Genomic DNA, 57,387 nt, shown 5'->3' with positions numbered 1-57,387 from the left:
AGCACAAGGCCCAGCGTCGATAGCGACGTCAGTGGCGGCAGTGCTTCTTTCGCGAACAATTGCGCGTGGAACCCGGGAAACCATGTACCTAAGACGATAGGGCCGAGCAGCAGTCCCGCCACCATCTCGCCGATCACGGGCGGTTGGCCGACGTAGCGCAGCAGCAAGCCGCAGAGCCGGGCTGTGGTGAGGATGATGACGAGTTGGAGCAGCAGGGGCGTGTGAGCCATGGTAGTCCGCCTGACAGAGAGGCCAATTCTGCAATAGGTCAGCGCCGGCGACAGCGCTTGGGTACTTGTAAGGCAACTAGGTTACAACGCGCCGGCAGATCTGCATCTGTTGCCCGAGCTGGATCGCTCCTGGTCACCGTTCAAGACCTATCCGTTGCGCAAGCAGCGTGGGGTGCGCTGGTTTGGCTGGCGTAACCTGATGATCGCGGCGATCAACGCCGACCTGGAACAGCACCTGTTCGGGCTTTCGCCGAGCGAAGACTGGTGGCCGGGCGCTGATCCGAAGAACAGCGGCGGCGTGCGCGGTTTGTACCGCTTTGCTTTCGACGGCGGTCTGCCGGCGACTGCAGCTGTGGCCGCCGTTAGCGGTGATGAGCTGTCGATCCATGTGTTGCTCCACCCGCGCCATGCGCAAATCGAGGCCGACAATTGCGGTGGCATCAAGGACGGTGCAGCGGTCGCTCATGGCTGGCTGGAACGCCGGCTCGGCGCGTGGATACAGGATGGCGGCGAGGACTTTTCATGCAAACGCGCCGTGCAGGCGCGCGTGGCCGCGGTGGTGATCGAGCCGCACGGTTATGCCGACCAGGGCAGCTTCATCCTGTAGCGAGTTCGCTTCGGCGTAGTCGGTCCGTGTGCGGGTACAGGGCGTGGCGGCGCTTGCGCGCCGCCGGGCTCTCGGGCTGCGCCCCGTGCCGGCAGTGCCGTCACGGCCATCCGGCTTCGATCCCTCACGCCTTCGCGCCTGCGGCACTGCGCGCTCCGCTTGCCGGGGATCCATGCGCTCCACCGCCATGGGCGGGCTTGTAGCGCTACGTCCCCGCTTGCTGCAGCAGGTTGTGCCTGAGCATGCCGTCCCCGACGCTGCCGGCTGGTTGCCTAATCGTCACGAAGGACGGTTCACCGACATGCCACCCGGCCTTGTTTCATGGAGCTTCCACGCCACGCCTCAAGCACGTCGCCGCAAGCTGCGGTGCGGGGCGCTCTCGCTGTCGCCCTCGCCGTTGGAGGGTCGGCCTTGCCCGCGTCAGGGCGCGAGCCGGTGAAGCCGTCGCGTGGAGAAGCTGAGTCGGCCCTATCTCCTCTCGGGAGCGGGCGGCCCCTGCGTCCTTGTCTCGTTGTGAATCCTGGCGAGGGCGCGGCTGCGCCTTGGGCTTCATGGCCGCAACCTTCCAGCGAAAGCAATTTCCCCGCCGCTGCGCGGCTTCCTCGCGCAGCAAATTCCTTTCGCTTCCAGGTGCTCCACGGTGTTGCGCCCGCTGCGCGGTGCGGCCAGCCCATCCCTCGCCGGCCGGTTCACAACAAGGACGCGATGGGCGCGACCTTGTTCAACCCGAAAGGAGAAAACATCATGGCAAACATCGGCAACTTCACCGCAGAGAAAGATGGCTTCACCGGCACGCTCCGCACCCTGACGCTCAACGCCAAGGCCAAGTTGGTTCCCAACGACAAGGGCGACAGCGAGAACGCCCCCGACTTCCGCCTGCAGGCGGCCGGTCACGACATCGGCGCGGCGTGGAAGAAGACCAGCGAGGCCGGGCGGGACTACCTGTCCGTGACCCTCGACGATCCTTCGTTCCCGGCACCGATCTACGCCCGCCTGATCGAGGACGAGGGCGGCGTGCACCGCCTGATCTGGTCGCGCAGCAAACCGCAGGCGGCCTGACGGCCGTCTCACGCGCCCCGCCCTCGTGGCGGGGCGCAACTTCTATTTGGTCTGCCCCATCTACTCCAGCAGATCGGGTAGGCAGTCCGCGAATTCGGGCTGGATCTTGGTCATTGGCTTGGCGATGGCCTCATCGCCAGTCAGGATCGCGAGCGCCATGCCGGTCATTGTCGTCAGGCCGTTGCCGTTGCGTAGGACCTGCAGGGCAAGATGAACCGGGAAGCCCTCCGCACTGCGACGTAGTGGGTGGATGCCGCCATGCACGAACGAGTTCATCGCATGCCACGATACGTTCTTGAAGCGCACTAGCATCTGATGCGCAGCGACCGGGACGCCTTGGCCGACCCGCTTGCCGATCTGGTTGATCATTTCGCTGGCGCCTGGCAGGTTTTTCGCCGCCTGTTCGCTCTCCAGTGTGAGCGGAGCCAGCAGCTTGGCGATGGCTTGGTCGCTGGCCGCATAGATCAGCCACATGGCACGGGTGAGCGCCTCAAACTGCAGACGCATCAGGCTGACGGCCGAGTTGGGAAGCCCGAATGCCATCAACGCCCGCAGTGCGGCTCCGTGCTCCAGCGCGACGAAACACATGCCGAAAGCAGCTTCGCCGCGGAGCGAACCATCGAACTCCGCACCATCAAGCAATGACAGCAGCTTCTCGTGCAGTTCGCCGGAGCGATGGAGCATACGTTCCAGCGGATCATCCGGATTCGGGTTTTCTTTCTCCATACCATCATCGTAGAGCGTGTCATGCATGCGTGCGTCTCCCGGCGATGCCGGGGCGCGTTGGCGTGCTACGCATCGAGCCGCCAGTGGCGTCTCGCCCCGTTCGGGCTTTCATCGCTGACGCCTGCGCGCTGCACTTGCCATACCATAAGGGATAGCAGTCTTGATGCCGGCATGGCTTGCCGCTACTTGATCCGCAGTCGCCTCAATAGTTTGGCCAACCCGATGGCATATTCCTCTGAGCTGGTGAAGTCCGCGTAGAGCTTGCCCTGCAGAAAGGCGGGGAGCTGGCATTTCTCATACAGCAATGGAAGCACGACGACTTCACCGCTGGCGATTTCACGGTTGATCGCAATATCGAGTTCCTTCTTGACCCACGGCGCATCAATGGATTTCGCGGATAATACGACCCCGATGTAGCGGGTCTCTTTCATACCTTCTTCGATCTTTGCCGTGAGCGAATCGCCGACATCGATCTCGGCTTCATCCACCCACACTTGAGGTACCCCGTGTTCGAGAAGATCCTTGCGAAGCTGCCGGACGAATGGTTTGTCCGCACTGGTGTGGCTCAGAAAAATCCCGTGATACTTTTCCTGATGGGGATCTGCTTTCACCAACTCGACGGCATCGAGAATAAGCCTGTTGGTGGCGGCTTCGGAGGAGGGCGGAGTGACGAGCCAGCCGGCTGTCGAGCCGATGGCAACGCGTCCGCCCAGACTGTAGCCCTCGGGTGTGGACGCGATGGAGACGTAGCCCTCATGGTCATCATCGGCCAGACAAAGGCTCCATCCAGCTGTAGCCAAGGAAGCAAAGTACCGCGCAAACGGACTTTCGTGGTCAATAGCACCCATCCGTCGACCTTTCTTGAGCTGGAGATCGCCGCGCTTGACCAGTTTTGCTACTGCAGGCGCGGCGTAACCGTATGAGGTTTCCCGATAGCCGAAGAAATTCATTCGCTTGGGCTCGGCGAGGCACCAGACGACCGTCGCACCAGCGGCGATGGCGGCCTCAAGCTCTTTCTCCCTATCCGTACTGTCGAATACCGTATCGAGGTCGTACTGGTCCTTCTTCCTCTTCAGATCACCGAGCTCGTTGGGAGAGTTGGAGAACTCGCCTTCCTCTCCGAACAGGAAGTGCGAATAGCTCTTTGGATGAATGACGATGACATCGTATTCGTACAGGGCGAACGCTGCGCGTTCCTGATCAACGGACGGTTGGCACAACCCGAGGTTGTCGAATTCAACGCCATCGATCGCGGTGCCGGAATATTTCAGACCAACAGTGAGCACTCTTTTCATGGGCGTCCTATTCAACATGAAACCGTGGCACGCAGAGCGCCAAAGCGTGGCCTTGCGTATCGATCAAAGAGGGACTGCCTTGGCGCGTGAACAGCGTGTGGCCCCGTTGGGTCCATCGGGTTCAATTGACCCGGAATCAATGGTGCGCGGTGGTCCGCGCTGCTATGACCATCTCTTGCAGTTCCCGACGTACCTGCTCCAACAGTTGCTCGGTCTTGCGGTCGTTTGCGCCGGCATAGGCCAGCGTCAGCAGCGTGAGCGGGTGGATGCCCATGACCTCGCATAGCGCGGCCAGCTTGTGCAGAGTGGGACTTTTCAGGTCGCGCTCCAGCGTGCTCAGATACGTGCGGCTGGACACGTCGGAAAACGCTTCCTGGCTCAAGCCACGCGCTTTCCTGACCGTCTTCAATGCCGCCGCGAGTCCGAGCTTGGCCGCCACCTGGGGTTTCCCCTAAAAATCAAGATGACAGCCGATTGAGTCCTATAGGGCTACAATCTATAGTGTTCATTAGCCAAGGCTGATTTCCCGTATCCGCGCCTTTGCGCCGATCCGCTTGTGGGGATGCCTTCCCATCCGAGGAATCGCGTGCGTGCTTCTACGGAAATCCACCAAGGCGGTTTCGCACATGTGCGCTTTCGCGGATACATAGGCAGGTGCATCCGTGCTTTCACGCAAAAGCACGGAGCCGGAGTGGGGGATGTGTGCATCCGTCCATAAGCACGAATGCGCGGTGGCGTATCCGTGCGGTACCGGCAGCGGCATAGGTGGGGTCGATACTCGGGGGGAGGCAATCTTGTGGGGACGGTGACCGTGAATTCCCTCGTGACCGACGAGGAGCGTGCACAGCTGTTGGCGAACGGCGAGGCTCGCGCTGCGGCAGGGGATTTCGATCCGATGCCGGTCGTCAAGCTGTTCACGCCGGACGCGCACGCTACCTGGTTGCTGGCCGCGCTCGATCCCGCCGATGGGGACACGGCTTGGGGGCTTTGCGATGTCGGCATCGGCATGCCCGAACTGGATACCGTGCGGTTGTCGTCCTTGGCGTCCATTGTCGGCCCGCGGGATCGGCCGGTGTTGCGCGATCGGTATTTCTGCCCGGCCCGGCGGTTGTCGGAGTACGCGCGGCTGGCCCGAGCTAACGGCTCGATTCCCGACTGATCGGTAGTGGCACAGCGCAGGCAAGTGCGGTGCATTGTCTCATTTTCGGTCTTGCGCGAGACCGACACGGCAACAATCGCGATTGTTGCGCCAGAGGTCAGGTGCCTGACGTAAACGGCCGATATCGAAAGCGCGGTCCGATGCACTCTGGCCGGTGAAGCGCGGAACACAGCGCCCGCGACCGCCGCACCCGGACGCGCCGCGCCGTAGACCGGAACCAAACGGTCATCGTCTAGCCAGCCCGGTCGCCATGACGTTTTGACGATCGCACGCGGTTCGCGGCGTCCGCCGCGACGCCTTGCGTTGCCATCGAGGTGCGCCATGACCGGTCCTGCCCCCTATGCCTGGCACGCCAGTGCCGCCTATCTCTACGTGCTGCATCTCGATGGCCCAGCACTAGCCTGGGAATACCTGCGTCGCCATCCCGACTACCGCCGCGACTGGCGCCATCACGGCCGTACCGGCGCGGTGGCACGATGGGGATTGCACATGCTGGAAAACCCCAACCTGGATGCGCGCGATGCGCATCCGGTCTGGTATCCCGAACCGGCGGGCGTGGTGCAGCTGCATCCCGATCTGGCGCCCGCCGCGGATGCCATGCGGTTCGACTTCTGGAGCGTCGCCGGCCACAAGCGGCTGTTCCACGATGGCCGGCACCTGGCATTGACCGTCTGGTCGCCGGGGCACTGGCAGCGCTTCGCGCTCGCCTTGGCGCTGGAACAAGGTATGCCCTATGTCCAGGCCGTTCACGGCGGCGATCCCGCGTTGCCGCCCCTCGCCAGCGACCCGGTGCCGTGGTCTCGCAGCCGGGCACGGCCCAGCCGTGGCGCGCTGCTGGAGACGCACACCTTGCAGGCGCTGGATGCCGCATTGGCGGGCGCGACGCTACGCGAGGTGGCTGAAGTGCTGTACGGGCCGGTTCGGGTTGCGGCCGACTGGCATGCCGACAGCGCACTGCGTGCCCATGTGCGACGCCTCGCGCAACGCGGCGCAGTGCTGATGCGTGGCGGCTACCGCCGCCTACTGCAGCATGCGCCGGCCGTACAGGGACGTTTGCATGGGCCTGCAGAACGTCCCTGAGCAAACCGCCGTTCCTTCCCGAGACTGCCCCCATCCGGCCGTGCTGCGGCCGCTGGCGCCCTCAACCGATGGAGGCTCCCCTCATGCGACCCGCTCCCGTGCGGCCCTATGCCGCCCATACTGCTGCGCTGCCACCGGCCGCAACCACGCAACCGCCGCGCTACCTGACCAACGACGAAGCGGCCGGCTACCTGCGGTTGTCGCCGCGCACGCTGGAAAAGCAGCGTGTGCTGGGTGGCGGACCGCGCTTCCGCAAGTTTGGCCGGCGGGTCATGTACGCCGTCGCCGATCTCGACGCCTGGGCCGACCAGCGGAGCTTCGAGGCCACATCCGATCCCGAGTACGCCGAGTGCCACGCGGCGGACAGCCGTGCGCGCTGACCGGCCGCGTGCCGGCGGCCATCGCCATGTCCCGGCCCGCATGCGAACCGCTTGTACCGTTCCGTGCGCTGCCGGGCGACATGGCTCCGCGCGACAGCCAGGATCTGATGGCCTTTCCGTTCTTCTCGCTGGCGAAGTCGCGGCGCACGACGCCGATCGACTTCCAGGCTGGCGGCGTGACCATTCGCGTGGAAGGGACGGCCGAGCACGGCATCGCCACCATCTGGGATGCGGACATCTTGATCTGGGCCGCCAGCCAAATCGTCGAAGCCCGCGATGCGGGCATTCCGACCTCGCGGCTGATGCAGGCCACGCCCTACGAGATCCTGCGCTTCATCGGCCGGGGCACGTCGCTGCGCGACTACCGGCGCCTCAAGGCCGCGCTGGATCGGCTGCAATCGACCACCGTAGCCACATCCATCCGCGAGACGACCGGCCGGCGCCTGCATCGCTTCTCGTGGATCAACGAGTGGAAGGAGCGTGCCGATGCGCGCGGCACGCCGCTGGGCATCGAGCTGATCCTGCCGGACTGGTTCTACGCGGGCGTGCTCGACGCCGCGCTGGTGCTGACCATCGACCCGGCGTACTTCCGGATCACGGGCGGCATCGAACGCTGGCTATACCGCTTGGCGCGCAAGCACGGCGGACGCCAGCACAGTGGCTGGCAATTCGATTTTCGACACCTGCACCGCAAGTCCGGGAGCGCCGCGCGCTACTCGGACTTTGCCTACGACCTGCGCGCCTTGGTGGCGCAGCAGTCGCTGCCCGGCTATGTGCTGAGCATCGAACGGCTGTCGGTGGATGGAGTGGAATGGCTGACGTTTCGGCCCGTGCCATTCACGGCACGGGGATAACACGGGGACAAACGGTGAATAGCCTCGTGCTATCAGGCGTACCGAGACTCGTGCTATCGGGAGTACGGCACTCGTGCTATCAGGAGTACGCATCTGCCGCAGACCCAACAATGGCGCGGGGTCGCGCGTCCCCTAACTTCTCTAACTTAAAAGCATTAACGGGTAGCAGCGCCCCATCGTTACGGTGCACAAACGCTGGTGGACCAAAGCCACCGATTTGCGCGCGGCAGGGAACGGCCGGCTTTCCCCCAGGGAGGTCGGCATCATGATCGTCGCCTTCCTCAACCAGAAAGGTGGCGTCGGCAAGACCACGCTCGCCACGCACGTCGCCGGCGAGTTGGCGATGCGTGGCCATCAGGTCATCCTGCTCGATGCCGACCCGCAGGGATCGGCACTGGACTGGACGCAGCGACGCGCCCAGCAGGGCTTGCCACGGCTGTTCAGCGCCGTGGGCCTTGCCCGCGAGACGCTGCACCAGGAAGCGCCGGAGCTGGCCCGTCGCGCCGATCATGTCGTCATCGACGGCCCGCCGCGCATCGCCGCGCTGGCGCGCTCGGCGCTGCTGGCGGCCGAGCGCGTGCTGATCCCGGTGCAGCCCAGCCCCTACGACCTGTGGGCGTCGGCAGAGATGGTGGCGCTGATCCGCGAGGCACAGATGTTCCGTCCGGCGTTGCGCGCGTCCTTCGTCATCAACCGGCGCGTCAGCACGACGATCATCGGCCGCGAGGCACGCGGCGCGCTCGCGGAGCAACCCTTCCCGGCGCTGCGCGCCGAGGTGCATCAGCGCATCGTGTTCGCTGACAGCGCGGCCGCAGGGCGTCTCGCCCGCGAGACGGTGCCCGGCAGCATCGCCGCACGCGAGATCGCCGCCCTCGCCGATGAACTGTTGCGATGGTCATCATGAACGCGACCAGCGGCAAGCGCATCGCCATCGGCGCGCGTCCGCCGGCGGACCCGCACGCCGAAGCGTGGGTTCGCCAGGGCGATGGCGAAGCGCTCCAGAAAGGCGATCTCTACACCGCGCGTCTGACGCTGGACGTCACCCCTGCGCTACGTGCGCGCATCAAGGTCTCGGCGTTCACGCAGGGCGTGACCGTCGCCGAGCTGTTGCGCGTACTGCTGGAGCGCGAGTTCCCGGAGTACACGCCATGAATGTTGCCACGCAGGCGGCCGCGAACGCGTCGCCGCAGCCGTTACCCGCGCTCGCCGGCCAGGCGGCGCTGACGCGCGTCTCGCTGGCCTTCGTCGCGCGACGCCTGAATCTCTACCTGCGCTTCGGCGCGCCGGTGCGTGTCATGGCGTGGGATCGCTGGCGACGCGTCGCCGTGTTCGTGCCGGCGTCGATCTTCTGTCGCATCCGCTGGGAAGCCAACGACTACAGCACAACGCGCTGGCAGCTCATGGTGATGCAAGCCTGCACACCGTTGGACGCCATGCAGCGCATCCCCGGCGTGCAACCCGGTGCGCGTCTGCTGCTGCATGCCGAGAGCGAATGCCAGGTGCGGGCCGCGCTGGAACGCATCGACGCCATTGAGGCGCAGGGCACGGCCGCCACCGACGTGTCGCCCGCGTACTGGCGCACGCTGGGCAACCGCCTGGCGGCCCACCAGCCGCTGCCGGACTACACCGCTGCGCGGCATGCCGCCTGGCTTGCCGGGAGGGTGCTGCAATGACGACGTCCTCGGCACTCGACAGGCCTGCATGTCCTCGCTCGCGCCGTCGCGCTCGCCTCGTACTGGCGAGCCTTTCGGCATGCGGCCTCGCTGCGCTGGCCTGGGCATTTTTCGTGTCGCCGCTGCCGCGCTTCGTCTACAACCCGTCCGACAGCGTGGCGGTCGGCTGGTATCGCGTCGATCCGCCCAAACCCGGCGTATCGGCGCCGCACGTCGGGAGCCTCGTGCTGGTACCGCTGCCGGCCGCTGCCGCGGCGCTGGCCGCGCGACGCGGCTACCTGCCGAGGGGTGTTCCGCTGCTCAAGCCGGTCGCTGCGGTCGCGCCGCAACGAGTGTGCGTAACCGACGGTCGCGTGCGCATCGGCGGCGTGCTGGTGGCCATCGTACTGCGCAGGGATGGTATGGGCCGGCCGCTGCCATTCTGGCCGCAGTGCCGGCGCCTTCGTCCTGGCGAACTGTTCCTGCTCGGCACGACGAATCCGGCGTCGTTTGACAGTCGCTACTTCGGCCCAGTAAGCGCATTTGCCGTGCTCGGCATCGCGCATCCGGTGTGGCTGGAGACACGCCGATGATGGCCGCCGACTCGCTACGCTTCGCCGTGTCCATCGGCCTGTCGTTGCGGTGGTTCCCTCCGTGTCGTCGCGCGGGTCGTGCGGGTGCCTTCGCACCGCACGTCGCGCGACATCCGGCGAGGTCTCGCCCCGTGCAGATGGCTTACCCCGAGCGCACCATGCCGGTGGCATGGCGGACGCGCGCCCACGGTCACGCTGTACGAGGTGCTGCACCGCCAGCGCGCTGCAGATTGGAGCGACGGCGCAAGTCAAAGGCGCAGGGCAAGATAAAGGGTCGCAGCACTCCGTGGCGCGAAAGAGCCGTCTGCACATGGGGGTGGCGCGGCACGCGCCAAGGGTCGGCAGCGTGCCGCGAGCGTGCGCAGCGCAGCGCTGGCAGGTGTGAAGGCGCGTGCTTCGCGCGCGGGGCGGCGTTGGACAGGGAGGGAGCCGTCGCATGAGCCGCCACGACGACGACCGTTTCCGTATCCGGCCAGGGGCGCCCAGACATCGCGGCGACGCCTTCATCAACCAAGTGCTGCGGCAGACCAGCAAGGCCGGCGCGCGGGCCGGCAAGACGATCCGCAAAGCCGGCCAACGTCCCGGTGCTCGACTTGGGCGCGGCCACGTCGCGGCGCGCTTTGCGGGCCGGGGCCTTGGGCCGAACGCCCGGCGCGTTACTGTCAAGGTGCGGCTGGTCAACCTGAAACAAGCCGGCCGACGCTCGACCGCTGCGCACCTGCGCTACATCGAGCGCGAAGGCGTCGACCGCCAGGGCGGGCCGGGCCACGCCTACGGGTCGACGACCGATGCCGCCGACCTCGACGCGTTCAAGGAACGCGGCGCCGATGACCGCCACCAGTTCCGCTTCATCGTCTCGCCGGAGGATGCCGAACACATCGATGACCTGCGCACCTACACGCGCCACCTGATGGCGCGCGTGGAAGCCGACCTGGGCACCCGGCTGGAATGGGTGGCAGTCGATCACTGGAACACCGACAACCCGCACACGCACATCGTCCTGCGCGGCAAGGATGACACCGGCAAGGATCTCATTATCGCCCGCGACTACATTGCCAAGGGAATGCGCCGGCGGGCGTCGGAACTGGCGACCGAATGGCTGGGGCCGCGTACCGAACTGGAGATGCGGCACGCCATGCGGCGCGAAGTCGATCAGGAGCGCTGGACGGGTCTGGACCGTACCTTGCAGCGCGAGGCCCTGGACGGCTTGCTGCGGCCGGAAACCTTGGCTGCCCCCAAGCTGCAACGACAACGACAACTGCTGCTTGGACGCCTGCAACGCTTGCAGCAGATGGGCCTGGCGACCGAGCGGCCGCCCGGCACCTGGGCGATCCACGCCGACGCCGAGCCGACCCTGCGGGCCATGGGCGAGCGCGGTGACATCATCCGTACGATGCAGCGAGCCATGCGTGGCCGGCAGCGCGAGTTGACCGTATTCCAGGCCGGGGAAGAGGGGCGCGTCCTTGTGGGCCGTGTCGTCGGCAAAGGGTTGGCCGACGAGCTGCACGACAAGGACTATCTGATCCTTGATGGCACGGATGGCAAAGCGCACTACGTTGCGCTGCCGCCACGGTCGGAGCCGGAGCAGTACCCGACTGGCGCCGTGGTGGAAGTGAAGGGTTCGGCCGATATGCGTGCGGCGGACCGGAATATCGCCGGACTAGCCGTCGATGGCGTGTACCGCACCGACCATCACGTGGCCATGGCGCAAGGGCAGGCCACGCCCGATCGTGATCCGCGCGAGGTGGTGGCGACCCACGTGCGCCGGCTCGAAGCCCTTCGCCGCGCCGGTATCGTAGAGCGCGAGGCCGAAGGCGTCTGGCGTGTGCCCGACGATTTGGAGGAGCGAGGTCGCCAGTACGACGCGCAGCGGCTCGGCGGCGGTGTAGCGGCAGAGCTGAAATCGCACTTGCCGATCGAGCGGCAGACCCGCGTTATCGGCGCCACCTGGCTCGACCAGCAGTTGATCGGCGGCGGCCAGGGGCTGGGCAACCTGGGCTTTGGGGTCGAGGTAAAGGACGCGCTACACCAGCGTGCCGACTTCCTGGTCGAACAGGGGCTAGCCGAGCGGCGCGGGCAGCGCGTCGTCCTCACGCGCAACCTGCTGGCGACGTTACGAGGGCGCGAACTGGCGAAAGCTTCGCAGGACATCGCCAGCGAAACCGGCCTGGAGCATCGGCCGGTGGCCGACGGGCAGCGCGTGGCGGGCATCTACCGGCGTAGCGTCCTGCTCGCCAGCGGACGCTACGCCATGCTCGATGACGGCATGGGATTCAGCTTGGTGCCGTGGAAGCCGGTGATCGAACAGCGGCTGGGGCAGCAGCTTGCCGCAACCGTACGCAGCGGCGGCGTGTCTTGGGACATCGGACGGCAGAGGGGCATGTCAATCACGTGATGCGGGGGCTCACCTATCAGGGGTCCGGGCAGCCCGGCGTTCCACTCGAGAGGGCCCGCTACGCATCCTACGGCGTCAGCATGTTTTAGGGGCGGGTAGGGTGGATGGCATGCTGCTGCATTTAACAAAAATGGCCTATAAAAATCTACCTTTTATGCCGTCTCTCCTTACGTTGCATCGTGCATGTCGGTGGGTCGATGATGTGCCCGAAAACCACGTGTGGCGGCATCCGACATGGCTCATCGCTACGACGATCTTCTAGAGATGGCACGGGAGGTTCCCGCGAATGGCGATATGCGAACGCACGGCTTCGCAGCGTTCTCGCGCCTGCAGTACGGAGGGCTGTTGAGCTTCTTGCGCCGTCGCACAGCCAACGAAGAGGACGCCCGGGATGCCGCTCAAGAAAGCATGATGCGGCTGATGCGTTACCGCGACACCGAGCCTGAAGTGGCCTGGAAGCCGCTGCTCTACCGCATTGCCATCAACGTAGTAGGCGAACAATACCGCCGCGGCAGCGCGCGCCAGAGCACCCACCACGTGCCGATCGACGACTTGGAGCTGGTTTCCGATGAGCCGACCCAGGAGGAGCTGGTAACGCATGCACAACAGGAAGCCTTGCTGCGTAAGGCGCTTCTATCGCTGCCACCGCGGTGGCGGCAGGTCTATTTGCTGAGCCGGATGGGAGGCATGACGTATGCCGAGATTGCCACCCATTGCGGCATTTCTGTGAAAACCGTCGAGAAACACATGACGAACGCTCTGGCCGCGTTGTGCGACAGGGTGGGGTCAGGAGCCGCTGATGCATCTTAGGGAACATGAACAGGCGTCTGCCACCGATCACCAGGCGACCACAGACGGCCCGGGTACGCCTGCACTTAGTCCAGGGGTATCGAAATAGCATGGCGGTGCAGCCTACCAGTGCTGAAGTCCGCGCCACCGCGCAGCGGTGGTTTGCGCGGCTGTTGGCGTCCGATTGCAGCGAGTCCGAACGTGCCGCGTTCGTTCGCTGGCGTACGGCCGATCCGGCGCACGATGCGGCCTATCGCCAGGTCGAGGACATCTGGACGCGCAGCGCCCGGATGCGGGAGGATCCCGCCATCGCCATGGCCCTGGCGGAAGCGCTGCAGCCCGCCAAGTGGTACTACCCCATATCGAGCCACAAGTGGCTGTCACTGGCCGCGGCGGCAGCGGTGATTCTGGTGGTGGCGACGGCATCGTGGTGGTTCTGGCTGGGGAACGCGTCGGCGGTCCGCTATGTCACCGCACTCGGCGAGCAGCGTACGGTGGCGCTGGAAGATGGCTCGCGGGTCGTCCTGGATACGAATACGGAATTGCTGGTGCGCTTCGGCCACCGAGAGCGCGATCTCACCTTGAAGCACGGTCGGGCGGACTTCACCGTGCAGCACGATGCCCAGTGGCCGTTCGTCGTTCACACCGCCGAGGGATCGGTCACTGCCACCGGCACTCGGTTCCAGGTCCGTGTGCAGGACGACAAGAGTACGGTGACGTTGCTGCAGGGCGGGGTAAAGGTCGCCACGAACGATGCTGCCAAGTCGGTCATATTGACGCCGAGCGAAAGCATCATTCTGGAACCGTCCGGCCGGCTCGGTGCATCCCACGCGGTTTCAGACGCGGAATTGAGCAGCTTGCGCGGCTGGACTCAAGGGAACTTGGTCGTCAAGGGATGGCCGTTGACGGCGGTACTCGCGGAAATGAATCGCTATTCCAGTACCAAGCTGCGCCTGGGCGATCCGAGCCTGGGTAGCACGTCAATCAGTGGCGTATTCAAGGCTGGCGATCAGAAATCGTTTGCCATGGCCTTGGAGTACGGATGGGCGATTCATGCCGATCTGCGGTCCGCCGACAACGAGATCGTGCTGACCCGGCGATAGGCCGACCATTGGCGGGTGTTATCGCTCGCTTCCCTTACTCTTTCCGACGCGAGAAATTCCCTTGCAGCGCGCCTCCCTTTTGTTCCTGATCGTGGCTTCGGCATTTTCGTTCACCCTGCATGCCGAAGTGCCGGAGGGCATACCCAGGACGCTCGCGCAGGAACGTGCCGCACGCGTTTCCGACATCCATTACGCATTGCATTTCTCGCTCGTGTCGCATGCGGCGACGACCGAGGCCAGCGAGACGTTGGAATTTACGCTCAGCGATGCGGGCCAGCCGCTGCTGCTCGATTACCGTGATGGCCGGCTGAAATCACTCACGATCAACGGACACGCAATCGCGCCGACGCTGAGCAACGGCCATATCGTGTTGCCTGTCGGCGATCTGCACGTTGGCAAGAACGTGGTCGCGGCGAGCTTCGCCTCCCATGTGGCCACGGCGGAAAAGGCCATCACCCGCTTCGACGATCCGGTCGACGGTGCCGAATACCTCTACACGCTGTTCGTACCCATGGACGCGAGCATGGCTTTCCCGTGCTTCGACCAGCCAGACTTGAAGGGTAGGTTTCAACTGACTTTGGACGCGCCGGTCGCTTGGACGCTGCTTTCCAACACGGCAATGGCCCGTCGTGAAGCGAGCAGCTCCCAGCAGCAGGTGGCGTTCGAAGAAACCAAGCCCATCAGCACCTATCTGTTTGCCTTCGCAGCTGGTCCATTTGTGAAGGTGCATGATGAAGAAGGGCTGCCGGGCCTGTACGTGCGCAGGTCGAAAGCCGCAACGGCCGAGAAGGAAGCGCCGGAAGTGCAGCGGATGGCCGCCGACGGCATGCGCTACCTGTCCGGCTACTTCCGGCAGCCCTTCCCCTTTCCTAAGTACGACATGGTGCTGATCCCCGGCTTCGCCTTCGGTGGCATGGAGCATGCGGGTGCCACCTTCCTGCGCGAGGAATCGGTGCTGTTCCGCACGGCGCCCACGCAGACCGATCTACTCAACCGCGACATCGTCGTCCTGCACGAACTCACGCATCAATGGTTCGGCGATTTCACCACCATGCGCTGGTTCGACGATCTGTGGCTGAAGGAAGGATTCGCGGAATACATGGCCTTCCAAGCCCTGGATACGCTCAAGCCGCAAGACCATGTCTGGAAGCGTTTCTACGAGCTGATCAAGCCGGGTGCCTATGACATCGACCAAACGCAGGGCACCACGCCGATCTACCAGGACATCTCCAACCTGACGGATGCGAAGTCGGCATACGGGGCCATCGTCTACAGCAAGGCGCCCGCCGTATTGAAGCAGCTTGCCTATGTGCTGGGACCGAAGCATTTCCGCGAAGGGTTGGTCCGCTATCTGGCCGGTCACCCCTACGGCAACGCGGCGTGGAACGACCTGATCCACGCCTTCGAAGCGGCCAGCGGGCAACCGCTGGACCAGTGGGCAGAGGCATGGATACGCCGTCGCGGCATGCCCATGGTGCAGGCAGACTGGTCGTGCCGGGAGGGCAGGCTCGATCACCTCGTGCTGACGCAACACGATGTGTTGGGCACGAACACATTGTGGCCGATCGCATCCAAGGTATTGCTGGGGCATGCGGATGGCACGCAGACCTTGTTGGATGCGCGCTGGAACAAGCAAAGCGCGGCGGTACCCGGTGCGGCTGGGCAAGCATGCCCCGCCTACGTTTTCGCCAATGCGCAGGACGAAGGCTACGGCTTGTTCCTGCTGGACAAGCAAAGCCTCGCCTACGTCGCGGCGCATCTCGACGCCGCCAGGGGCGGCATCGCCGAGCCCTTCCTGCGTTCGATGCTATGGGGTTCGCTGTGGCAAAGCGTGCGGATGGCGCAATACGATCCGGCCCGCTATGCCGAATTGGTGCTGCACAATCTGCCCGATGAAAGGGACACGCCGCTTGTGGAGCGCCTGTTGGCGCATGAGCAGACCGCGCTGCACCACTATGTAGGCGTGGCGCGGCGGCGCGAGGTGGGGGCATCCCTGTCGCGTATGGCCATCGGGCGCATGAGCAGCGACCCCGATCAGGATTTGCGCATCACCTGGTTCCATGCACTGCCCGGATTGGCCGAGGTGGAACCTGGCCGGTCGGCGATGAAATCGCTGTTGCGGGGCAAGTTGAGCATTCAAGGCGTGCAACTGCGGGTGCAGGACCGCTGGAGGCTGGTCACCGCCTTGATCGCTTACAACGACCCGGAGAGCGAGGCCCTGCTGACGTCCGAACAGCAACGTAGCGGTGCGGACGATGGCCCAAAATACGCCTACGTCGCGCGAGCTGCCAAGCCCGACAAGGCCAACAAGCAATTCTACTTTCACGATTACCTGAACAATCCGAAACGCTCGGAAGACTGGATCACGCTGAGCCTGGACACGTTCAACTACTGGAACCAACCGGATCTGACCGAGCCATTCGTCAAGTCGGCCCTGGATGCCCTGCCGCAAATCAAGCAGCAGCGAAAGATTTTCTTCCTGATGGATTGGGTCGATGCCTTCCTTGGCAACCAGGAGTCGCCTGAGATCGACCGGCAGGTGCATGCCTACCTGCAATCCAAGGGGATGGACGCCAACCTGAAGCTGAAGGTCCTGCAGGCGCTGGACGAGCTGGACCGGACGGTGAACATCCGCAGGACTTATGGCGTGAAGTAAGCCGCTATGACCACCGGTCGGCGGCGATGTCCCCGGCAGGGGGACGCTGCCCTGATGAACCAACCCAGGGCCGGCCAAGAATTTTCTCCCGCGCGGTAGGGTCTCCTCCCCTCCCATGCATTACAGGATCGTGACGGACCGATGTTCGTTGCGCTAAGGATGATATTGGCGGCCAGCAACCTATCCGTGGGGGAGGGGACATGAAGGCTGATTCAAAGAACGTTCGTACGATGCGTGGCTTTCCGCGACATCGGTTGTACGTAGGTCTATTCGCCGCATTGGCTGCATTGGCCGTAGATTTCCCGGTGCAGGCACAACAAGCACGCGCCGTGGATATCGCGCCGCAGCAGTACAGCATCGCGGCAGGGGAGCTGGGCGATGCGCTCAATCAATTGGCCGCCCAGAGCCAGATGCAGATCTCCTACGCGCCCGAACTGGTGCAGGGCAAGACGGCGCCCGCCATCAGCGGGCACATGACATGGCGAGAGGCGCTGGACAGACTGCTGGCGGGCAACGGGCTCGAATACAGCGTGGTCGGCCAAAATCTGGTCGCCATCCGAAAGTCGGGGCCACACCACCCGCGGACGGCGCCCCGTTCATCGGGGGACGGTCCTCGCGCCGTACCGAGTCCGCCGCCTGCATCCAAGCCGACGACACTCCAGTCCATAACGGTGCTCGGTTCGCTGCTCCCGCGTACACGCATCGAAACGGCGAGCCCGTTGGTCGTGATTTCCGCGGAAGACATCAAGAACCACGGCTTTTCGAGCGTGGCAGACGCATTGCAAAACCTCTCCTTCAATACCGGCGCCAGCAGCAATAACGGCCTCAATGCCGGTACTACCGGTCAATCGAAGCCTTGGGCTACGAAGACCGTCAGCTTGTTCGGCCTTGACCCGAGCTACACCAAATTCCTGATCAACGGGCGGCCGATGCCGACTTCTTCGCAGATCGCGGAGAGCAATAACTCAGACGAGTTGTACAACAATCTGAGCGGCATCCCGATCGACATGGTCGAGCGCATCGAAGTCCTGCCTGGTGCGCAGTCATCGTTGTACGGGTCCGATGCGATCGCCGGCGTCATCAACATCGTGCTCAAGAAGCACGTCCAGTTCGGTACGCTCGATGCGCGCTACGGCTGGTATTCGGACGGCGGTGGGCGCGAACGGATGGTGAGCGCGTCCGACAGCTTCGAGATCGGCAAACTGAGTCTGATGGTCGGCGCGCAGGTGAATGATCAGCAGCCGATGTGGGATTTCCAGCGTAAGGTCACCGCACAGAACTATGCAGGCGGCATCAGCCCACAGCAGGCGACAACGAATATCTATGCCCTTGGATATTCCGGAGCCACATATTTGCCGACGCAGCCGAGCGATTGCGGCAAGCTGACCGGGTTGTGGGGAGGCAGTGAACGTTATTACCTGGATCCAGTTTATGGCCCTTATTGCGGTTCGGTGAAAACCGAGGCGTACAACACTTTGCTCAACAAGGACCGGAACGCAAGCCTGAGCGTACACGCCGATTATGCCGTCAATGACGACGTGAATCTGTATGCCGACCTGCTCTACAACTACGAAGAGCAGGCGCACGCGTTGGACAAGCTCTTCGCTCCGATAATCTACGACCCGAACCTCGACGATGATGTGATCATCTGGCGTCAATTCGCACCCGAGGAAATATCCCATAGCCTCGATGGCCTGTTGACGCAAAGGAACTACGAGAACACCTACACCGCCACGATCGGCGGTAAGGTTGATTTCGGCGCGGGCTGGGACCTGGATGTCGGCTTCACCCGCGCCTATGAACGCTCCGACGAGCGTTCGAGCGAGATGCTGGCAACCGGTATCCCCGGTTCGTACGGCAATACGGTGCTTGGTCCGCAGCTAGGTACAAGCGCCGATGGTTCCCCCATCTATTCGCCGAATTACAGCCTGCTGGCCACGCCGCTCACACCTGAGCAATTCGCGGGGTATCTGGGCGCCGGGTCGAACAGGAGCACCGATCGCAACGATCAACTGCGCGCGCAGTTGACGCAGAGCTCGCTGTTCACACTGCCCGGCGGCGATGCAGGGCTGGCACTCGTGGTCGAGAAAGGCTATGAGACGTGGAAGTATCTGCCTTCCCCGGCGTTCACATCGGGTGAACTGTACGGCGTCGCCTTCGCCTTCAATCCAAGCGAGGGCCACCGCAACCGCTATGCGACCGCGGCGGAACTGAATCTGCCGCTGTTCAAGATGCTCACCGCCGATCTGTCGGGCCGTTACGACGCCTATGATGCGGAGGGCGCGCGTTTCAGCAAACCGACTTACAGCCTGGGGCTGGAGTTTCGTCCGTTCGACAGTCTGCTGTTGCGCGGCCGGTATGCCACGTCGTTCAAGGCACCGTCGCTGACCGACGAATTCGAAGGCGGCAGCACGAGCCAGAGTTTTGCGACGGACTGGGTCAATTGCTCCCGTCTGGGGTTTACGGGAGCCAATATCGGGAATTGTCCGTATCAGTACGCGGACGAGCCCATCACTCTGATGCAGACGAGCAATCCGCATCTGCAGCCGATGACGGCCAAAAGCTGGTCCTATGGCGTGGTCTGGTCGCCCACGACAAGCTTGTCGATGAACCTGGACTATCAGCACACCTCCATCCGCAACGAGGTGTTGCAAGAATATGCGGATTATCTTCTGCAGACCCAGTTGGATTGCGAAAACGGCACGCTGGAGCCGTCCTCGCCGACATGCAAGGCCGCCAACGAACAGATCACGCGTGACCCCGTTCCACCCGGTTCGCCGTTGCTGGGGCGCATCCGCTCCGTGGCCGCCACCAAGATCAACATCGCGCACGAACTGAACAACTCCGTCATCGCGGGTCTCGACTATCGTCTTGACGCGGGAGCTTATGGCCGGTTCGGGCTGCATCTGGCCTATACGCGCGTCCTGACCCACCGCCAGCAGCAATTTCCGGGCGACGAGGAGATCGATTTCCTCAACAGCCCGGGATTCTTCAGGACGGAGTTCGGGACGAAGGCGAATGCGTCGTTGACCTGGAGCAGGCGCAAATGGGACGTCACGCTTTACGGCACCTACTTCGGGCCGACGCCGAATTTTGCCGCCGCGAACAGCAACAGTTACGACGTGCCCTATGCCGGCAAACTCACGGCGTGGCGCATCTACAACCTCAGCATCAATTATTCGCCGACGCCGACTTGGCAGCTTTCGTTGCGTGCCAACAACATCAAGAACTCCATGCCGCCGGTCGACGTTACCCAGCCCGGGTATACCAATCAACCGTTCAATGCCGGCAACTACAACCCGTTCGGTCGCGAACTCTTTGTCGAGGCGCGTTACCGGTTCGGCATCGGCGGTGACCGCTGATCGCTTGTTTCCCATCCAATTGGGCGAGAGTTCTTATGACACGTAGCTTCATTCGTACCGTGCTTGTCTCCGGCATGATGCTCTGTGGTGCGGCACATGCGCGCACGACGATTACGAATATCGATCAAGCCCTCAAGGTCGCGCAGGCCAAACAGGAGCCGGTGTTCGTCGATTTTTGGGCGACCTGGTGCCACCCCTGCCGTGCCATGGACGCCAAGGTATTGACCGGCCGCGAATGGGACGAACGCCAGAGCCGCTTCGTGCTGGTGCGCAGCGATGCGGATTCGGTGAACGGCGGTGCCTGGAGGGAAAAATTGCACATCGGAGGATTGCCGACTTACATCGTGCTCAACCCGGACGGCAGCGAGCGCGGCCGCCTGACCGGGGAAATGCAGCGTGCGGAGTTTTATCGGGCGCTTGACCGCATCCTGGATGGTCAGGAAGCGCTCATCAGGCTCAAGAAGAATGCCGCAGGTGGTTCGATCGAGGCCGTCACCAAGGTATTACATGCCTATGCGGCGCGTGATCAGCAACAAGAGAGTGGACTGCACTGGTTTGACACTCTGCCCGCCACCACGCGCGATGCCGTTCAGAGGGATGCCAAGGCCGCTGCGCAGCTTGCCGTTGTGCAGGCAAATGCCGAATTGCACCAACTGTACCGGGCGAAGAGTTCGAAGGAGAAGCAAGCTTTTGCGAAGGAGTGCCTGGCTCATGCCCAGCAGGCGCTGAGCGGCCCGCTCGAACTCGACGAGCATTTCGAGACTGCCGATACGCTGCTTTCATGCGCCATGGATTTGCCGGCGCCTCAGCGCAAAGCGCTCGCCACGGCGCAGCTGCCGACATTAAGGAAGCTTTACGACAAAGGTGTACCTGCCAGCGACTCGGGAGTCTTACGCGAAGCCACCGACACGTTGGCGTTCTACTACAAGACGCTGGGCGACCGCTCTGCAGAGAACGCCACCTACGAACACGCCATCGTGATAGCCAGCAAGGCGTTGGACGACGGCCATGGCGGTTTCGACGTCAAGCGCGATCGGGGCATGGCTGATGTTCTGAACGAACTCCTGGAGTGGCGAGGACACAAGGCCAGGCGCATCGAGCTTCTGAAGGATTTGGCCGAAGCTTATTCGGACAGCTTCTACTACCAGTCCGAATACGGCAACTATCTACTCAAGCACGGCAAGGCAGCCGAGTCGTTGCCGTATCTGGAACGCGCATCGGCCAATGCCAATGACGAAGACAAGCTCGGCATTACCTACGCGCGCGCCAAGGCGCTGATCGCGCTGCATCGTCGTCCCGAGGCTGTCAAGTTGTACGACGCGGCGTTGCAGCAATCCAAGGCGGAATTTCCGGATTTCACCGAGCAGGAGGAGAAGCGCATGAAGCTGCCACCGGACCCCGCACATTGATCAGCCGGTTTTACCTATTCCATCGCTGCCTATGTCCACATTCGAGAACGCATTGCCATGAGACCGTCCACCTTCCTTGCCTTGTTGCTCGCAGGCATCGCATTCCATGGCGCAGCGCGTGCGGAGGCCGTGCTGACCAGCGTCGATGACGCGCTCCGGGTCGCCCAAGCCAAGCAACTTCCGGTGTTCGTCGATTTCTCGGCGGCCTGGTGTCACTCCTGCCATGCCATGGAGGCCAAGGTATTGAACGGTCCGGAATGGGAGGTGATGCGGCGTCGATTCGTACTGGTGCGCAGCGACGCCGATTCGGTCGAGGGCCACGCATGGATGAACAAGCTCCATGTGGCCTTCCTGCCGACTTATGTCGTGCTCGACCCTAACGGTAAAGAGCGGGGGCAACTGACGGGTGAAATGGAGAGCGCCAGGTTTTATCGAGATCTCGACGGCCTCCTGAATAACACGCGCACGTTCGATACTTTGAAGGCCGATGCCGCGCGCGGTTCGGTCGAGGCCGTGGTTGCCGTGCTGCGAGCTTATGACGACCGCAACCGGCCACAGGACGGGCTGGACTGGTTTGCAACGTTGCCGGCAGCCACGCGCAAAGCGGTTCAGGGCGATGACAAGGCCGCAGCGAGGCTTGCCATCGTGCAGACGGATGCCGAGTCGGGTCAACTCCGCCGGCCGAAGCAGTCGCGGGCGCAGCGCGCGCGTCTTGCGGAGGAATGTCGGACGCACGCCCAGCAGGCACTGCGCGGTCCACTCGGGATGGATGACCGCTTCAGCATGGCGGGCATGCTGATCGATTGCGCTGATGACCTGTCGCCTGCGAAGCGCAAAGCGTTGGCCGCTGCGCAGTTGCCGGCGCTGGAGTCGCTCTACGAGACCAAGATGCCTACTGCGGAATCGGGTGACTTGCGCGATGCGACCTACACGCTGGCGGGCTACTACAAAGCCGTGGGAGATGCCGCCGCCGAGAAGGCCACTTACGAACGAGCGATTGCCATCGGTCGCAAGGCGCTGGATGACGGGCGCGGCGGTTTCGACGTCAAGCGCGATCAAGCCATGGCCGACGTGCTCGACGAATTCCTGAGCATGCATGGTTCCCAGGTCGATGACATCGCTTTGCGAAAGGCGATGGCCGAGGCGTTTCCCGATAATTTCATCTATCAATCCCAGTACGGCGAAAGCCTGCTCAAGCAAGGCCATGCGACGGAAGCGCTGCCCTATCTGCAACGCGCATCGGCCAATGCCAGCGCCGCGGACAAGCTCGACATCACCCATTCGCTGGCCAAGGCCCTGATTGCGCTCAATCGCCGTCCCGAAGCGGAGAAGCTGTTCTATGCGGCGCTGCATACCGCCGAGAAACAGTTTCCAAAGGCTACCAAAGACGCCGTGACGCATTGGAAACATCACGGTGGCGTCCTGTGAATATCCCGTGGCGTGCCAAGCCTGGGGGCTGTGCGCCTCGCCAGCGGTGCGCTTGTTCCAGCATCGCATCATTCGCAACTGATCAGCTTTGCAGTTGGCCACTCGTCAGTTCAAAGCCGCTGTCGGGCTCTCGTGCTTCATGCGGCCACCATTTCCACGCCTATGTAAGGTGCTCACGATGAAAGATCATGGCAGGCTCGCTCCACTTTCGCTCGGCATTCTGCTGGGCCTCGGCCTTGTTGGCGGCGCCGTACGATCCGCGTTCGCCGCCGACGCGCACGCCACGGCAGCCCAGGCAACAGCCGACGACGTCACCCGCGCAACGCTGGACAACGGTCTGCGCGTGGTGATCGTGCGCGACAGGCTGGCGCCGGTGGTGACCACGCAGATTACCTACCTTGCCGGCAGCTACGAAGCGCCGAAGGGCTTCCCGGGCACCGCCCACGCGCTGGAGCACATGATGTTCCGTGACTCGAAAGGGCTCACCGGCGCGCAACTGAACGAGCTGACCGGCAAGATGGGCGCCGGCAACAACGCATTCACCACCAACGACGCCACCCAGTTTTACTTCGCCGCACCGGTGCAATACCTCGACATGCTGCTGCGCATCGAGGCGATCCGGATGCGCGGCGCTCGTTTGACCGACAGGGACTGGGATCTCGAAAAGGGCGCCATCGAACAAGAGGTCTCGGGGGATATTTCCGATCCCAGTTATCTGGCCTACGCGCAGGCCGAGCGGATCTTGTATGCCGGCACCGGCTATGCCGAAGACGCACTGGGCTCGCGGCCCAGCTTCGACAAGACCAACGGTGCGATTCTGCAGAAGTTCTACGATCGTTGGTATGTGCCCAACAACGCCATCCTGGTGATTGTGGGCGATGTCGATCCGCAGGCGGCGCTGGCCAGGGTCAAGCAATTGTTCGGCCCCATCGCGAAAGGCAACGTGCCAGCACGTGCACCGGTCAATCTGAAACCGTTCAAGCCCCAGACCATTGCCAGGTCCACGCCGGGTGCGACCGGATCGGTGCAGTTCGTCTTCCGGATGCCTGGCCAGCAGTCGAAAGACTACGCTGCGATGAAGGTGCTGTTGGACGTGCTGGGCAACGCCCGCAGCAATCTGTCCCAACTGGCCGCGCAGGGCAAGGTGATTAGCGCCGATACCGATATGCAGCCGTTCGCACACGGTGGTATCGGCCTCGTCGAAGTCGGTTTTCCGAAAGGGGGCGATAGCAAGCAGGCTGAGGCCCAGCTCGATGGCGTCGTCGCCGAAATGTTAAAGGGCGGCTTGCCTTCCGACCTTGTCGAAGCTGCCAAGCGCCAGGAAAGAGCGCGGTTCGAGTTCAGGAAAAACAGTGCTACGAGTCTGGCCGGGGCGTGGTCAGAGGCGCTGGCGTGGCAGGGGTTGCAGTCTCCTCAGGAGATGCTCGATCGGATCGAGCAGGTCAACGTTGACGATGTGAACCGCGTCGCGCGCGAATACTTGAAGCCCGAGCAGCGCCTCACCGTGGTGCTTACACCGAACCCCGACGGCAAGCGTCCGCCGGACAGCCAGGGCTTCGGCGGAAGCGAGCAGTTCGCAAGTGACGACAAGCTGGACACGCCTCTGCCGGAATGGGCGACGGCGCAGCTCGCCAAGCTGGAAATGCCGCGCTGGACGCTCAGCCCCACGCAGATGAAGCTGTCGAACGGCATCACGCTGATCGTGCAGCCTGAGACCGTCAGCAAGACCGTTACCGTGATGGGCCATGTGGATCACAACGACGCCTTGCAGGAACCGAAAGGCCAGGAGGGCGTCGGCAAGCTGATGGGTTCGCTGTTCGACTACGGCACCACCACACTGGATCGCGGCGCCTTCCACAAGGCACTCGATGTAATCGCGGCGACCGAGTCCGCCGGCGGCGATTTCAAGCTCGCCGTTCCCAGCGAGAATTTCGACCAGGGCATGAAGCTGCTGGCCGACAACGAATTGCATCCGGCGTTCCCCCAATCCGCGTTCGACGTACAGCAGAAGACCCTTGCAGACACGCGCGCCGGCGAGCTGCAATCACCGCAGTACAAAATGATGCGCGCGCTGGACAAGGGCTTGTATCCAGCAGGCGATCCGGCGTTGCGCGAAGCCACCCCGGGAACGGTAAACGCGCTGACGCTGAAGGACGTGAGGGACTATTTCGCACGGGTCTATCGCCCCGACATGACCACCATCGTGGTGGTGGGCGATGTTGCACCACAGCAGGCCAAGGCCGTCGTCGAGGAATACTTCGGCGCTTGGAAGGCGGTCGGTACAAAGCCGGATGTAATTCCGAAGCCCGTGCCGGTGAATCCGTCGAGCTACACCGCGGTGCCGAACGACTACGCATCGCAGGACGATGTGCTGCTGGGTCAGATGTTGGACCTCGACCTCCACGATCCCGATCGCTACGCACTGGAGCTCGGCAATGACGTGCTGGGCGGCGGCGGCGCTTTTTCCTCGCGGCTGATGTTGGAGATCCGCGTCAAGCACGGCTACGCCTATGGCGCGTATTCGTCCATGGAGTTCGACCGCTCACGTTCGACCTTCTACGTGGGATACGGCAGCGATCCGAGCAAGGTGGCGCCGGTCGACAAGCTGGTCAAGGAGAATCTCATGCTGATGCAGAGTTCCTTGCTCAAGCCCGACGAGCTGACCAACGCCAAGCAGGCGCGTATTCGCTCGATTCCCCTTGATGTCTCAAGTGTCGATGGCATTGCGAAGTCGCTGCTGAAGTGGAGCTACCAGGGCGAACCGCTGAACGAGCCGATGGTTGCCGCTGAGCATTACCTCGCTCTCACCGCGCAACAGGTCCGGGACGCTTTCGCGAAGTACGTCAAGCCCGCACACCTGGTACAGGTGGTGCAAGGTCCAGTGCCGAAGCAGCACTGACCGGGCATCGGTCAGCGCCGAGGAGTATGCAGTGATGATAAGCAAGACAATGAAGCTTTGCGCGTGGGCGTGCTGGCTGGTCGCCATGCTTGCAGCAGGAAGTATGGCATGGGCCCAGGACATAGCGGGGCTGCTCCCGATCGACGAGGCGTATAAGCTCACCGCACAGGTCGACTCGCCAGGCGTGATCAAGCTGCACTGGACGATCGCGCCGGATTACTACCTGTATCGCGGGCAGATGAAGTTCGTCGGCGGGGAAGGTGTGACACTGGGCCAGGCGAAACTCCCGGACGGCAAGAAGTATCACGACCAGTACCTGGGCGACGTCGAGACCTACCACAACAGCATCGATGCGAGCATTCCGTACATGCTTGCACCAGGAACGCAGCGCATCAAGTTCTCGGTGAAGTACCAGGGTTGCCACGAAGTCGATCCGAAGATCTGCTATCCGCCGCATACCAAGGAGTTCGATCTCCCGGTACCGGGCAGCGAGGCCGCGGGTGGTGGCGGTGCGAATGGGGTGGGGCCTGCAGCGGGTGGACACTCGGAGGCATCTGCATCCACGGTAGAGACGGGATCTGCCGGGGCGAATGCGGCCTCGTTCAGTACCGGTTTGCTGGGCGCATTACTGCTCGCCTTTGCCGGCGGTCTGATCTTGAATCTCATGCCGTGCGTATTGCCGGTGCTCTCGATCAAGGCCGTGGGGTTGATCGAGAGCGGTGAAAACCCGGCGAGAAGGCGGCGCCATGCTCTCATGTACACGACGGGGGTGCTGTGTTCGTTTGCCGTCATCGGTCTTACGATCCTGGCGTTGCGCTCGACCGGGCATGCCATGGGCTGGGGTGCTCAACTGCAGCAGCCGCTGGTCGTGGGCGTGCTGGTCTGTGTGATGGCCGCGGTGGGTTTGTCCATGTCCGGCGTGGTCAATTTCGGCGCTTCGTTCGGCAATGTGGGTCATGGCCTTGCATCGCGGTCGGGGTGGACCGGCGATTTCTTCACCGGTGTGCTCGCGGTGGTGGTCGCCAGCCCTTGCGTCGCACCGTTCATGGGCACCGCACTGGCCTATGCCTTCGTGGCACCGATGTTTGCGGCGCTGGCAGTCTTTTTGGTGCTTGGTCTGGGACTCGCCTTGCCGTTTCTTCTGATCGGCTTCGTCCCGGCGCTGGGACGCATGCTGCCACGCCCGGGCGCATGGATGGAAACCTTGAAGCAGGTGTTGGCGTTTCCAATGTATCTCACCGCGGTCTGGCTGGTTTGGGTGCTTGCGCATCAACGCGGCGCCGACGCGGTAGGCCTAGTGCTTACCGCAGCGGTGCTGTTTGCGATGGCGCTGTGGTGGTTTGAGCGCAGCCGGCATCGTGGCGCACCGGCACGGGTGCTCGTCGCTTTAATAGCGTTGCTTGCTGTGGTGCCCCTGTACAGTCTTGGTCATCTACAGCCGACGTCTGTCGCGAGCCCGAGTGACCAGGGTACGGTGCCTTTTTCACCGGAGAAGCTCGCTGAGCTGCGCAAGGCCGGAACGCCGGTATTTGTGGACATGACCGCCGACTGGTGCATCACCTGCAAGGCGAATGAACATGCCGTGCTCGATACGCCAGCATTTCGTGATCTGCTCAAGCGTACGGGCACCGTCTACATGGTGGGCGACTGGACGGATGTGAATCCCGTGATCGGTACCTTTCTGCAGCAATACCACTCGCCGGGAGTGCCGTTGTACGTGGTCTTTCCCAAGGGCGACGGTGACGGCAAGGTCTTGCCGAGCGTGTTGACCATCACGCTGCTGCAGAAGGCTCTAGAGGCGGCGTCCTGACCGATGGCACCCACGAATGCGTACGGATCTTCGTCATTTGCGTTGCTTCCTCGTCCTAGCAGAGGAGTTGCACTTCGCCCGTGCCGCCGACCGACTGCACATCGACCAGTCGCCGTTGTCGCGCACGATCAAGGAGCTGGAAGAGGACCTTGGCGCGTTGCTATTCGTTCGCAACACGCGCAGTACACGGTTGACGAGAGCCGGCAAGGTGTTTTTGGAGCACGCTCCGCGTGTGTTCGCCGCGCTGGATCAAGCGCGTACCAGCGTGCAGGCTGTTGCGGCGGGCTTTCGTGGTCAACTTTGCATCGCGTTGTCCGACGGCATCACGCCGTCGCGCTTGGCCTCGCTTATGGCCTTGTCCCGGCAGGAAGCCCCGGATGTCACCATTCGTCTCTCTGAAGTCCCATTGTCGCAACAGATCAAAGGGCTGCACGAGGGCTTATACGACGCGGGATTCGCGCAGTCGGCCGATGTGGGCGATGGCATCCTGGCCACGCCGGCGTGGAGCGACGCGGTGCATGTTGCAGTACCGGCCCGACATCCGCTGCTGGCGTATGAGCGCATTCCGCTTGCCGAGGTATTGCGCTATCCGCTGGTGATGGGCGACTCGCACTTTTGCGAGGGCTACTGCCGTCATATCGATCATATCCTCCGCGGTGTGGATCAGGAGCCCATGGTCGTCGAACGGGTCAAGTCCTTTGATCTCATGATGGTGATGGTCGCTTCCGGTTTCGCGCTGGCACTGGCCAGCGCCTCGCATATCGCAGCGAGCCGAGAGCCCGGCGTCGTGGCACGTCCGCTGAAGGAAAGCTCGTTGAGGCTGATTACCTATCTGCTGCGACAGGACGCCGAACCATCGGAGAGCCTCAAACGATTTGTCGAACGGGTGAATACCCTTGAGTCGCCAGATTCCGCCACTTGTACCACGCCGCCTGGCTCTTCTGAGGGAATCGAGCCATGAAGCAGATGACGATGTTGATCGGTTTGGCGCTGTTGTCCGGCTGCAGTCCTTCACAGTCAAGTGACTCGGTGGATTTTCTCGTCGCCCACCCCGACCGATTACGGGAGGTCGAGCGGCAGTGCGACAGCGATCACGCCAAGATGGGTGCTGCGGAGTGCAATGCTGCTTCCGAAGCGAGGCATCGCCTGTTCATGGGTAACGGCAAGCCGGTTTATACGCCATCCAAGGAGCCGCCCAAGTTCTGATTCGCGGGGAAGGCGATGCGAAAGCTTCCCAACCCGACATTTCCCAAAGTGGGTGCGGGGAGTCATGGTCACCGGGAGATTTTTCCGGGATAGCGGCGACGATCATCGAAGGCGACGAGTGCAGGGTGGCATGATGCAAATGGGTGTCTCTACTTTCCAACAACGCGAGTGGGAGACGGCCGCGATCGCAAAGATCAAGGCCGACTTCAATCGTTCGGCCGATACGCACCTGATCCCGCTGGCGCTGCCGGGCTATCCGGACATCGACGTCTATTTCAAGGACGAGTCCAGCCACCCGACGGGCAGTCTCAAACACCGGCTGGCGCGGTCACTGTTCTTGTACGCGCTGGCCAACGGCTGGCTGCGCGAAGGCGCGCCGATTATTGAAGCTTCCAGCGGCTCGACGGCGGTGTCGGAAGCCTATTTTGCGCGTTTGCTAGGACTGCCCTTCATCGCGGTGATGCCGTCCACCACCTCGCCGGAGAAGATCGCCGCCATCGAATTCCAGGGCGGCCGTTGCCATCTGATCGGGCGCGCCCGCGATCTGTACGGCGCCTCGCAACAGTTGGCCCGGGATACGGGCGGCCACTTCATGGACCAGTTTACCTATGCCGAACGAGCTACCGACTGGCGTGCCAACAACAACATCGCCGAGTCGATCTTCCGGCAGATGGCGCTGGAGCCGCATCCGGTCCCGGAGTGGATCGTATGCAGTCCCGGCACCGGAGGCACCGCGACCACACTGGGGCGCTACGTCCGCTATTGCGGTTACCCGACCCGGATCTTGTGCGCGGATCCGGAGATCTCGGTGCTATTCGATTACTACCGTAGCGAACTCGCAGGCGCTCCCGATTCGACAATGGTGTTGGAGGAAGGATCACGCATCGAGGGAATCGGCCGACCGCGTGTCGAGCCGAGCTTCATCGCCGGTTGCGTGGATGCGATGGTCAAGGTGCCTGACGCGTTGTCGCTGGCAGCCATGCGCTATGTCAGCGGTTCGCTTGGCCGCCGGGTCGGCGGTTCCACCGGTACCCAGTTCGTCGGCGTGCTGCTAGCTGTCCAGCGAATGCACGAGGAGGGTCGAGCGGGCTCGGTCGTAACCATTCTCTGCGATAGCGGCGACCGTTACGCGCATAGTTACTACGAGCCCCAGTGGTACGTACGCCACGGCATCGACATCGAGTCGGCTGAAGCGCAGTGGGCGCGCATGCTGTGTGGTGAACGGCCGAGCGATTTGCCGGCGGTCGGAATGCACTAGCGGCCTCAAAAGGTTTCCCCATGCCGGTCGGCAGTGGCCTCCGGCTTTTTTCTACTGCGATGTAAGGCACCACCATGAGTAAGCTTTTGGCTATGTGCAACTTTCGTGGGCTATCTCTGCTTGGCTCCGTGGCGTGCGCGGCTGGGATTGTCTTCGCCCTGTACTTGCAGCACGTCAAAGGGCTTGAGCCTTGCCCCTTATGCATATTTCAACGATTGGCCATGATCGCTTGCGGCCTTTCGTTTCTGCTTGGCGCCGTCTGCGCACCAGGCCGGCGTGGGATGCGCTGGCTTTGCGCATTGCTGACGATACTCTTCGCACTGTTGGGAGCCAGCCTCTCCGGCCGTCAGGTCTGGTTGCAATCGCTTCCCGCTGATCGAGTGCCAGCCTGTGGTCCTTCGCTTGACTACCTGATGGCGATCATGCCCTTGCGGCGCGTGATCGCGTTTGTGCTCAAAGGGGATGGAAGTTGCGCCAGGATCGATGGGCAATGGCTTGGTATTGCTATGCCCGAGTGGACTTTGTTTGCCTTCGTCGCCTTGGCGCTATTGGCGCTTGCCACGCCGTTTGCCGCAAATTCGCGCCGTGACGGCAAATAAGGGTCCGCCTTTTCTCGGGATCAATATACGGGTTCCAACCGGCGTCGTTCCCATCGATGCGCTTTGTTGAGCGACCACGCCCGGCGTGACTCGCTCGGCGTAACACGACGCAATTAGTTTCTAGACCGGGTCCGAACGATCCAAACAGCGGTGGCGCTGCCATGCCACAGATAATCAAGAGTGAGCGTGACTTATGAGTTTTCTTAAGCATAGCCGCCTGCTGATCCTAGGCTCCGGCCCCGCCGGCTACACCGCAGCGGTGTATGCCGCCCGCGCCAACTTGAAGCCGACCATGGTCACCGGCCTGCAGCAGGGCGGCCAGCTGATGACCACCACCGACGTGGACAACTGGCCGGGCGACGTGGAGGGCCTGCAGGGCCCGGCGCTGATGCAGCGCATGGCCGAGCACGCCGAGCGCTTCCACACCGAGATGATCTTCGACCACATCCACACGGTGGACCTGAAGCAGCGCCCGTTCCGCCTCAAGGGCGATTCCGGCGAATACACCACCGACGCGCTGATCATCGCCACCGGCGCCACCGCGAAATACCTCGGCATCGCCAGCGAGGAGAAGTTCAAGGGCAAGGGCGTGTCCGCCTGCGCCACCTGCGACGGCTTCTTCTTCCGCGAGCAGGAGGTGGTCGTGGTCGGCGGCGGCAACACCGCCGTGGAGGAGGCGCTGTACCTCTCCAACATCGCCAGCAAGGTCATCTTGGTGCATCGCCGCGACAAGCTGCGCGCGGAGAAGATCATGCAGGACAAGCTGTTCGAGAAGGCCGCCGCCGGCAAGATCGAGCTGGTCTGGAACCACACCGTGGACGAGGTGCTGGGCGACGACTCCGGCGTCACCGGCGTGCGCGTGAAGGACGTCGACTCCGGCGCCACCCGCGACATCGCCGCCACCGGCTTCTTCGTGGCGATCGGCCACACGCCGAACACCGGCATCTTCGAGGGCCAGCTCGACATGCACGACGGCCACATCAGGATCCACAGCGGCCAGAGCGGCATGGCCACGATGACCTCGGTGCCTGGCGTGTTCGCCGCCGGCGACGTGGCCGATCACGTCTACCGCCAGGCGATCACCTCGGCCGGCTTCGGCTGCATGGCCGCGCTGGACGCCGAGCGCTGGCTGGCATCCGACGAGCCTGTAGTTATTCCGAGCCATCGGGCGTTGGAGGTGGCGTCGATCGATTGACACTGCTTTGAGGCGTTCGCGCCAGCTTCTGAATCGAAGCTTCGAGATGAGGCCATTGATCATGCAGCCGCTACCACCCGGACGTCGTCCAAATCATGTGATCGCTGCGGAGGTCCGCCGCAAGCGCGAGGAGATTCGCGAGTTTATGGACCAAGGCGGGCTCGACCAAGGCGACGTTGCCACGCTGATCGGATTTTCCAAGTCGAGCATTTCACGCGCGTTGAGTGCGGAGCCGGCACGGGAGACCCGATGTCTGAGGAAACTTCACACTTTCGTCTCAACGTCCAAGACAGCCGAAATGAGTCACGCCCTTTCGGCGATTGAGCAGTTCGCCGATTCCGTCGAGGTGCTGAACGGCGCAACGGCGGCGCAGATCCTTCGCGCTGTCGCGGATCTTCTCGACAAGCGAAACACCAAAGAACCATGACGCACTGTTCGGACATGCGTCACGGCCCGCGATGGCGCAGTTGGCGACTTCGAAGGTGCATAAGCCGTTAGGCCGGCTCTTCAAACCCCATGTCATCGGCTGACGCACCACCATTCACAGGACAAGGTTCACCATGACTAACCTGGCATTCACCGGGAGCGACAAACTGACCGAGGCCATCGATGCTGCGGTTCGGCTGACCTCCACGCCCGCGATCACCGACCAGCTCCGCCACAGCCTGTGTAGGATGATGCGTGATCACGAGGTTACGCTGCCAACCTGCGTGATGTCGCCGGTGGAGGGACGCTACGCCCGTCGCCTGCTCCATTTGAGCGAAGCACACGGCTACTGCGTCGTTGCCATGACGTGGGGGCCGGGGCAGGGGACGCCGATCCATGATCATTCCGGCATGTGGTGTGTCGAAGGCGTCTGGCACGGTGCACTTGAAGTGGTGCAATACGAGCCGGTGGGGGAATCGGCAGGTCTGCACCACTTTCAACCGGTAGGATCGATACAGGCCGGACATGGTTCTGCCGGCAGCCTCATTCCACCGCATGAGTACCATGCTATTCGCAATCCCAGTGAGAAAGACATCGCAATCAGTGTGCATATTTATGAAGGAGAAATGTCGCGCTGTAACGTGTTTCTTCCCATAGGCGACGGCCTCCGCTATCGGCGCAGCGAGCGCGAACTGGTTCTTGATTCAATGTGAAACGAGATTGCCGCCGGGCCTTCGGCAAATAATCCCGCCGCTATGCGGTGCTAGGCGCAGACTCTACTCAAGTCGATCTGAGCGCCAGAATACGCCTTGGCAAGCTGCTTCTCTCCAGTGCCCGATGCAACTGGAATTACGACATTTATAGCCATTTTTACGGCCAAAACAGCCTTTGACCGAGGCTGACAGCGGCACCGATTCTCCTCGCCATGCGACACGTCCCCGTCGCGTAGAGCAAGAGAAGGTCGGAGGCCGGCGTGAACGGTACCAGTGTGCTGTTCGGCCAGATGCTGGCGGTGGTCGGTATCGTGGTCGCAGGAACTTGGGTTGCGACCCAATGGACCGCCGCGCACCTGGGCTACCAGCTACGCCTCGGCACGCCTTGGTTCGACTGCCTGGGCGTGCCCATCTACCGCCCATGGCAACTGTTCCAGTGGTGGTACTGGTACGACGCCTATGCGCCGCGCTTGTTTATCAAAGGCGGCGCCATCGCCGCGACGAGCGGTATCACCGCCGCCACGGTCGCCATCGGCATGTCGGTATGGCGTGCGCGGCAATCGCACCTCGTCACTACCTACGGCTCGGCGCGCTGGGCCAACGCCCGCGACATCCGCAAGGCGGGGCTGGACAAGCCAGCCGGCGTTTTCCTGGGCCTGTATGACGGTCAGTACCTGCGCCACGACGGTCCCGAACACGTCCTGACCTTTGCCCCCACCCGCTCGGGCAAGGGCGTGGGGTTGGTCATTCCCACTCTGCTGACCTGGCCGGCTTCGGCCGTCATCCATGACATCAAGGGCGAGAACTGGCAGACCACCGCCGGCTGGCGTGCACGCTTCTCGCACTGCCTGCTGTTCAACCCGACCGATCCAAAGTCGGCGGCGTACAACCCGCTGCTGGAAGTCCGGCGCGGCACGGACGAAGTACGCGACGTGCAGAACATCGCGGACATCCTCGTCGATCCCGAAGGGGCGCTCGAACGCAGGAACCATTGGGAGAAGACCTCGCATGCGCTCCTGGTAGGGGCAATCCTGCACGTGCTCTATGCCGGTGAGGACAAGACGCTGCGCGGCGTCGCCAATTTTCTCTCCGATCCGGCATGCCCGTTCGAGGTGACGCTGCACCGGATGATGACGACGAAGCACCTGGGCGACGCCCCGCATCCCGTCGTCGCCTCGGCCGCACGCGAAGTGTTGAACAAGTCGGAAAACGAGCGTTCGGGCGTGCTCTCCACCGCCATGTCGTTCCTCGGCTTGTACCGCGACCCCACGGTGGCCGAAGTGACCTCGCGCTGCGACTGGCGCATCGCGGACCTGATCGCATCCGACCATCCGGTATCGCTCTACCTAGTGGTGCCGCCGTCGGACATCAGCCGCACCAAACCGCTGATCCGGCTGATCCTCAACCAGATCGGCCGCCGGTTGACCGAATCGCTCGACGGCTCCGACGGCATCGTGCGGCGGCACAAGCTGCTGCTGATGTTGGACGAGTTCCCCGCCCTCGGTCGTCTCGACTTCTTCGAAAGCGCGCTCGCTTTCATGGCCGGCTACGGCATCCGCAGCTTCCTTATCGCGCAGTCGCTCAACCAGATCGACAAAGCCTATGGACAGAACCATTCGATCCTCGACAACTGCCACGTGCGCGTGACGTTCGCCACCAACGACGAGCGCACCGCCAAGCGCATCTCCGAGACGCTGGGCACCGCGACCGAACTGCGCGCCATGCGCAACTACGCCGGCCATCGGCTTGCACCGTGGCTCGGCCACCTGATGGTCTCGCGCCAGGAGACGGCGCGCCCGTTGCTCACGCCGGGCGAGGTGATGCAGCTTCCGTCTGACGAGGCCGTGGTGATGGTTTCCAGCGTGGCGCCGATCAAGGCGAAGAAGCTGCGTTACTACACCGACGCCAATTTCAAGCGCCGCGTGCTGCCGCCGCCCGGCCTGTCGACCGAACGCTATGGCGACGTGCCACCTGCACGTACCGACGATTGGAGTGGCCTGGCGATTCCCGCTACGCCGGTGCAGACATCGGTCGGTGGCGACCAGGGCATGACCGGCGACGGAGGCCCGCGTCGCCAACCCGAGTTGGCCGAGGTGGCTGGCCATGCCGCGGAACTCGGCACGCAGGCCAGCGACCTGGCGTTGCTCGACGACGACGACCTGCCGCTACCCATGCCCGCGTCAATCGATCCGGGCCTGCAACGTGCGGCGCGGCTGGCCTCCCTCGATCCGGCGGATGGGATGTCGCTATGAGCCGGTACCGCCTCAATCTGTTCATCCCGCCCGAACATGCACGGCGGCTCGACGAGCTGGCCGCCAAGAAGGGCGTGTCCAAGTCGTCCATCGTTGCGGCGGCGCTCGCATCCTGGCTGTCGCCCAACGCAGGTGACCAACGCGAGGCGATCATCGCCCGCCGACTGGATCGGCTCACGCGCCAGTACGAACGCTTGGAGCGCGACCAGGCCATCCTGATCGAGACCGTCGCGCTGTACGTGCGCTACTACCTATCGGTCACGACACCCGTACCGGAAGCGCACCAGGACGCCGTGCGCGCCCAGGGCAAGGCGCGTTTCGCGCAGTTTGTCGAACAGCTCGGCCGGCACCTCTTGCGCGGTCGTGGCCTGCTGCGCGACCTGACGGAGGAGATCCAGCCGGACACCGCGCGTCGCGAATCCGATGCCGCCGCATCGGAGATGCAGGTCGACGGAGAAACGCCATGAGCATGCGGCCGCTCGATCTAAGCCCCGCGGCGCGCTCCCTCGACCGGCGCGTGCGTATGCTGCGCACGGCCATGGGCCCGCTGATCTCCGCCGCGCTGGATGATCCGGACGTGGTGGAGGTTTTGCTGAATCCGGATGGCAGGCTCTGGATCGACCGGCTTTCATCGGGGCGTGCGCCGACGGGCGCGTCGCTGACTGCGGCCGATGGCGAACGCATCATTCGGCTGGTCGCTTCTCATGTGCGCGCCGAAGTCCACGCCGGCAAGCCACTTCTGTCCGCGGAGCTGCCCGAGACGGGCGAGCGCTTCGAGGGTGTGCTGCCGCCTGCGGCACCGGGTCCGGCCTTCGCGCTGCGCAAGCGCGCCGTGGGTGTCATCGACCTGGACCGCTACATCGCCGATGGCGTTCTCGCGGAAGACCAAGCCGCGTTCCTGCGCCGCGCCGTGCGCGAGCGACAGAACATCCTGATTGCCGGCGGCACCAGCAGCGGCAAGACCACGCTCGCCAACGCGCTGCTCGTGGAGATCGCGGCCACCGGCGACCGCGTGCTGGTCCTCGAAGACACGGTGGAGCTGCAATGCGCGGCTCGCGACCACGTGCCGCTGCACACGCTGCCCGGCGCCGTGTCGATGACCGAGCTGGTGCGCGCCACGATGCGCTTGCGCCCCGACCGCGTGATCGTCGGCGAGGTGCGCGGCGGCGAAGCCCTCGATCTCATCAAGGTATGGGGCACCGGCCATCCGGGTGGCCTGGCCACCGTCCACGCCGGTTCGGCGCACGGTGCGCTGCTGCGCCTGGAGCAACTGATCCTGGAAGTCGCGGTAAATCCGCCGCGCGCACTGATTGCCGAGGCCGTCAATGTCGTCGTCTTCATCGCCGGACGCGGCCGCGCCCGGCGCGTCCAGGACATCGCCCGTGTCGTCGGTTTCGACACACGTGGCTATCGGCTCGATCCCGTGTCGGGCGCGCCGCCTCTCTCATCCCTCCTTCCCGGAGTCCCGTCATGACACGCATCCGTCTTTGCGACGATCCGCCTTTCAGTAGCGTCGGGCCGTGGGTGGCCGTGCTGCTGTCGTGCCTGGCAGCGACGGCTGCGCGCGCGGCCGGCTCCAACATGCCGTGGGAAGCCCCGCTGCAGTCCATTCTCGACTCGATCCAGGGACCGGTCGCCAAGATCGTCGCCGTCATCATCATCATCGTGACGGGTCTGACGCTCGCCTTCGGCGATACCAGCGGCGGCTTCCGGCGGCTGATCCAGATCGTGTTCGGGTTGTCGATCGCGTTCGCCGCATCGAGCTTCTTCCTGAGCTTCTTCAGCTTCTCCGGCGGTGCGGTGGTCGCATGAGCGAGGCCGCCTTCATCGCCGGTTTCGAGGCGCCCCTGCATCGCTCGCTCACCGAGCCGATCCTGCTGGGCGGTGCACCGCGCACGGTGGCGATCGCGAACGGTACGCTCGCCGCCGCCATCGGGCTCGGGCTGCAGTTGTGGCTGCCCGGCATCGCGTTGTGGCTGATCGGCCATTCGCTGGCGGTGTGGGGCGCCCGTGTCGATCCGCAGTTCATGCCGGTGTTCGCGCGACACCTGAAGCACCGGCCGCTACTGGACGTGTGAGGCCGACGCCGTGTGGAACCTCGCCGAATACCGCCCGCGTCCCGCCCGACTGGCCGATTGGTTGCCGTGGGCGGGCTTGGTCGCGCCTGGCGTGGTGCTGAACAAGGACGGCTCCTTCCAGCGCACCGCCCGTTTCCGCGGGCCGGACCTGTACAGCGCGACGCCCGGCGAGCTGGTCGCCACCACCGCGCGCCTGAACAACGCGCTGCGTCGGCTCGGTTCGGGCTGGGCGCTATTTGTCGAGGCCAAACGCCGGCCGACGGCGGACTATCCGTACTCGGCTTTCCCCGAGCCGCTGTCCTGGCTGGTGGACGAGGAACGGCGTGCCGCGTTCGAGGCGGTCGGCCGCCACTACGAGAGCCGCTACCACCTGACGCTGACGTACCTGCCGCCGGAGGAATCGAAGGCGCGGGCCGCGAGGCTCCTGTACGAGAACACGTCGACAGCCGGCGTGGACTGGCACGAACGGCTCACGGCGTTCATCGCCGAGACCGACCGCGTGTTCGACCTGCTCGACGGCGTGATGCCGGAGATCGCCTGGCTGGACGACGGCGAGACGCTGACCTACCTGCACGGCTGCCTTTCCCCGCGGCGCTACCGCATCGCGGTGCCCGAAGTGCCGTTCCACCTGGATGCGTTGCTCGCCGACGCGCCGCTCGCCGGCGGTCTCGCGCCCATGCTGGACGACCAGCACCTACGCGTGGTGACGGTGCGAGGTTTCCCGACCTCGACCTGGCCGGGCCTGCTCGACGATCTCAACCGCCTGGGCTTCGCCTACCGCTGGAGCACACGCTTCCTCTGCATGGACAAGGCCGAGGCGGAAAAAGAGCTGACGCGCCTGCGCCGGCAGTGGTTCGCCAAGCGCAAGAACGTAGTGTCGCTCTTGCGCGAGACCCTCTTCCAGCAGGAGTCGCCGCTGGTCGATACCGACGCCGGCAACAAGGCCGCCGACGCGGATGCCGCCTTGCAGGAACTCGGCAGCGACCAGGTGGCCTTTGGCTACGTGACGGCCACCGTCACGGTGATGGATGCGGACGCCACGGCGGCGGACGAGAAGCTGCGCCAGGTGGAGCGGGTGATCCAGGGCCGCGGTTTCGTCACGGTCCCCGAGACCCTCAATGCCGTGGAGGCGTGGCTGTCGTCGTTGCCGGGTCATGCCTACGCCAACGTGCGCCAGCCGATCATTTCCACGTTGAACCTCGCGCACCTGATCCCGGTGTCGGCCGTGTGGGCAGGGCAGGAGCGCGACACGCACCTGGACGGTCCGCCGCTGATCATCACGCGCACCGACGGCGCCACGCCGTTCCGGCTGGTGTCGCACATCGGCGATGTCGGGCACATGCTGGTGGTCGGTCCCACCGGCATGGGCAAGTCGGTCCTGCTGGCCGTGCTGGCGATGCAGTTCCGCCGCTATCGGCATTCGCGCATCTTCGCCTTCGACATGGGCCGCTCGATGCGCGCCACGATCTTGGGGTTAGGCGGCGAGCATTACGACCTGGGCGCGGACGGGGCCATCGCCTTCCAGCCGCTCGCCCGGATCGACCAGGCCGGCTATCGCACGTGGGCCGCCGAATGGGTCGAAGGGCGCCTCCGGCACGAGGGCATCGTCATCGGACCCGACGAGAAGGCCGCCCTCTGGTCGGCCCTCGGCAGCCTCGCCGGGGTGCCCGTCGAACAACGCACGCTGACCGGCCTGTCGGTGCTGCTCCAGTCGAATGCGTTGCGCCAGGCGCTCGCACCCTACGTGCTCGGCGGCGCGCACGGTCGCCTGCTCGATGCCGACCACGACCGGCTCGGTGTGGCCGACGTGCAAGGCTTCGAGATGGAGGAACTGATGGCCAGCCATGCGGCCGTGCAGGCGGTGCTGGGCTATCTCTTTGCGCGCTTTGGCGAACGGTTCGACGGCTCGCCGACGGCGCTGATCCTTGATGAGTCCTGGCTGTTCCTTGATGACCCGGTGTTCGCGGCACGCATCCGCCAGTGGCTGAAAGTGCTTCGCAAGAAGAACGTCAGCGTCATCTTCGCCACGCAATCGCTGGCCGACATCAAGGACTCGGCCATCGCGCCCGCGATCATCGAGAGCTGCGCGAGCCGCATCTTCCTGGCCAACCCACAGGCGTTCGAGCCGCAGATTCGCACGATCTACGAGAGCTTCGGCCTCACCGACCGGCAGATCGAGATCGTCGCCACCGCCGAACCCAAGCGCGACTACTACTACCAGTCGCGTCTCGGCAACCGCTTGTTCGACCTCGATCTGGGGCCGATCGCGCTGGCGTTCGCCGGCGCGTCCACACCACAGGACCAGCGCGACATCGACCGCGTGCTGCTGGATGCCGGCACGCCCGGTTTTGCCGGCGCCTGGCTGCGCCACCGCGACCTCGACTGGGCCGCCGACCTCATCCCCTCGTTCCCCACGTCACCGGAGATTCGGCCATGAAAAAGACCTGGCTGGCTGCCGCCGCCGCCGTCTTCCTTACGTGCTCGTCGGCGAGCTTCGCGCAATGGGCGGTGTTCGACGCGGCGAACTTCTCGCAGAACCTGCTGACCGCCGCGCGCGAGCTGCAACAGATCGACAACCAGATCCAGCAGCTGCAGAACCAGGCGCAGATGCTGGTCAATCAGGGCCGCAACCTGACCGGCCTCGACTACAGCGCGCTGTCGCGGCTGCAGGCCACGCTGGCGAGCACGAACCAGCTGATCGCCCAGGCGCAGGGGCTGTCTTTCAACGTGGCGCAGTCGCAGGCGGCGTTCAACCGGCTCTATCCGTCGTCCTACGGTGCCGGCACGTCCCGCGCGCAGATGGTGCAGGACGCGCAAACGCGTTGGCAAACCTCGGTGCAAGCACTGCAGACCGCGACGCAGATGCAGTCACAGGCCGCGCAGAACCTGCTGTCGGACCAGAGCGTGCTGAGCGGCCTGGTCACGCGGAGCCAGGGGGCGGTCGGCGCCTTGCAGGCCAGCCAGGCCACCAACCAGTTGCTGGCGCTGATCGCCCGCCAGGCGATCCAGGCCCAGCAGCTCGCCGTGTCGCAGGACCGCGCGATGGCACTGGACCAGGCGCGCGCGGCGGCCGACGAGGCGCAGGCGGCGCAGGTGCGCGCCCGCTTCATCGGCCGTGGCCTGCAGTACACGCCGCAGCCGGTGGGCTTCTACGGGAACTGATGGCGATGGGCCGCGCACTCGTCCTGTCCATCGTCGTGGTGCTGGCCACGTGCAGCCGGCACGAACCGGCATGGACAGTCGATGCGCTCGCGCATGACCCACAGCACCTCTATGCATTGCGCCATCGCTGTGCGGCCGAGCGGATGCGGGCCGGCGAGGCCGCCTGTCGGCTCGCGGACGCGGCGTATGCCCGGCGCTTCTTCCTCGGCCTCGGCGGTCCCGGGGAATACCAGACGCTGACGTCGTTGCCGCCGATGCCGGCAAGCTTCGAGGCCGACGATGACGGGGCACAGCCATGAACGATCTTTCCGTCATCGACCAGTTCCTGGCCGTCTTCTCCCGGTACATCGACTCCGGCTTCGGGCTGCTGCACGGCGAGGTCGCGTATCTGTCGGCCACGCTGATCGTCATCGACATGACGCTGGCGGGCCTGTTCTGGGCGATGGGCGGCGAGGACGTGTTGGCGAAGCTGATCCGCAAGACGCTCTACATCGGCGCGTTCGCCTACATCATCGGCAACTTCAACACGCTCGCCGGCATCGTATTCCGTTCGTTCGTGGGCCTCGGCCTGCTCGCGTCCGGTTCATCGGTCAGCATCGGCGATTTCCTGCAACCCGGACGCCTGGCCGCGATCGGCGTCCAGGCCGGCCAGCCGATCCTGCAACAGGCCGGCACGATGTCCCACGGCATCACGGCGGTCTTCAGCAACCTCGACATGATCGTCGTGCTGCTGCTGGCTTGGATCGTCGTGGTCATCAGTTTCTTCATCCTGGCCGTGCAGCTGTTCGTGACATTGGTGGAGTTCAAGTTGACCACGCTGGCCGGCTTCGTGCTGGTGCCGTTCGCGCTCTGGAACAAGACATCGTTCCTGGCCGAAAAGGTGCTGGGCAACGTGGTGTCGTCCGGCGTCAAGGTGCTGGTGCTGGCCGTGATCGTCGGCATCGGCTCGACGATCTTCGGGCAGTTCCAGGCGCCGACCGGTGCCGATCCCTCGCTGAACCACGCGCTCGCCATCATGCTGGCCTCGCTCACGATGCTGGGCCTGGGGCTATTCGGACCGGGCATCGCCACCGGCCTGGTCGCGGGGGCGCCGCAGCTCGGCGCCGGCGCGGCCGCCGGTACGGCGCTGGGGGCGGCGGGCCTCGGTGTCGCTGGCGGTGCGGCCGTGGCGACCGGGGGTGCCGTGGTCGCCGCTGGAACGCGCCTGGCGGCCCGTGGCGCGGTCGGCACCGCACGCGCGACGAGTGCTGCCGCGTCGGCTTATCGCGCGGGCGCGGCGGCCTCAGGCGCGACCGGTGCGCGGGCTTTTGGCGCGGGTATGGCCAACGTCGCACGCAGCGGTGCGCAGGCCGCCGGTGCACGGGTCGCGGCCGGTGCTCGCACCGTGCGCGATCGCGTGGTGTCGGCAGTCGGTGTGGGCGCACCGTCCGCCTCGCGCGAAGCGACCGGCGAAGCCTCTGCATCACCGGCAACGACCGGCGATGTCCCCTCGGCTCACGACAAGGCGCCCGACTGGGCGCGGCGGCTGCAACGCCGCCAACACGTCGTGCATGGCGCCTCGACCGCCGCGCACGTCATGCGTTCCGCAGATCACGGCGGCGGCGGGGCAGGCCCCTCGCTGCGCGATCCCTCGAACGAGTAGGGGAGGCGAATCATGCGCTTCAAACGACCCGGCGTGCGGTACAGCGACACTCCCATACCCGCGACCCCTTACCAGGCCGCCGCGCAGGTCTGGGATGAACGCCTCGGCAGCGCTCGCGTGCAGGCGAAGAACTGGCGGCTGATGGCGTTCGGCTGTCTTGGACTCGCGCTGTTGATGGCGGCCGGGCTCGTTTGGCAGTCCGGCCAATCGCGTGTCACGCCCTATGTGGTCGAGGTCGATCACGCCGGGCAGGTGCGCGCGGTGGGATCTGCTGTCACGCCGTACAAGCCCACCGACGCACAGATCGCCTACCACCTGGCGCGCTTCATCACCGACGTGCGCTCGCTGTCAATCGACCCGGTGGTAGTGCGGCAGAACTGGCTCGAAGCCTACGGCTACACGACCGATAAGGGCGCGGCGACCTTGAACGATTACGCCCGCACCCACGATCCGTTCGCCCACGTCGGCCAGGACTCCGTGGCGGTGGACGTGACCAGCGTCGTGCGCGTCAGCGATGCCTCGTTCCAGGTGCGCTGGACCGAGCAGCGCTACCACGAGGGCACACCCATCGACGTCGAGCACTGGACCGCGATGCTCACGTTGGTCATGCAGACGCCGCGCACCGAACTGCAGGTACGCCGCAATCCCCTTGGCATCTATATCAACGGCTTGTCCTGGAGCCGCGACCTCAACGCATCGGAAGGAACGACACCATGAATGCCTCATCGCTTCCTGTTTCGTCGCGGCGACGGAGCCGCGCCACCCACGGTTCGCGCGCAGTCGGCGCGCGTCATCAGGCCATGCTTCAGGCGTATCGGCGTCGCCTCAGCGACCTGCTGGTGCAGGTCTTCCCATTGTTCTCGCAGCCTCTTGCGCTGGAGTCGCACACGCTTCGCATGGTGAGCTTGCTGACGTTCCTGGCCGCGATGAGCGGCTGCGCCACCACCGGCAAGCCGCCGCCGGCCATCCCGCTGGACACACCCGTGAAGGCCGAGCCGCTGCCCGAACCGCCCAAGCCGGTCGCGGTGGTGGAGATGCCGAAGCCCTTGCCGTTGCCGGACCAGATGAAGCGGCTGCCAGCGGATGATGCGAAGCCGGCCCCGGAGCCGGCCGATGCGAAGATGCGCGTCGAGCAGGCCAATGCCGAGGCCAGCGTGGCGCCCGCGCGCGAGGGCTACATCAACGCGATCCAGGTCTGGCCGTTCACCGAGGGCGCGCTGTACCAGGTCTATACGAGCCCCGGCCGGGTGACGGTCATCGACCTGCAGCCAGGCGAGGCACTGGTGACGGTCGCGGCCGGCGACACGGTGCAATGGATCGTGGGCGACACGGCCAGCGGCAGCGGCGCGAGCCCGCGCGTGGCCGTGATGGTCAAGCCGGTGCGTGCGGGGATCAAGACCAATCTGGTCATCACCACGAACCGGCGCACCTATCTGCTGGAACTCACGTCCACGCCGAAAGCCTGGATGGCGTCGGTGTCGTGGGACTACCCGAAGGACCAGATGTTGGCCCTGCAGGCCCAGGCGCAGGCCGCCGATGCGCAAGCGCCGGTAGCCGAAGGGCTGTCGCTGGACCAGTTGCATTTCCGCTATGCGATCACGGGCGACAGCCCGCCGTGGAAGCCGGTGCGGGCCTTCGACGACGGCCAGCGTGTCTATATCCAGTTTCCGGCTGGTATCGCGCAAGGCGAGCTGCCGCCGCTGTTCGTGGTCGGACCGGATGGCAAGGGCGAGCTGGTGAACTACCGGTTCCATGCGCCCTACGACATCGTGGACCGCCTGTTCGGTGCGGCCGAGCTGCGTCTGGGCGGCGACAAGGCGGCCGTGGTGCGCATCGAACGCACCGATGGCTTCGTCGCGGGGAGCGGCCATGGACACGACTGACCGCGATGCACCGCCACCCGGGCCAAAGGTATCGCCCGAGGACGTCGCGCTGCGCGCCGCCCCGCGTCCGGTGACGCGGCTCAACCGCCGCATGTTGGCCGTGTCCGCCACGGTACTGGCCCTCGCGGTTGCCGGGGCCTCGATGTGGGCGCTGCAATCGAAGGGCCGGCGCGGCTCGGCCGACCAGGCCAACCTGGTCAACGTCGATCGGATCGCCAAGGCCGACGACCTGGACCGGTTGCCGGCCGACTACTCGAAGCTGTCGTCGAAGCCGGTCCCTGCACCGGCGGCCAGCGTGCCGCCGCTCGGCCCGCCGCTGCCGGGCGACTGGGGCGCGGCGTCGGCCATGACGCCGCTACCGAGCGGCGCCGCGAATCCGGGACCGGCGCCCGAAAGCATCGACCGGCAGCGCCAAGCCGAGGAAGTCGCGCGCTCGTCAGTGTTCTTCCGTACGACCAACACCACCGGGACGCCCGACACCGCTTCGACGGGGGTGAACACGCTGCCGGCGGCCAGCACCACCAGCGCGTTCAACCCCATGAGGGCCGGACCGACCTCCACGGCGACGCAGCCCAACGATCCGACGACCCTTCAGAACCGGCAGAACCACAAGGAAGCATTCCTGGCCAAGGGGAACGATGCCGCCACGAACAACGCGGGCGTCCTGCAGGCGCCGGCCTCGCCGTACACGGTGATGGCCGGCACCCTCATCCCGGCGGCGCTGGTGACGGGCATCAATTCCGACCTGCCGGGGCAGGTCATCGCCGAGGTGACGCAACCGGTGTACGACACCGCGACCGGTCACTATCTACTGATCCCGCAGGGTTCGCGCCTGATTGGTCGCTACGACAGCCAGGTGGCGTTCGGGCAGCGGCGCATCCTGTTGGTCTGGCTGCGCCTGGTGCTACCGGATACCTCATCGATCGCCCTGGACAAGCTGCCCGGCATCGATCCGGCAGGCTATGCCGGCCTGGAGGATGCGGTGGACTGGCACTGGGGCCGCATCCTGTCGGGTGCCGCGCTGTCCACGCTGCTCGGCGTCAGCTCCGAGCTGGCCGTGTCGAACGAGGGCGACATCCACGGCAATGCGGTCGTCGCGCTGCGCGACAGCGCGCAGGACACCGCCAACCAGGTCGGCCAGGAGATCACCCGCCGCAACCTCAGCATCCAGCCGACGTTGACGGTGCGTCCCGGATTCCAGGTCGACGTGATGGTGAACAAGGACCTGGTGCTGCGGCCGTACCAGCCGCTTTTCATCCAGCGAGGACCCATGCCATGAACGCATCCACGAAAAGGCTGCGGCTGGGGCCGCTGCCCGACCTGCAGACCGTCAAGCTGACCTTCGCGTGTCCGGCGCGGCTCAAGGCGGATCTCGACCACTATGCCGCGCTGCACGCGCAGACCTACGGCGAGGCGGTCGATGCGGCGACGTTGATCCCGCTCATGCTCGACGCGTTCATGGCGGGCGATCGGGGATTCCGGCGGAGGAGGGCATCCCATGGTCCGCAACGCGACGGTTGAGCCATCGTCTCCGGAAGTTCATCCGAGCGACGTGCCCGCACCGCTGCCGACCGTCGGCTACCTGCGGCTGCACCAGATCATCGGCCGGCCCGCGCACCGCGGTCGACCGGCGATCCCGCCGCTGATTCCCGTCTCGCGCTCGACTTGGTGGGCGGGCGTGAAGTCCGGCCGCTACCCGCCGCCGACGCACGTCCTTGGCGAGCGGATAACCGCGTGGCGTGCGGAGGATATTCGTCGGCTGCTGGACGGGCGGTAGCCGTGCCGTGCGTGGACGTTGTCACCTGTGCGCGGCGCTGGTCGAGATAGTCCGCCCAGGTCTGCATGACCTCGCGGCGCTGATCGTCGAAGGTGGTGCGGTCGTAGGCCTTCTGCACCTCGCCCCGCTTGGCGTGGGCGAGCTGCGCTTCGAGCACGTCGATGTCCACGCCCAGGCGTTCCCGCGCCATCGTACGCAAGGTGCCGCGGAAGCCGTGCGTGGCGTGCTTGCCCTGGAACCCCATGTCCCGCAGCGCCTTGCTCAGGGCATCTCTGTGCAGGTGCGGCGTCGTCTGCCGAGCGGGCGACGGGAACACGTAGGCCTGCCGTGCGGGGAGCGCGGCGCGGCGAGCGCGCAGCATGGCGATCGCCTGGCGCGGCAGCGGCACGATGTGGTCGTGTCCCATTTTCATCAACGCGCCAGGGATGTGCCATTCGGCGGCGTCGAGGTCGATGTGCTGCCATTGCGCCGAGGCGACGAGGGCGGGGCGCAGCGCCGTCCAGGAGGCGTACAGCAATGCATCGCGCGTCGTCGGCGAGCCGTAGCCGTCGATGGCGCGAAGCAACGGACCGAGTTCGTCGGGACGGGTGATCGCCGCGATGTGGTGCTTCTCGTAGGCCGGAATGGTGCCGCGCAGTGCCAGCACCTTGCCGTCCTCGCGCAAGCCTTCCTTGATGGCGTAGTCGACGATGCCGTTGAGGTACTGCCGAGCCTTGGTCGCCAGATTGGGCGCGCGTGCGGCGATGTCGCGCAGTACCGGTGTACAATCCTTGGTCGTGAGCGTGGTGACCGAGTGACGCCGCAGGGCGGGGATCAGATCACCATCGATCACCAACGTCATCTTGCGGTAGGTCTCGCTGCCGACCGTGCCTTCCTTGAACGCGAGCCATGCCTTGGCGACGATCGGGAACAGCCCGTCGCGTTCGCGCAGGCGAGCCTCGGCCTGCTCACGCTTGTGCCGAACCGGGTCGATGCCGTCGTAGAGCAACCGCCGCGCGTCGTCGCGCTTGCGGCGGGCGAGGGCGAGGGACAGCACCGGCCAAGGTCCCAGCGCCATCATCTGTTCCTTGCGGGCGTAGTGATAGCGGAAACGCCAATGCTTGCGCCCGTTCGGATGCACTTCGAGGCACAAGCCCGCCGTGTCCGGAACGCGATAGACTTTCGCCTTCGGTTTCAGCGACTTGATGGCGATTTCCGTGAGCATCGCAGGGCGAGGTTCGGCTTCCGGAATGTACCCAGGAATGTACCCATGTATGAGTTGAGCTGCAAGCGATCCGGGTCGGACCGCATCGGACGCAAAAACCAACAAAAAACCCCGCCGGAGCGGGGTTTCTTGGACTTCCTCGGACGCCATCGGCTATCCTCGGATTGTCTGATTGGTGCCCAGGAGAGGACTCGAACCTCCACGGTTTTACCCGCTAGTACCTGAAACTAGTGCGTCTACCAATTCCGCCACCTGGGCAGGTGGTTCACGAAGCTTTGCGGGCTGCGTGAGCCGCGTAGATTAGACATCGTCCGGTATCTTGTCAACACTCCCTTCACCCCTTTTCATCGCATCGTGCCCGCCGGGCACGATGAATACATCAAGGCCCCTAAGTGACCAGAAAAAACAAGCAGCAAGACAGCGATAAACGCACGATGTCCAAACCGTCGTCCCGCCGTACCGGCAAGGTCGCCGGCAACAAGACGGGCGCCAGCGGCGAGACCGGCGCGAAGGCGCGCAAGCCCGCCGGCGCCGTCCACGACCCGCACGCCGAGCGCGAAGCGAAGCGCTACGAACGACCGATCCCCAGCCGCGAGGCGATCCTGGCCCTGCTCGACGCGCGCGGCGAGATGCTTACCGAGGCGGCGATCGCCGACGCCCTGCAGATCGACGACGAGTACGGGATCAACGCCCTGCGCAAGCGGCTCGGCGCGATGGTGCGCGACGGCCAACTGCTGCAGGGCCGCCGCGGCGGCTACGCGCCGGCGCAGAAGCTCGACCTGATCCCCGGCGTGGTGCTGGCCAACGTCGAGGGCTACGGCTTCCTGCGCCCGGACGAGGGCGGCGAGGACCTCTACCTGTCGCCCCAGCAGATGCGCAGCGTGATGCACGGCGACCGCGTGCTGGCCAGCGTGGTCGGCGTGGACCGCCGCGGCCGCCGGCAGGGTGCGATCGTCGAGGTGCTGCAGCGGCGCTCGCCGCGGCTGGTCGGCCGGGTGGTGATCGAGAACGGGGTGACCCTGGTGGCGCCGGACGACCGCCGCCTGCACCAGGACATCATGATCGCGCCGGGACAGGAGCAAGGGGCGCGCTCGGGGCAGATCGTGGTGGCCGAGATCACCGATCCGCCGACCCCGCACCGCGGTCCGCTCGGCGCGATCCGCGCGGTGCTGGGCGAGCGCCTGGAGCCCTCGCTGCTGGTGGAGATGGCGATCGCCAGCCACGACCTGCCCAACGAATGGCCGCCCCAGGTGCTGCGCGACGCCGCCCAGGTAGAGCCGCAGGTCACCGCCGCCGAGCGCGAGGGCCGGGTCGACCTGCGCAAGCTGCCGCTGGTGACCATCGACGGCGCCGACGCGCGCGACTTCGACGACGCGGTCTACGCCGAGCCGAAGCGCGGCGGCGGCTGGCGCCTCATCGTGGCGATCGCCGACGTGTCGCACTACGTGCGCATCGGCAGCGCGCTGGACAAGGAGGCGTACGAACGCAGCACCTCCACCTATTTCCCCGGCTTCGTGGTGCCGATGCTGCCGGAGACGCTGTCCAACGGCATCTGCTCGCTCAACCCGAAGGTGGAGCGGCTGTGCATGGTCTGCGACATGCAGGTCGATGCCGACGGCGAGGTGGTCAAGTCGAAGTTCTACGACGCCGTGATGCTGTCGCACGCGCGGCTCACCTACGACAAGGTGTGGCAGGCGGTCGGCCTGGACGACGCCGATGCGAAGCAGGAGGTGGCCGACGTGCTGCCGCAGCTTCGCCACCTGCATGCGCTGTACAAGGCGATGGCGGCGCAGCGCAAGCGTCGCGGCGCGATCGATTTCGAGACGCCCGAGGTGAAGTTCCGCCTCGACCAGCGCGGCGAGGTGGAGTCGATGGGCGCCACCGAGCGCAACGACGCGCACAAGCTGATCGAGGAGTGCATGATCGCCGCCAACGTGCAGGCGGCGCTGTTCCTGGAAAAGAAGAAGATCCCGGCGCTGTTCCGCGCGCACGAGCCGCCGCCGGCGGAGAAGTACGAAGACCTGCAGCAGTTCCTGCGCGAGTTCAAGCTGCGCATGCCGCCGGTGGAGGAGGTCACGCCGGCCGATTTCGCCGACATCCTGGCGCTGGTGCACGACCGTCCCGAGCGCGAGCTGATCCAGTCGGTGCTGCTGCGCTCGCAGAGCATGGCGGCCTACCAGCCGGACAACCGCGGCCACTTCGGCCTGGCGCTGCAGGCGTATGCGCACTTCACCTCGCCGATCCGCCGCTATCCGGACCTGCTGGTGCACCGAGCGATCCGCTACGCGCTGACCGGCGGCAAGCCGAAGGACTACGCCTATACGCCGACCGAGATGGCGGCGATGGCGGTGCACTGCTCGCAGCGCGAGCGCCGCGCCGAGGAGGCCGAGCGCGACGTGGATGAGCGCTTCAAATGCGCCTGGATGTCCAAGCACGTCGGCAGCGAGTTCGACGGCGTGGTCACCGGCGTCACTTCGTTCGGGCTGTTCGTGGAGATGGACGAGTCGAAGGTGTCCGGCCTTGTGCACATCAGCCAGCTCGCCAACGACTATTACCACTTCGATCCGATCCGCAAGCTGCTCAAGGGGGAGCGCACGGGCGACCAGTTCCGCCTGGGCGACCACGTGCGCGTGCAGGTGCTGCGCGCCAGCCTGGAGGACCGCAAGATCGACTTCCGGCTGGTGCCGTCGCGCACCGCCGCGCCGCCGCCGCGCAGCGGCAAGGCGTACGACTACGGCGCCAGCGGCGAGCGCTATTCGCTGCCCAAGCGCGCCGCGGCGCCAGCCAAGCCGCAAGGCATGTTCGGCAGGGCGGCCAAGGCGATCGGCCGCGCGTTCGGGCGCCGCGACGACCGCGTCGCCGCCGCGCCCGCGGTGAGCGATAATCCGCCCCCGCGTTCGTACGCGCCGGCGCCGTCGGCGGGCGAGGGTCGCCCGCGCCGCGGCGACGCCCCGGCCGCCCCGAAGCCGGGGCGGAGCAGGCCGGGTTCCGGCAAGTCGAGCCCAGGCAAGTCGAGCTCGAACAAGCCGGGTCCGGACAAGCTGGGCAAGTCGCCGACGGCCTCCGCCGCCGGCAGGAAGGGCGGCAAGCAGCCGCAGAAACCGAAAGGCAAGCGATGAGCGAGAGCTGGATCGTCGGGATCAACCCGGTCGAAGGTGCGTTGAGCAACGATGCCGCGCGCATCCGCGAGTTGCTGGTCGAGGCCGGCCAGCGCAACGCGCGCGTGCACGAGCTGGCCGAGCGGGCGAAGGCGCTGAAGATCCCGGTGCACCACCGCCCGCGCGAGCAACTGGACAAGCTCGCCGGCGAGGCGCGCCACCAGGGCGTGGCGGCGCTGTACGAGGCGCCGCCGCTGGCGCACGAGAACGACCTGGCCGGCCTGCTCGAACGCGACGGCGCCGATACCCTGGTGCTGGTGCTCGACGGTGTCACCGACCCGCACAACCTCGGCGCCTGCCTGCGCAGCGCGGCGGCGGCCAAGGTCACCGCGGTGATCGTGCCGAAGGACCGCGCGGTGGGGCTCACGCCGGTAGTGCGGCGCGCCTCGGCCGGTGGCGCCGACCGGGTGCCACTGATCGCGGTGACCAACCTGGCCCGCACGCTGCGCGAACTGAAGGATGCCGGCGTGTGGATCACCGGCCTGGCCGGCGATACCGACAGCTCGGTCTACGGCATCGATTTCAAGGGGCCGGTGGCGCTGGTGCTGGGCAGCGAAGGCGAGGGCATGCGCCGGCTGACCCGCGAGCTGTGCGATTTCGTGGCGAAGATCCCGATGCCGGGCGCGATGGAGAGCCTCAACGTCTCCGTCGCCACCGGCGTGGTGCTGTTCGAAGCCTTGCGGCAACGGAGCGCGAAGCGATGACTTTCTACTGGCACGATTGGGCGGGCTACCTCGGCGTGGCCCTGGTGCTGCTGGCCTTCCTGCTGCTGCAGGCGCACAAGCTGCGCGGCAACGGGCTGGTCTACCAGTTGATGAACGTGCTGGGCGCGATCGGGGTGATCCTGTCGCTCTCCTTCGGGCAGGGGCCGATCAACTGGCCGGCCTTCCTGATGCAGCTGGCATGGATCGTGATCGGCGTGTTCGGCATCGTGCATTCTTCGCGCGCGCGCCGCGAGGCGCGCGAGGCCGGGCGCAAGATCGCGCCCTGGTGAGGCGGCGGATGGCCGGCTGCGTAACCCGCAGCTGACCCGCAGGCTGCGGCCGCCTTGCGATGGTGGCCGCAGGCGCTATCCTGTCGTGGCAAGACGGCAGCGACGGCCAGCAAGCGTCGACGCGCGTGGACGACCACGTCGCGCATCATCCACTCGCGGGGACGACCCTGCTCTGTGCAGACAGAGGAGACTGTCATGCCGTGGATCTATCTGGTGTTGGCCGGCCTGTTCGAGATCGGCTGGGCGATCGGCCTGAAATACAGCGAGGGCTTCACCCGCCTGTGGCCGAGCGTGGGCACGGTGTCGGCGATGCTGGTCAGCATTGTGTTGCTGGCACTGGCGGTGAAGTCGCTGCCGATCGGTACGGCTTACGCGATCTGGACGGGCATCGGCGCGGTCGGCGCGGTGGTCCTCGGCATCGCGCTGTTCGGCGATCCGGCGACGCCGGCGCGGCTGCTGTGCGTGGCGCTGATCCTTGCCGGCATCATCGGGCTCAAGCTCACGGCGCATTAGCCGCACCGGCCTCGGGAAGCAGTTCCCGGCCGCGACGTCCCGATGTTCATCGGCCGTCGCGGCCGGAGTTGTTCCTTCGGCAGGGGCGGTCGTCGCAGGGCTGTGTACCGTGCCCTTGGAGCGCCGGTGATGCGTTCGACATCGGGCGGGGACAGTGGAAACCTCACCCTTGGAGCCTGTTCAAAGCCTCCGTCTCCCTATCGGACTGGAATCCCCGACGCTTCCCGCTCGTCATTCTTGCGAGGCGCTTTTCAACAGCGGCGGGACTGGTCAAGCAGGAGGTGCTTTTCAACAGCCGAAGGGCCGGTCATCCAGCCACTTTCCCCTTCCCCAGAAACCTGGAGGCGCTGGATCCCAGCCTTCGCTGGGATGACGCTTCGTAGGGAATGCCTGGGCGGCTTTGAGCAAGCTCTTNNGTCGATCCGACCGCCTTGTCGTCATTCCTGCGAAAGCAGGAATCCAGTGCCTTTGCGTTCAGTTGCCTACAGGCACTGGATCCCAGCCTTCGCTGGGATGACGTTTCTGGGGGGGGATACTTGGAGATCGTGAACAGGCTCTTAGGGTAGAGCGGCTTCGGTCGCGGTAGCCTGGTGCTCATCGAGCCCGATGCTCATCGTGCAATTGCTGTCGCGCCCGGAGCCGCTCCTGCGGACGCGCGCCTATGCGCGACGGGGTTCAGTCGCCGTCGCCGAGCTTGCCCAGCTCCGGATTCGAGGTGAAATCGCGCTTGGTGCGCTGCTTGTTCAGCGGCTCGCCGTGCACCTGGAACCACACGTTCTCGGCGATGTTGGTGGCGTGGTCGCCGATCCGCTCGATGTTCTTCGCCATGAACAGCAGGTGGGTGCACGGCGTGATGTTGCGCGGGTCTTCCATCATGTAGGTGAGCAACTGGCGGAAGTAGCCGGTATAGGCCTCGTCCAGCTCGGCATCGTCCTTCCATACCTGGTAGGCGCGCTCGGCGTCCTGGTCGCGGTAGGCCAGCAGCACGTCGCGCACTTCGCTGGCGGCCAGCTCGGCCAGGTAGCCCAGGCCCTTGGTCGGCGCGACCGGCGCCACCATCGACAGCGGGATCGAGCGCTTGGCCACGTTGGCGGCGTAGTCGCCGATGCGCTCGATGTCGGCGGCGATGCGCAGCGCGGCGAACACGTTGCGCAGGTCGCCGGCCATCGGCGCGCGCAGCGCGAGCAGGCGCACCACGTCGTGGCTGATCTCCTGTTCCAGCTGGTCGATCGCGTCGTCGTTGCCGACCACTCGCTGGGCGGCGCGGTCGTCGCGGCGGTCGATCACGTCGATCGCCGACTCGAGCTGGCTGACCGACAGCTCGCCCATGCGCACGATCTCGCCGGTGAGGCGGGTCAGCTCGCTGTCGTAGCTCTTGATGATGTGTTCTTTGTTCATGGGATTTGGGATTCGGGATTGGGGATTCGAAAGAGCCGGGTGCGTCGGCGAAGTGACATTTGTCCGGGGCCTTGGGCTTGCGGGAGAGCGGTTTTACGAATCCCGATTCCCCAATCCCGAATCCCGGCTCCTATCCGAACCGGCCGGTGATGTAGTCCTCGGTCTGCTTCTTGCCCGGCTTGGTGAAGATCTTCTCGGTGCCGTCGAACTCGATCAGCTCGCCCAGGTACATGAAGGCGGTGAGGTCGGAGCAGCGCGCCGCCTGCTGCATGTTGTGGGTGACGATGACGATGGTGTACTCGCTCTTGAGTTCCTCCACCAGTTGCTCGATGCGGCCGGTGGCGATCGGGTCGAGTGCCGAGGTGGGTTCGTCCAGCAGCAGCACTTCCGGCTTCAGCGCGATGGCGCGGGCGATGCACAGGCGCTGCTGCTGGCCGCCGGAGAGGCCCAGCGCGTTCTGCCTGAGCTTGTCCTTCACCTCGTCCCAAAGCGCCGCGCTGCGCAGCGCCTGTTCCACCCGGATATCCATGTCGGCCTTGGACAGCTTCTCGTGGTGGCGGATGCCGTAGGCGACGTTCTCGAAGATCGTCATCGGGAACGGCACCGGCTTCTGGAACACCATGCCGACCTTGCTGCGCAGGCGGTTCATCGAGTAGCCCGGGTCGAGGATGTTCTCGCCGTCAAGCACGATCTCGCCCTTGGCCTCCAGCTTCGGGTAGATCGCGTAGATGCGGTTGAAGATGCGCAGCAGGGTCGACTTGCCGCAGCCGGAGGGGCCGATGATCGCGGTGACCTTCTTCTCCGGGATGCCCATGTCGATGCCTTTCAGCGCATGGTAGCCGTTGTAGTAGAAGTGCAGGTCGCGCACGACGATCTTCGGCGCAGCCTGCGGCGCGGCCGCGGGCTGCGCCGGGTGCGCGGCGAGGGCGGAATCAGTCATGGGACACCTTGTTGCGTGAAAGGACCAGACGGGAGGCGAGGCTCAGCAGCAGCACGAACATGGTGACCACGAAGGCGCCGGCCCAGGCCAGGGCGTGCATCGCGTCGCCCGGGTCGTTGGCGTACTGGTAGATCACCTGCGGCAGGCTGGACATCTTGTCCATCGGGTTGAGCGTCATGTAGTTGTTGCCGAACGCAGTGAACAGCAGCGGCGCGGTCTCGCCGCTGATGCGCGCCAGCGCCAGCAGCACGCCGGTGATGATGCCCGAGCGGGCGGCGCGGATCAGGATCTGGCAGGTCAGCTTCCACTGCGGCACACCCAGCGACAACGCCGCCTCGCGCAGGGTGGAGGGCACCAGCCGCAGCATCTCGTCGGTGGTGCGCACGATCACCGGTAGCGCGATCAGCGCCAGCGCCACGCCGCCGGCGAAGCCGGAGAAGGTGGTGTTGCCGTGGGTCAGCGCGGTGCTCGGCAGCACGACGATGGTGTAGACGAACAGGCCCATCACGATCGACGGCGCCGACAGCAGGATGTCGTTGAGGAAGCGGATCGTCTCGCCGAGTCGGGTGCGGTTGGCGTATTCGGCCAGCCAGGTGCCGGCCATCACGCCGATCGGCGTGGCGATCGCGATGCCGACGAAGTTGATGATCAGGCTGCCGACCATCGCGTTGGCCAGGCCGCCGTCCTCGCCGTAGGCGGTGATTTTGGCGAACAGCTTGAGGTCCAGCGCGCTGATGCCCTGGCGCAGGGTCTCCCACAGGATCCAGGCCAGGAAGGCCAGGCCGACCAGGGTGGCGCCCATGCTGAGGGTCAGGGCCACCGCGTTGGTGACGCGGCGGCGCAGGTACAGGGAGCTCATCAGCGGCCCTCCTTGCGGGCGAGCCGGCGCAGCATCAGGCGCGCGATCAGCAGCACGATGAAGGTGACCACGAACAGCAGGAAGGCCAGCGCCATCAGCGACGATTTCTGCAGGCCCGCCGCCTCGCTGAACTGGTTGGCGATGGTGGAGGCGATCGAGGCGCCCGGATCGAGCAGGGACGGCGACAATTGCATCGCGTTGCCGAGCACGAAGGTCACCGCCATGGTCTCGCCCAGCGCGCGGCCGAGGCCGAGGAAGATGCCGCCGATCACCGCCGAGCGCGTGTACGGCAGCACGATGTCCCACGACACTTCCCAGGTGCTCGAACCCAGCGCGTAGGCCGATTCCTTCAGCCGCGTCGGCACGGTCTGGAACACCTCGCGCATCACCGAGGAGATGAACGGGATGATCATCACCGCCAGCACGATGCCGGCGGTGAGCACGCTGGCGCCGAAGGGGTAGTCGCTGCCGAACAGCTTGCCCACGAACGGCACGTGCTCGGCCACCCACGACAGCTTGCCGTCGTCGGGCTTGTCGCCCAGGTAGTTGGTGAGCCAGGGCTTGACGTGCTCGGCGAAGAACGGGGCGAAGATGAAGAGTCCCCACATGCCGTAGATGATCGAGGGGATGCCGGCCAGCAGCTCGATCGCCGAGGCCACCGGCGTGCGCAGCCATGGCGGCGCGACTTCGGAGAGGTAGAGCGCGATGCCGAAGCTGACCGGCACGGCGATCAGCAGGGCGATGAACGAGGTGGCCAGGGTGCCGTAGACCGGCACGAGCGCGCCGTAGCGGTCGTTGCCCGGGTCCCAGTCGGCACTGGTCAGGAAATGCCAGCCGAAGGTGCCGAACGCGTCGCGTCCGCCCCACAGCGTGGCGCCGGCGGCACCGAGCAGGGCGGCCAGCACCAGCAGGGCGCAGCCTTTCAGCAGCCAGCCGAACAGCCGGTCGTCGCGCGCATCGCGCAGGGCGCGCTGCTGCTGGACGAGGGCCGGGGAAACTGCGGTGTCGTTGGCTGGCATGAACGATCCGGGTAGGGTGGAATGGCTGGGGGGCCGGCCGGACGAAACCTCCTGCTTCCCCGGCGCGCGGGAAAGCAGGAGGCGGGTCGCGGAGCGCCCGGGCTCAGTGCTTGTATTCGGACGCCCAGTAGGCCTCGATCTTCCGTACCAGCGTTTCCGGCAGCGCGACGTAGTCGAGCGAGGCGGCCTGCTGCTGGCCGTTTTCCAGCGCCCACTTGAAGAAGTCGAACGCCACCTTGGTGTGCTCGGCGTTCTTCGGCTTCTTGTACATGATCACCCAGGTGGTGGCGGTGATCGGCCAGGCCTTGGCGCCCGGGGCGTTGGTCATGATCAGGTTGAAGTCCTTGGCGCTGGCCCAGTCCGCGGTGGCGGCCGCGGCGGCGAAGGCGTCGGCGTTCGGGGCGATGAACTGGCCGGCGGCGTTCTTCAGGTCGACCCAGCTGATCTTGTTCTTCACCGCATAGGCGTACTCGACGTAGCCGATCGAGCCCTTGATCTGCTTGACGTACTGCGACACGCCCTCGTTGCCCTTGCCGCCCACGCCGGTCGGCCAGTCGACCGCGGTGCCGAACTTCACCCTGGTCGCCCACTCGTTGCTGACCTTGGACAGGTAGTTGGTGAAATTGAACGAGGTGCCCGAGCCGTCCGAGCGGTGCACCACGGTGATCTTGCCGGCCGGGATGCTGAGGCCGGCGTTCAGCGCGGCGATCTTCGGGTCGTTCCAGTTGGTGATCTTGCCGAGGAAGATGTCGGCCAGGGTGGCGCCGTCCAGCTTGAGCTGGTCGGCCTGGATGCCGGCGATGTTGACCACCGGCACGATGCCGCCGACCACCACCGGGAACTGGCCCAGGCCGAACTTGCCCAGGTCCTCGGCGCTCATCGGCGCGTCGGAGGCGCCGAAGTCGATCGTGCCTTCCTTGATCTGCGCGATGCCGGCGCCCGAGCCGACCGACTGGTAGTTGAGCTTGTTGCCGGTCTTCTCGGCGTAGCCGGCCGACCACTTGGACAGTACCGGATAGACGAAGCTGGAGCCGGCGCCGGTGATGTCGGTGGCGTGCGCGGACATGCCGAACAGCGAGGCGGCGGCGATCACGGCCGTCGTACCGATACGGGAAAGAGTAGTGGGTGCATTCAACACGGTTGCTCCTCTGGGGTAAGCGTCACGGGGGATTCCCGCCCGACCCCTATTTCATGCGGACCGTGTTGCAATGAAATGAGCTGAATGTTTCAGCGGTATGACAGCCGCTGCCGGATTGTCATCTGCGGAGTGCCGGGGCGGGGCGTCGGGGATGGTTCCGGCGAGCCTGAAAGGGTCAGGGCAGGGAACCTTAATGCCTGCGCATGGCCGCCGAGAGTCGCTGGATCCCGGCTTTCGCCGGGACGACGGGCATGTTCACGCGACANGCGAAAGCTGGAATCCAGCGCCTTCATGTCCGGCACTGCCGCCGAGAGTCGCTGGATCCCGGCCTTCGCCGGGATGACGGGGCGTGTTCACGCGACGTCCTTGCCACCGCCCGACGTCATTCCAGCGAAAACTGGAATCCAGCTCCTTCATGTCCGGCACTGCCGCCAAGAGTCGCTGGACCCCAGCCTTCGCCGGGATGACGGGGCATGTTCACGCGACG

53 protein-coding genes and 1 tRNA gene (1 of these 54 cut by a window edge) are annotated in these 57,387 nt (G+C 65.1%); 43 read left to right on the top strand and 11 right to left on the bottom strand.

Features of this window, described 5'->3' with window-relative positions:
* On the bottom strand, positions 1–230 hold the 5' portion of the coding sequence (locus tag ASG87_RS13095; protein ID WP_056005792.1) for a cation:proton antiporter. 1,018 nt of this gene lie to the left of the window's left edge; 230 of the gene's 1,248 nt are visible here — the first part of the coding sequence; it begins with the start codon at positions 228–230; its stop codon lies off the left edge, out of view.
* Positions 231–339: 109 nt separating this feature from the next.
* On the opposite strand from ASG87_RS13095, the gene ASG87_RS13090 reads away from it, so the two are divergent.
* Positions 340–837 (top strand): hypothetical protein, encoded by a 498-nt coding sequence (locus ASG87_RS13090; protein ID WP_157511081.1) that lies wholly within the window; start codon positions 340–342, stop codon positions 835–837.
* A gap of 744 nt (positions 838–1,581) precedes the next feature.
* Complete coding sequence (locus tag ASG87_RS13085) at positions 1,582–1,896, top strand: DUF736 domain-containing protein (RefSeq protein ID WP_056006500.1); 315 nt, start codon at positions 1,582–1,584, stop codon at positions 1,894–1,896.
* Positions 1,897–1,956: 60 nt separating this feature from the next.
* Here the strand turns inward: ASG87_RS13085 and ASG87_RS13080 are convergent, their stop codons facing one another.
* The 3 genes from ASG87_RS13080 to ASG87_RS13070 all read right to left on the bottom strand — a co-directional run bounded on the left by ASG87_RS13080 (position 1,957) and on the right by ASG87_RS13070 (position 4,356).
* Positions 1,957–2,649: a hypothetical protein gene (locus ASG87_RS13080; RefSeq protein WP_235499647.1), complete on the bottom strand. Its 693-nt coding sequence runs from the start codon at positions 2,647–2,649 to the stop codon at positions 1,957–1,959.
* A 155-nt stretch (positions 2,650–2,804) separates the two neighbouring features.
* Positions 2,805–3,917, bottom strand: a complete 1,113-nt coding sequence (locus ASG87_RS13075) for a toll/interleukin-1 receptor domain-containing protein (protein ID WP_056005786.1) — start codon at positions 3,915–3,917, stop codon at positions 2,805–2,807.
* 136 nt (positions 3,918–4,053) lie between these two features.
* Positions 4,054–4,356: a helix-turn-helix transcriptional regulator gene (locus tag ASG87_RS13070; RefSeq protein WP_056005783.1), complete on the bottom strand. Its 303-nt coding sequence runs from the start codon at positions 4,354–4,356 to the stop codon at positions 4,054–4,056.
* Positions 4,357–4,728: 372 nt separating this feature from the next.
* Between ASG87_RS13070 and ASG87_RS13065 the strand changes: the two genes are divergently transcribed.
* The 37 genes from ASG87_RS13065 (at position 4,729) to ASG87_RS12890 (ending at position 45,421) form a co-directional block, all read left to right on the top strand.
* Positions 4,729–5,076: a DUF2958 domain-containing protein gene (locus ASG87_RS13065; RefSeq protein ID WP_056006493.1), complete on the top strand. Its 348-nt coding sequence runs from the start codon at positions 4,729–4,731 to the stop codon at positions 5,074–5,076.
* A gap of 321 nt (positions 5,077–5,397) precedes the next feature.
* Positions 5,398–6,156, top strand: coding sequence for a DUF2285 domain-containing protein (locus tag ASG87_RS13060; RefSeq protein ID WP_056005781.1), 759 nt, complete (start codon positions 5,398–5,400; stop codon positions 6,154–6,156).
* Between the two features lie 83 nt (positions 6,157–6,239).
* A complete protein-coding gene (locus ASG87_RS13055; protein ID WP_056006491.1) occupies positions 6,240–6,536 on the top strand; it encodes a helix-turn-helix domain-containing protein in 297 nt (98 codons plus the stop codon).
* A gap of 26 nt (positions 6,537–6,562) precedes the next feature.
* Positions 6,563–7,390 (top strand): replication initiator protein A, encoded by an 828-nt coding sequence (locus ASG87_RS13050; protein ID WP_056006488.1) that lies wholly within the window; start codon positions 6,563–6,565, stop codon positions 7,388–7,390.
* A 265-nt stretch (positions 7,391–7,655) separates the two neighbouring features.
* Complete coding sequence (parA, locus tag ASG87_RS13045) at positions 7,656–8,294, top strand: ParA family partition ATPase (protein WP_056005778.1); 639 nt, start codon at positions 7,656–7,658, stop codon at positions 8,292–8,294.
* A complete protein-coding gene (locus tag ASG87_RS13040; protein WP_157511080.1) occupies positions 8,291–8,542 on the top strand; it encodes a chromosome partitioning protein ParB in 252 nt (83 codons plus the stop codon). The genes parA and ASG87_RS13040 overlap by 4 nt, the downstream gene beginning before the upstream one ends.
* On the top strand, positions 8,539–9,063 hold the full coding sequence (locus tag ASG87_RS13035; RefSeq protein WP_056005772.1) for a DUF2840 domain-containing protein: 525 nt from the start codon (positions 8,539–8,541) through the stop codon (positions 9,061–9,063). Before ASG87_RS13040 ends, ASG87_RS13035 begins: the two co-directional genes overlap by 4 nt.
* Entirely contained in the window at positions 9,060–9,635 is a 576-nt protein-coding gene (locus ASG87_RS13030) for a S26 family signal peptidase (protein WP_056005769.1), read from the top strand. Before ASG87_RS13035 ends, ASG87_RS13030 begins: the two co-directional genes overlap by 4 nt.
* Positions 9,636–10,071: 436 nt before the next feature.
* Entirely contained in the window at positions 10,072–12,030 is a 1,959-nt protein-coding gene (locus ASG87_RS13025) for a relaxase/mobilization nuclease and DUF3363 domain-containing protein (RefSeq protein ID WP_056005766.1), read from the top strand.
* 234 nt (positions 12,031–12,264) lie between these two features.
* Positions 12,265–12,840, top strand: a complete 576-nt coding sequence (locus tag ASG87_RS13020) for a sigma-70 family RNA polymerase sigma factor (protein WP_056005764.1) — start codon at positions 12,265–12,267, stop codon at positions 12,838–12,840.
* Positions 12,841–12,929: 89 nt separating this feature from the next.
* On the top strand, positions 12,930–13,922 hold the full coding sequence (locus ASG87_RS13015; RefSeq protein ID WP_056005761.1) for a FecR domain-containing protein: 993 nt from the start codon (positions 12,930–12,932) through the stop codon (positions 13,920–13,922).
* Positions 13,923–13,983: 61 nt separating this feature from the next.
* A complete protein-coding gene (locus ASG87_RS13010) occupies positions 13,984–16,578 on the top strand; it encodes a M1 family aminopeptidase (protein ID WP_200949096.1) in 2,595 nt (864 codons plus the stop codon).
* Positions 16,579–16,778: 200 nt separating this feature from the next.
* On the top strand, positions 16,779–19,940 hold the full coding sequence (locus tag ASG87_RS13005) for a TonB-dependent receptor (protein WP_082582956.1): 3,162 nt from the start codon (positions 16,779–16,781) through the stop codon (positions 19,938–19,940).
* Between the two features lie 35 nt (positions 19,941–19,975).
* Positions 19,976–21,349: a thioredoxin family protein gene (locus tag ASG87_RS13000; RefSeq protein WP_056005752.1), complete on the top strand. Its 1,374-nt coding sequence runs from the start codon at positions 19,976–19,978 to the stop codon at positions 21,347–21,349.
* Positions 21,350–21,406: 57 nt separating this feature from the next.
* Positions 21,407–22,777: a thioredoxin family protein gene (locus tag ASG87_RS12995; protein WP_056005749.1), complete on the top strand. Its 1,371-nt coding sequence runs from the start codon at positions 21,407–21,409 to the stop codon at positions 22,775–22,777.
* Between the two features lie 178 nt (positions 22,778–22,955).
* Positions 22,956–25,676 carry a pitrilysin family protein gene (locus ASG87_RS12990; protein ID WP_056005746.1) on the top strand — a complete coding sequence of 907 codons (2,721 nt, stop codon included), beginning with the start codon at positions 22,956–22,958 and terminating at the stop codon, positions 25,674–25,676.
* A gap of 34 nt (positions 25,677–25,710) precedes the next feature.
* The gene (locus tag ASG87_RS12985; RefSeq protein ID WP_056005742.1) at positions 25,711–27,486 is read left to right on the top strand and encodes a protein-disulfide reductase DsbD; all 1,776 of its coding nucleotides are present in this window, start codon (positions 25,711–25,713) and stop codon (positions 27,484–27,486) included.
* Between the two features lie 16 nt (positions 27,487–27,502).
* The gene (locus ASG87_RS12980) at positions 27,503–28,447 is read left to right on the top strand and encodes a LysR substrate-binding domain-containing protein (protein WP_056005738.1); all 945 of its coding nucleotides are present in this window, start codon (positions 27,503–27,505) and stop codon (positions 28,445–28,447) included.
* Positions 28,444–28,692, top strand: coding sequence for an EexN family lipoprotein (locus tag ASG87_RS12975; protein ID WP_056005733.1), 249 nt, complete (start codon positions 28,444–28,446; stop codon positions 28,690–28,692). Before ASG87_RS12980 ends, ASG87_RS12975 begins: the two co-directional genes overlap by 4 nt.
* Positions 28,693–28,831: 139 nt before the next feature.
* Positions 28,832–29,950 (top strand): PLP-dependent cysteine synthase family protein, encoded by a 1,119-nt coding sequence (locus ASG87_RS12970; protein ID WP_056006485.1) that lies wholly within the window; start codon positions 28,832–28,834, stop codon positions 29,948–29,950.
* A 74-nt stretch (positions 29,951–30,024) separates the two neighbouring features.
* Entirely contained in the window at positions 30,025–30,549 is a 525-nt protein-coding gene (locus ASG87_RS12965; RefSeq protein ID WP_200949095.1) for a disulfide bond formation protein B, read from the top strand.
* A gap of 193 nt (positions 30,550–30,742) precedes the next feature.
* Positions 30,743–31,744, top strand: coding sequence for a thioredoxin-disulfide reductase (trxB, locus tag ASG87_RS12960; protein WP_056005730.1), 1,002 nt, complete (start codon positions 30,743–30,745; stop codon positions 31,742–31,744).
* Positions 31,745–31,790: 46 nt separating this feature from the next.
* The gene (locus ASG87_RS12955) at positions 31,791–32,171 is read left to right on the top strand and encodes a hypothetical protein (protein WP_157511079.1); all 381 of its coding nucleotides are present in this window, start codon (positions 31,791–31,793) and stop codon (positions 32,169–32,171) included.
* A gap of 133 nt (positions 32,172–32,304) precedes the next feature.
* On the top strand, positions 32,305–32,883 hold the full coding sequence (locus ASG87_RS19515; RefSeq protein WP_082582955.1) for a cysteine dioxygenase family protein: 579 nt from the start codon (positions 32,305–32,307) through the stop codon (positions 32,881–32,883).
* 260 nt (positions 32,884–33,143) lie between these two features.
* Positions 33,144–35,135 (top strand): conjugal transfer protein TraG, encoded by a 1,992-nt coding sequence (locus ASG87_RS12950; protein ID WP_056005725.1) that lies wholly within the window; start codon positions 33,144–33,146, stop codon positions 35,133–35,135.
* Complete coding sequence (locus ASG87_RS12945; protein WP_056005723.1) at positions 35,132–35,602, top strand: ribbon-helix-helix protein, CopG family; 471 nt, start codon at positions 35,132–35,134, stop codon at positions 35,600–35,602. Before ASG87_RS12950 ends, ASG87_RS12945 begins: the two co-directional genes overlap by 4 nt.
* Positions 35,599–36,609 (top strand): P-type conjugative transfer ATPase TrbB, encoded by a 1,011-nt coding sequence (gene trbB, locus ASG87_RS12940; RefSeq protein WP_056005722.1) that lies wholly within the window; start codon positions 35,599–35,601, stop codon positions 36,607–36,609. The genes ASG87_RS12945 and trbB overlap by 4 nt, the downstream gene beginning before the upstream one ends.
* Positions 36,606–36,947, top strand: coding sequence for a TrbC/VirB2 family protein (locus ASG87_RS12935; RefSeq protein ID WP_056005719.1), 342 nt, complete (start codon positions 36,606–36,608; stop codon positions 36,945–36,947). Before trbB ends, ASG87_RS12935 begins: the two co-directional genes overlap by 4 nt.
* Entirely contained in the window at positions 36,944–37,213 is a 270-nt protein-coding gene (locus tag ASG87_RS12930) for a VirB3 family type IV secretion system protein (protein WP_056005717.1), read from the top strand. Before ASG87_RS12935 ends, ASG87_RS12930 begins: the two co-directional genes overlap by 4 nt.
* 10 nt (positions 37,214–37,223) lie before the next feature.
* Positions 37,224–39,650, top strand: a complete 2,427-nt coding sequence (gene trbE, locus ASG87_RS12925) for a conjugal transfer protein TrbE (protein WP_056005714.1) — start codon at positions 37,224–37,226, stop codon at positions 39,648–39,650.
* Positions 39,647–40,375: a P-type conjugative transfer protein TrbJ gene (trbJ, locus tag ASG87_RS12920; protein ID WP_056005711.1), complete on the top strand. Its 729-nt coding sequence runs from the start codon at positions 39,647–39,649 to the stop codon at positions 40,373–40,375. The genes trbE and trbJ overlap by 4 nt, the downstream gene beginning before the upstream one ends.
* Before the next feature lie 5 nt (positions 40,376–40,380).
* Positions 40,381–40,674, top strand: a complete 294-nt coding sequence (locus ASG87_RS12915) for a hypothetical protein (RefSeq protein ID WP_056006479.1) — start codon at positions 40,381–40,383, stop codon at positions 40,672–40,674.
* The gene (trbL, locus tag ASG87_RS12910) at positions 40,671–42,017 is read left to right on the top strand and encodes a P-type conjugative transfer protein TrbL (protein WP_056005707.1); all 1,347 of its coding nucleotides are present in this window, start codon (positions 40,671–40,673) and stop codon (positions 42,015–42,017) included. The genes ASG87_RS12915 and trbL overlap by 4 nt, the downstream gene beginning before the upstream one ends.
* 12 nt (positions 42,018–42,029) lie before the next feature.
* The gene (trbF, locus tag ASG87_RS12905) at positions 42,030–42,734 is read left to right on the top strand and encodes a conjugal transfer protein TrbF (protein WP_056005704.1); all 705 of its coding nucleotides are present in this window, start codon (positions 42,030–42,032) and stop codon (positions 42,732–42,734) included.
* A gap of 179 nt (positions 42,735–42,913) precedes the next feature.
* Positions 42,914–43,900: a P-type conjugative transfer protein TrbG gene (gene trbG, locus ASG87_RS12900; protein WP_056006476.1), complete on the top strand. Its 987-nt coding sequence runs from the start codon at positions 42,914–42,916 to the stop codon at positions 43,898–43,900.
* Positions 43,887–45,179 carry a TrbI/VirB10 family protein gene (locus ASG87_RS12895; protein WP_056005701.1) on the top strand — a complete coding sequence of 431 codons (1,293 nt, stop codon included), beginning with the start codon at positions 43,887–43,889 and terminating at the stop codon, positions 45,177–45,179. Before trbG ends, ASG87_RS12895 begins: the two co-directional genes overlap by 14 nt.
* Positions 45,176–45,421, top strand: coding sequence for a DUF2274 domain-containing protein (locus ASG87_RS12890; protein ID WP_056005698.1), 246 nt, complete (start codon positions 45,176–45,178; stop codon positions 45,419–45,421). Before ASG87_RS12895 ends, ASG87_RS12890 begins: the two co-directional genes overlap by 4 nt.
* Positions 45,422–45,498: 77 nt before the next feature.
* On the opposite strand, the gene ASG87_RS12885 is transcribed toward ASG87_RS12890, so the two are convergent.
* Together ASG87_RS12885 and ASG87_RS12880 are read right to left on the bottom strand one after the other, a co-directional pair.
* Positions 45,499–46,881, bottom strand: coding sequence for an integrase arm-type DNA-binding domain-containing protein (locus ASG87_RS12885; RefSeq protein ID WP_157511078.1), 1,383 nt, complete (start codon positions 46,879–46,881; stop codon positions 45,499–45,501).
* 173 nt (positions 46,882–47,054) lie between these two features.
* Positions 47,055–47,139, bottom strand: a tRNA-Leu gene (locus ASG87_RS12880).
* Positions 47,140–47,315: 176 nt separating this feature from the next.
* Here ASG87_RS12880 and rnr point away from each other — a divergent pair.
* From rnr to sugE, 4 genes are all read left to right on the top strand, one after another.
* Positions 47,316–50,000, top strand: a complete 2,685-nt coding sequence (rnr, locus tag ASG87_RS12875) for a ribonuclease R (RefSeq protein ID WP_157511077.1) — start codon at positions 47,316–47,318, stop codon at positions 49,998–50,000.
* Positions 49,997–50,743, top strand: coding sequence for a 23S rRNA (guanosine(2251)-2'-O)-methyltransferase RlmB (gene rlmB / locus ASG87_RS12870; protein ID WP_056005695.1), 747 nt, complete (start codon positions 49,997–49,999; stop codon positions 50,741–50,743). Before rnr ends, rlmB begins: the two co-directional genes overlap by 4 nt.
* Positions 50,740–51,033, top strand: coding sequence for a hypothetical protein (locus ASG87_RS12865; protein WP_056005692.1), 294 nt, complete (start codon positions 50,740–50,742; stop codon positions 51,031–51,033). The genes rlmB and ASG87_RS12865 overlap by 4 nt, the downstream gene beginning before the upstream one ends.
* A gap of 195 nt (positions 51,034–51,228) precedes the next feature.
* Positions 51,229–51,546 (top strand): quaternary ammonium compound efflux SMR transporter SugE, encoded by a 318-nt coding sequence (gene sugE / locus ASG87_RS12860; RefSeq protein WP_056005689.1) that lies wholly within the window; start codon positions 51,229–51,231, stop codon positions 51,544–51,546.
* Positions 51,547–52,221: 675 nt separating this feature from the next.
* Here sugE and phoU read toward each other — a convergent pair.
* From phoU to pstS, 5 genes are all read right to left on the bottom strand, one after another.
* On the bottom strand, positions 52,222–52,944 hold the full coding sequence (gene phoU, locus ASG87_RS12855) for a phosphate signaling complex protein PhoU (protein WP_056005686.1): 723 nt from the start codon (positions 52,942–52,944) through the stop codon (positions 52,222–52,224).
* A gap of 130 nt (positions 52,945–53,074) precedes the next feature.
* Entirely contained in the window at positions 53,075–53,884 is an 810-nt protein-coding gene (pstB, locus tag ASG87_RS12850) for a phosphate ABC transporter ATP-binding protein PstB (RefSeq protein ID WP_056005683.1), read from the bottom strand.
* Positions 53,877–54,743 (bottom strand): phosphate ABC transporter permease PstA, encoded by an 867-nt coding sequence (pstA, locus tag ASG87_RS12845; protein ID WP_056005679.1) that lies wholly within the window; start codon positions 54,741–54,743, stop codon positions 53,877–53,879. Before pstA ends, pstB begins: the two co-directional genes overlap by 8 nt.
* A complete protein-coding gene (pstC, locus tag ASG87_RS12840) occupies positions 54,743–55,762 on the bottom strand; it encodes a phosphate ABC transporter permease subunit PstC (RefSeq protein WP_056005676.1) in 1,020 nt (339 codons plus the stop codon). The genes pstA and pstC overlap by 1 nt, the downstream gene beginning before the upstream one ends.
* Before the next feature lie 103 nt (positions 55,763–55,865).
* Positions 55,866–56,870, bottom strand: a complete 1,005-nt coding sequence (gene pstS, locus ASG87_RS12835; RefSeq protein ID WP_268761816.1) for a phosphate ABC transporter substrate-binding protein PstS — start codon at positions 56,868–56,870, stop codon at positions 55,866–55,868.
* Positions 56,871–57,387 lie beyond the last annotated feature (517 nt).

Source organism: Frateuria sp. Soil773 (assembly GCF_001428405.1).
In the GTDB taxonomy this organism is placed as follows: Bacteria; Pseudomonadota; Gammaproteobacteria; order Xanthomonadales; family Rhodanobacteraceae; genus LMSL01.
Note: the sequence above shows the minus strand (reverse complement) of the source record. Positions and strands in the feature narration are given on the sequence as shown.

What these genes read in the sequence shown, in the direction of transcription:
- ASG87_RS13060 (WP_056005781.1), top strand. Translation starts at nt 5,398, where the DNA reads ATGACCGGTCCTGCCCCCTATGCCTGGCACGCCAGTGCCGCCTATCTC.
- ASG87_RS13020 (WP_056005764.1), top strand. Translation starts at nt 12,265, where the DNA reads ATGGCTCATCGCTACGACGATCTTCTAGAGATGGCACGGGAGGTTCCC.
- trbG (WP_056006476.1), top strand. Translation starts at nt 42,914, where the DNA reads ATGGTGAGCTTGCTGACGTTCCTGGCCGCGATGAGCGGCTGCGCCACC.
- sugE (WP_056005689.1), top strand. Translation starts at nt 51,229, where the DNA reads ATGCCGTGGATCTATCTGGTGTTGGCCGGCCTGTTCGAGATCGGCTGG.
- ASG87_RS12975 (WP_056005733.1), top strand. Translation starts at nt 28,444, where the DNA reads ATGAAGCAGATGACGATGTTGATCGGTTTGGCGCTGTTGTCCGGCTGC.
- ASG87_RS13040 (WP_157511080.1), top strand. Translation starts at nt 8,291, where the DNA reads ATGAACGCGACCAGCGGCAAGCGCATCGCCATCGGCGCGCGTCCGCCG.
- ASG87_RS19515 (WP_082582955.1), top strand. Translation starts at nt 32,305, where the DNA reads ATGACTAACCTGGCATTCACCGGGAGCGACAAACTGACCGAGGCCATC.
- ASG87_RS13075 (WP_056005786.1), bottom strand. Translation starts at nt 3,917, where the DNA reads ATGAAAAGAGTGCTCACTGTTGGTCTGAAATATTCCGGCACCGCGATC.
- pstB (WP_056005683.1), bottom strand. Translation starts at nt 53,884, where the DNA reads ATGACTGATTCCGCCCTCGCCGCGCACCCGGCGCAGCCCGCGGCCGCG.
- ASG87_RS12890 (WP_056005698.1), top strand. Translation starts at nt 45,176, where the DNA reads ATGAACGCATCCACGAAAAGGCTGCGGCTGGGGCCGCTGCCCGACCTG.
- trbJ (WP_056005711.1), top strand. Translation starts at nt 39,647, where the DNA reads ATGAAAAAGACCTGGCTGGCTGCCGCCGCCGCCGTCTTCCTTACGTGC.
- parA (WP_056005778.1), top strand. Translation starts at nt 7,656, where the DNA reads ATGATCGTCGCCTTCCTCAACCAGAAAGGTGGCGTCGGCAAGACCACG.
- ASG87_RS13035 (WP_056005772.1), top strand. Translation starts at nt 8,539, where the DNA reads ATGAATGTTGCCACGCAGGCGGCCGCGAACGCGTCGCCGCAGCCGTTA.
- ASG87_RS13055 (WP_056006491.1), top strand. Translation starts at nt 6,240, where the DNA reads ATGCGACCCGCTCCCGTGCGGCCCTATGCCGCCCATACTGCTGCGCTG.
- ASG87_RS13025 (WP_056005766.1), top strand. Translation starts at nt 10,072, where the DNA reads ATGAGCCGCCACGACGACGACCGTTTCCGTATCCGGCCAGGGGCGCCC.
- ASG87_RS12915 (WP_056006479.1), top strand. Translation starts at nt 40,381, where the DNA reads ATGGGCCGCGCACTCGTCCTGTCCATCGTCGTGGTGCTGGCCACGTGC.
- ASG87_RS12935 (WP_056005719.1), top strand. Translation starts at nt 36,606, where the DNA reads ATGACACGCATCCGTCTTTGCGACGATCCGCCTTTCAGTAGCGTCGGG.
- rlmB (WP_056005695.1), top strand. Translation starts at nt 49,997, where the DNA reads ATGAGCGAGAGCTGGATCGTCGGGATCAACCCGGTCGAAGGTGCGTTG.
- ASG87_RS12945 (WP_056005723.1), top strand. Translation starts at nt 35,132, where the DNA reads ATGAGCCGGTACCGCCTCAATCTGTTCATCCCGCCCGAACATGCACGG.
- ASG87_RS12955 (WP_157511079.1), top strand. Translation starts at nt 31,791, where the DNA reads ATGAGGCCATTGATCATGCAGCCGCTACCACCCGGACGTCGTCCAAAT.
- ASG87_RS13000 (WP_056005752.1), top strand. Translation starts at nt 19,976, where the DNA reads ATGACACGTAGCTTCATTCGTACCGTGCTTGTCTCCGGCATGATGCTC.
- ASG87_RS13005 (WP_082582956.1), top strand. Translation starts at nt 16,779, where the DNA reads ATGAAGGCTGATTCAAAGAACGTTCGTACGATGCGTGGCTTTCCGCGA.
- phoU (WP_056005686.1), bottom strand. Translation starts at nt 52,944, where the DNA reads ATGAACAAAGAACACATCATCAAGAGCTACGACAGCGAGCTGACCCGC.
- ASG87_RS12970 (WP_056006485.1), top strand. Translation starts at nt 28,832, where the DNA reads ATGGGTGTCTCTACTTTCCAACAACGCGAGTGGGAGACGGCCGCGATC.
- ASG87_RS12885 (WP_157511078.1), bottom strand. Translation starts at nt 46,881, where the DNA reads ATGCTCACGGAAATCGCCATCAAGTCGCTGAAACCGAAGGCGAAAGTC.
- ASG87_RS13085 (WP_056006500.1), top strand. Translation starts at nt 1,582, where the DNA reads ATGGCAAACATCGGCAACTTCACCGCAGAGAAAGATGGCTTCACCGGC.
- ASG87_RS12990 (WP_056005746.1), top strand. Translation starts at nt 22,956, where the DNA reads ATGAAAGATCATGGCAGGCTCGCTCCACTTTCGCTCGGCATTCTGCTG.
- ASG87_RS12965 (WP_200949095.1), top strand. Translation starts at nt 30,025, where the DNA reads ATGAGTAAGCTTTTGGCTATGTGCAACTTTCGTGGGCTATCTCTGCTT.
- ASG87_RS12980 (WP_056005738.1), top strand. Translation starts at nt 27,503, where the DNA reads ATGCGTACGGATCTTCGTCATTTGCGTTGCTTCCTCGTCCTAGCAGAG.
- rnr (WP_157511077.1), top strand. Translation starts at nt 47,316, where the DNA reads ATGTCCAAACCGTCGTCCCGCCGTACCGGCAAGGTCGCCGGCAACAAG.
- trbF (WP_056005704.1), top strand. Translation starts at nt 42,030, where the DNA reads ATGCGCTTCAAACGACCCGGCGTGCGGTACAGCGACACTCCCATACCC.
- trbB (WP_056005722.1), top strand. Translation starts at nt 35,599, where the DNA reads ATGAGCATGCGGCCGCTCGATCTAAGCCCCGCGGCGCGCTCCCTCGAC.
- trbL (WP_056005707.1), top strand. Translation starts at nt 40,671, where the DNA reads ATGAACGATCTTTCCGTCATCGACCAGTTCCTGGCCGTCTTCTCCCGG.
- ASG87_RS13050 (WP_056006488.1), top strand. Translation starts at nt 6,563, where the DNA reads ATGTCCCGGCCCGCATGCGAACCGCTTGTACCGTTCCGTGCGCTGCCG.
- ASG87_RS13015 (WP_056005761.1), top strand. Translation starts at nt 12,930, where the DNA reads ATGGCGGTGCAGCCTACCAGTGCTGAAGTCCGCGCCACCGCGCAGCGG.
- ASG87_RS12895 (WP_056005701.1), top strand. Translation starts at nt 43,887, where the DNA reads ATGGACACGACTGACCGCGATGCACCGCCACCCGGGCCAAAGGTATCG.
- ASG87_RS12865 (WP_056005692.1), top strand. Translation starts at nt 50,740, where the DNA reads ATGACTTTCTACTGGCACGATTGGGCGGGCTACCTCGGCGTGGCCCTG.
- ASG87_RS12930 (WP_056005717.1), top strand. Translation starts at nt 36,944, where the DNA reads ATGAGCGAGGCCGCCTTCATCGCCGGTTTCGAGGCGCCCCTGCATCGC.
- trxB (WP_056005730.1), top strand. Translation starts at nt 30,743, where the DNA reads ATGAGTTTTCTTAAGCATAGCCGCCTGCTGATCCTAGGCTCCGGCCCC.
- pstA (WP_056005679.1), bottom strand. Translation starts at nt 54,743, where the DNA reads ATGAGCTCCCTGTACCTGCGCCGCCGCGTCACCAACGCGGTGGCCCTG.
- ASG87_RS13080 (WP_235499647.1), bottom strand. Translation starts at nt 2,649, where the DNA reads ATGCATGACACGCTCTACGATGATGGTATGGAGAAAGAAAACCCGAAT.
- ASG87_RS12985 (WP_056005742.1), top strand. Translation starts at nt 25,711, where the DNA reads ATGATAAGCAAGACAATGAAGCTTTGCGCGTGGGCGTGCTGGCTGGTC.
- ASG87_RS13030 (WP_056005769.1), top strand. Translation starts at nt 9,060, where the DNA reads ATGACGACGTCCTCGGCACTCGACAGGCCTGCATGTCCTCGCTCGCGC.
- pstC (WP_056005676.1), bottom strand. Translation starts at nt 55,762, where the DNA reads ATGCCAGCCAACGACACCGCAGTTTCCCCGGCCCTCGTCCAGCAGCAG.
- ASG87_RS12995 (WP_056005749.1), top strand. Translation starts at nt 21,407, where the DNA reads ATGAGACCGTCCACCTTCCTTGCCTTGTTGCTCGCAGGCATCGCATTC.